Annotated in this window: 48 protein-coding genes, 10 tRNA genes, 1 rRNA gene, 1 pseudogene and 1 riboswitch (1 of these 61 running past the window's edge); of the genes and pseudogenes, 11 read left to right on the top strand and 49 right to left on the bottom strand. The window is 43.4% G+C overall.

The window, feature by feature from the left end; genetic code table 11:
• The 15 genes and pseudogenes from B5X77_RS01295 to B5X77_RS01225 all read right to left on the bottom strand — a co-directional run.
• Positions 1–309, bottom strand: partial view of a PH domain-containing protein gene (locus tag B5X77_RS01295; RefSeq protein WP_079504352.1) — the beginning only. Its footprint begins 1,140 nt before the window's first position; only the first 309 of its 1,449 coding nucleotides appear in the window; the start codon lies at positions 307–309; its stop codon lies off the left edge, out of view.
• The gene (locus B5X77_RS01290) at positions 302–784 is read right to left on the bottom strand and encodes a PH domain-containing protein (RefSeq protein WP_079504351.1); all 483 of its coding nucleotides are present in this window, start codon (positions 782–784) and stop codon (positions 302–304) included. The genes B5X77_RS01295 and B5X77_RS01290 overlap by 8 nt, the downstream gene beginning before the upstream one ends.
• A gap of 139 nt (positions 785–923) precedes the next feature.
• Positions 924–1,889, bottom strand: coding sequence for a UV DNA damage repair endonuclease UvsE (uvsE, locus tag B5X77_RS01285; protein WP_079504350.1), 966 nt, complete (start codon positions 1,887–1,889; stop codon positions 924–926).
• 447 nt (positions 1,890–2,336) lie between these two features.
• Positions 2,337–3,809: a DEAD/DEAH box helicase gene (locus tag B5X77_RS01280; RefSeq protein WP_079504349.1), complete on the bottom strand. Its 1,473-nt coding sequence runs from the start codon at positions 3,807–3,809 to the stop codon at positions 2,337–2,339.
• A 328-nt stretch (positions 3,810–4,137) separates the two neighbouring features.
• Positions 4,138–4,848, bottom strand: coding sequence for an alpha/beta hydrolase (locus B5X77_RS01275; RefSeq protein WP_079504348.1), 711 nt, complete (start codon positions 4,846–4,848; stop codon positions 4,138–4,140).
• Between the two features lie 147 nt (positions 4,849–4,995).
• Positions 4,996–6,375, bottom strand: coding sequence for a UDP-N-acetylmuramoyl-tripeptide--D-alanyl-D-alanine ligase (locus B5X77_RS01270; RefSeq protein WP_079504347.1), 1,380 nt, complete (start codon positions 6,373–6,375; stop codon positions 4,996–4,998).
• Positions 6,376–6,595: 220 nt separating this feature from the next.
• Positions 6,596–7,678, bottom strand: a complete 1,083-nt coding sequence (locus B5X77_RS01265; RefSeq protein ID WP_079504346.1) for a D-alanine--D-alanine ligase — start codon at positions 7,676–7,678, stop codon at positions 6,596–6,598.
• A gap of 523 nt (positions 7,679–8,201) precedes the next feature.
• Positions 8,202–8,366 (bottom strand): annotated as a pseudogene (locus tag B5X77_RS23945) (universal stress protein); the annotation flags it as partial.
• Between the two features lie 33 nt (positions 8,367–8,399).
• The gene (locus B5X77_RS01255) at positions 8,400–8,633 is read right to left on the bottom strand and encodes a hypothetical protein (RefSeq protein WP_139378276.1); all 234 of its coding nucleotides are present in this window, start codon (positions 8,631–8,633) and stop codon (positions 8,400–8,402) included.
• Between the two features lie 57 nt (positions 8,634–8,690).
• Positions 8,691–10,163, bottom strand: a complete 1,473-nt coding sequence (locus B5X77_RS01250; protein WP_079504343.1) for a SulP family inorganic anion transporter — start codon at positions 10,161–10,163, stop codon at positions 8,691–8,693.
• Between the two features lie 1,152 nt (positions 10,164–11,315).
• The gene (locus tag B5X77_RS01245) at positions 11,316–11,699 is read right to left on the bottom strand and encodes a VOC family protein (RefSeq protein WP_079504342.1); all 384 of its coding nucleotides are present in this window, start codon (positions 11,697–11,699) and stop codon (positions 11,316–11,318) included.
• Positions 11,700–11,747: 48 nt separating this feature from the next.
• Positions 11,748–13,193 carry an adenosylcobinamide amidohydrolase gene (locus B5X77_RS01240; RefSeq protein ID WP_079504341.1) on the bottom strand — a complete coding sequence of 482 codons (1,446 nt, stop codon included), beginning with the start codon at positions 13,191–13,193 and terminating at the stop codon, positions 11,748–11,750.
• Entirely contained in the window at positions 13,190–14,251 is a 1,062-nt protein-coding gene (locus B5X77_RS01235) for a FecCD family ABC transporter permease (protein ID WP_079504340.1), read from the bottom strand. Before B5X77_RS01235 ends, B5X77_RS01240 begins: the two co-directional genes overlap by 4 nt.
• Positions 14,217–15,173, bottom strand: a complete 957-nt coding sequence (locus B5X77_RS01230; RefSeq protein WP_079504339.1) for an ABC transporter substrate-binding protein — start codon at positions 15,171–15,173, stop codon at positions 14,217–14,219. The genes B5X77_RS01235 and B5X77_RS01230 overlap by 35 nt, the downstream gene beginning before the upstream one ends.
• Before the next feature lie 204 nt (positions 15,174–15,377).
• Positions 15,378–15,559: riboswitch (cobalamin riboswitch) on the bottom strand.
• A 67-nt stretch (positions 15,560–15,626) separates the two neighbouring features.
• Positions 15,627–16,400, bottom strand: a complete 774-nt coding sequence (locus tag B5X77_RS01225; protein ID WP_079504338.1) for a hypothetical protein — start codon at positions 16,398–16,400, stop codon at positions 15,627–15,629.
• 327 nt (positions 16,401–16,727) lie between these two features.
• Between B5X77_RS01225 and B5X77_RS01220 the strand changes: the two genes are divergently transcribed.
• Entirely contained in the window at positions 16,728–17,915 is a 1,188-nt protein-coding gene (locus tag B5X77_RS01220) for an FtsW/RodA/SpoVE family cell cycle protein (protein ID WP_079504337.1), read from the top strand.
• Positions 17,912–18,592 carry a GNAT family N-acetyltransferase gene (locus B5X77_RS01215; protein ID WP_139378275.1) on the top strand — a complete coding sequence of 227 codons (681 nt, stop codon included), beginning with the start codon at positions 17,912–17,914 and terminating at the stop codon, positions 18,590–18,592. Before B5X77_RS01220 ends, B5X77_RS01215 begins: the two co-directional genes overlap by 4 nt.
• A gap of 186 nt (positions 18,593–18,778) precedes the next feature.
• On the opposite strand, the gene B5X77_RS01210 is transcribed toward B5X77_RS01215, so the two are convergent.
• Entirely contained in the window at positions 18,779–19,642 is an 864-nt protein-coding gene (locus tag B5X77_RS01210) for a sulfite exporter TauE/SafE family protein (RefSeq protein ID WP_079504336.1), read from the bottom strand.
• Positions 19,643–20,220: 578 nt separating this feature from the next.
• Here B5X77_RS01210 and arr point away from each other — a divergent pair.
• Complete coding sequence (gene arr / locus B5X77_RS01205; protein WP_079504335.1) at positions 20,221–20,637, top strand: NAD(+)--rifampin ADP-ribosyltransferase; 417 nt, start codon at positions 20,221–20,223, stop codon at positions 20,635–20,637.
• Positions 20,638–20,832: 195 nt separating this feature from the next.
• Here arr and B5X77_RS01200 read toward each other — a convergent pair whose 3' ends face one another.
• From B5X77_RS01200 to B5X77_RS01190, 3 genes are all read right to left on the bottom strand, one after another.
• On the bottom strand, positions 20,833–21,585 hold the full coding sequence (locus B5X77_RS01200) for a class I SAM-dependent methyltransferase (RefSeq protein ID WP_257391690.1): 753 nt from the start codon (positions 21,583–21,585) through the stop codon (positions 20,833–20,835).
• 278 nt (positions 21,586–21,863) lie between these two features.
• Positions 21,864–22,718 carry an alpha/beta fold hydrolase gene (locus tag B5X77_RS01195; protein WP_079504334.1) on the bottom strand — a complete coding sequence of 285 codons (855 nt, stop codon included), beginning with the start codon at positions 22,716–22,718 and terminating at the stop codon, positions 21,864–21,866.
• Positions 22,719–23,002: 284 nt separating this feature from the next.
• A complete protein-coding gene (locus B5X77_RS01190; RefSeq protein ID WP_079504333.1) occupies positions 23,003–24,688 on the bottom strand; it encodes a methyl-accepting chemotaxis protein in 1,686 nt (561 codons plus the stop codon).
• Positions 24,689–24,911: 223 nt separating this feature from the next.
• On the opposite strand from B5X77_RS01190, the gene B5X77_RS01185 reads away from it, so the two are divergent.
• The gene (locus B5X77_RS01185) at positions 24,912–26,597 is read left to right on the top strand and encodes a mechanosensitive ion channel (protein WP_079504332.1); all 1,686 of its coding nucleotides are present in this window, start codon (positions 24,912–24,914) and stop codon (positions 26,595–26,597) included.
• A 339-nt stretch (positions 26,598–26,936) separates the two neighbouring features.
• Entirely contained in the window at positions 26,937–27,458 is a 522-nt protein-coding gene (locus B5X77_RS01180) for a CarD family transcriptional regulator (protein WP_079504331.1), read from the top strand.
• A gap of 194 nt (positions 27,459–27,652) precedes the next feature.
• Here B5X77_RS01180 and gyrB read toward each other — a convergent pair whose 3' ends face one another.
• The 6 genes from gyrB to B5X77_RS01150 all read right to left on the bottom strand — a co-directional run bounded on the left by gyrB (position 27,653) and on the right by B5X77_RS01150 (position 34,490).
• Positions 27,653–29,575, bottom strand: coding sequence for a DNA topoisomerase (ATP-hydrolyzing) subunit B (gene gyrB / locus B5X77_RS01175; protein ID WP_079504330.1), 1,923 nt, complete (start codon positions 29,573–29,575; stop codon positions 27,653–27,655).
• Between the two features lie 131 nt (positions 29,576–29,706).
• Positions 29,707–30,147: a MarR family winged helix-turn-helix transcriptional regulator gene (locus tag B5X77_RS01170; protein WP_079504329.1), complete on the bottom strand. Its 441-nt coding sequence runs from the start codon at positions 30,145–30,147 to the stop codon at positions 29,707–29,709.
• A 463-nt stretch (positions 30,148–30,610) separates the two neighbouring features.
• Positions 30,611–31,252: an L-fuculose-phosphate aldolase gene (locus tag B5X77_RS01165; protein WP_079504328.1), complete on the bottom strand. Its 642-nt coding sequence runs from the start codon at positions 31,250–31,252 to the stop codon at positions 30,611–30,613.
• A gap of 45 nt (positions 31,253–31,297) precedes the next feature.
• The gene (gene mtnK, locus B5X77_RS01160; protein WP_079504327.1) at positions 31,298–32,518 is read right to left on the bottom strand and encodes an S-methyl-5-thioribose kinase; all 1,221 of its coding nucleotides are present in this window, start codon (positions 32,516–32,518) and stop codon (positions 31,298–31,300) included.
• A gap of 146 nt (positions 32,519–32,664) precedes the next feature.
• Positions 32,665–33,900 (bottom strand): ATP-binding protein, encoded by a 1,236-nt coding sequence (locus B5X77_RS01155; RefSeq protein ID WP_079504326.1) that lies wholly within the window; start codon positions 33,898–33,900, stop codon positions 32,665–32,667.
• A gap of 389 nt (positions 33,901–34,289) precedes the next feature.
• Positions 34,290–34,490 (bottom strand): cold-shock protein, encoded by a 201-nt coding sequence (locus B5X77_RS01150; protein WP_023626356.1) that lies wholly within the window; start codon positions 34,488–34,490, stop codon positions 34,290–34,292.
• A gap of 258 nt (positions 34,491–34,748) precedes the next feature.
• Between B5X77_RS01150 and B5X77_RS01145 the strand changes: the two genes are divergently transcribed.
• The 3 genes from B5X77_RS01145 (at position 34,749) to B5X77_RS01135 (ending at position 37,156) form a co-directional block, all read left to right on the top strand.
• Entirely contained in the window at positions 34,749–34,922 is a 174-nt protein-coding gene (locus B5X77_RS01145) for a hypothetical protein (protein ID WP_257391689.1), read from the top strand.
• Between the two features lie 354 nt (positions 34,923–35,276).
• Positions 35,277–35,633, top strand: coding sequence for a DUF485 domain-containing protein (locus B5X77_RS01140; protein ID WP_079504324.1), 357 nt, complete (start codon positions 35,277–35,279; stop codon positions 35,631–35,633).
• Complete coding sequence (locus tag B5X77_RS01135) at positions 35,630–37,156, top strand: solute symporter family protein (protein WP_079504323.1); 1,527 nt, start codon at positions 35,630–35,632, stop codon at positions 37,154–37,156. The genes B5X77_RS01140 and B5X77_RS01135 overlap by 4 nt, the downstream gene beginning before the upstream one ends.
• A gap of 140 nt (positions 37,157–37,296) precedes the next feature.
• On the opposite strand, the gene B5X77_RS01130 is transcribed toward B5X77_RS01135, so the two are convergent.
• The 5 genes from B5X77_RS01130 to B5X77_RS01110 form a co-directional block, all read right to left on the bottom strand.
• Positions 37,297–38,004, bottom strand: a complete 708-nt coding sequence (locus B5X77_RS01130; RefSeq protein ID WP_079504322.1) for an ABC transporter ATP-binding protein — start codon at positions 38,002–38,004, stop codon at positions 37,297–37,299.
• Positions 38,004–38,783: an ABC transporter ATP-binding protein gene (locus B5X77_RS01125; protein WP_079504321.1), complete on the bottom strand. Its 780-nt coding sequence runs from the start codon at positions 38,781–38,783 to the stop codon at positions 38,004–38,006. Before B5X77_RS01125 ends, B5X77_RS01130 begins: the two co-directional genes overlap by 1 nt.
• Positions 38,758–39,732: a branched-chain amino acid ABC transporter permease gene (locus B5X77_RS01120; RefSeq protein ID WP_079504320.1), complete on the bottom strand. Its 975-nt coding sequence runs from the start codon at positions 39,730–39,732 to the stop codon at positions 38,758–38,760. Before B5X77_RS01120 ends, B5X77_RS01125 begins: the two co-directional genes overlap by 26 nt.
• 15 nt (positions 39,733–39,747) lie before the next feature.
• Positions 39,748–40,626 (bottom strand): branched-chain amino acid ABC transporter permease, encoded by an 879-nt coding sequence (locus tag B5X77_RS01115; RefSeq protein WP_079504379.1) that lies wholly within the window; start codon positions 40,624–40,626, stop codon positions 39,748–39,750.
• A 92-nt stretch (positions 40,627–40,718) separates the two neighbouring features.
• A complete protein-coding gene (locus B5X77_RS01110) occupies positions 40,719–41,882 on the bottom strand; it encodes an ABC transporter substrate-binding protein (protein WP_079504319.1) in 1,164 nt (387 codons plus the stop codon).
• A gap of 360 nt (positions 41,883–42,242) precedes the next feature.
• Between B5X77_RS01110 and B5X77_RS01105 the strand changes: the two genes are divergently transcribed.
• Both B5X77_RS01105 and B5X77_RS01100 read left to right on the top strand, forming a co-directional pair.
• The gene (locus B5X77_RS01105; protein ID WP_079504318.1) at positions 42,243–43,307 is read left to right on the top strand and encodes a M14 family zinc carboxypeptidase; all 1,065 of its coding nucleotides are present in this window, start codon (positions 42,243–42,245) and stop codon (positions 43,305–43,307) included.
• A gap of 135 nt (positions 43,308–43,442) precedes the next feature.
• Positions 43,443–45,230, top strand: a complete 1,788-nt coding sequence (locus B5X77_RS01100) for a CocE/NonD family hydrolase (RefSeq protein WP_079504317.1) — start codon at positions 43,443–43,445, stop codon at positions 45,228–45,230.
• 190 nt (positions 45,231–45,420) lie between these two features.
• On the opposite strand, the gene B5X77_RS01095 is transcribed toward B5X77_RS01100, so the two are convergent.
• The 7 genes from B5X77_RS01095 to sigW form a co-directional block, all read right to left on the bottom strand.
• Complete coding sequence (locus B5X77_RS01095; protein WP_079504316.1) at positions 45,421–46,677, bottom strand: GGDEF domain-containing protein; 1,257 nt, start codon at positions 46,675–46,677, stop codon at positions 45,421–45,423.
• Between the two features lie 255 nt (positions 46,678–46,932).
• Positions 46,933–48,735 (bottom strand): glutamine--fructose-6-phosphate transaminase (isomerizing), encoded by a 1,803-nt coding sequence (gene glmS, locus B5X77_RS01090; RefSeq protein WP_079504315.1) that lies wholly within the window; start codon positions 48,733–48,735, stop codon positions 46,933–46,935.
• A gap of 502 nt (positions 48,736–49,237) precedes the next feature.
• Positions 49,238–50,587 carry a phosphoglucosamine mutase gene (gene glmM, locus B5X77_RS01085; RefSeq protein ID WP_079504314.1) on the bottom strand — a complete coding sequence of 450 codons (1,350 nt, stop codon included), beginning with the start codon at positions 50,585–50,587 and terminating at the stop codon, positions 49,238–49,240.
• A gap of 37 nt (positions 50,588–50,624) precedes the next feature.
• On the bottom strand, positions 50,625–51,854 hold the full coding sequence (locus B5X77_RS01080; protein ID WP_079504313.1) for a CdaR family protein: 1,230 nt from the start codon (positions 51,852–51,854) through the stop codon (positions 50,625–50,627).
• On the bottom strand, positions 51,847–52,674 hold the full coding sequence (gene cdaA, locus B5X77_RS01075; protein ID WP_079504312.1) for a diadenylate cyclase CdaA: 828 nt from the start codon (positions 52,672–52,674) through the stop codon (positions 51,847–51,849). The genes B5X77_RS01080 and cdaA overlap by 8 nt, the downstream gene beginning before the upstream one ends.
• 221 nt (positions 52,675–52,895) lie before the next feature.
• On the bottom strand, positions 52,896–53,552 hold the full coding sequence (locus B5X77_RS01070) for an anti-sigma factor family protein (protein WP_079504311.1): 657 nt from the start codon (positions 53,550–53,552) through the stop codon (positions 52,896–52,898).
• 15 nt (positions 53,553–53,567) lie between these two features.
• The gene (sigW, locus tag B5X77_RS01065; protein ID WP_079504310.1) at positions 53,568–54,131 is read right to left on the bottom strand and encodes an RNA polymerase sigma factor SigW; all 564 of its coding nucleotides are present in this window, start codon (positions 54,129–54,131) and stop codon (positions 53,568–53,570) included.
• 243 nt (positions 54,132–54,374) lie between these two features.
• Here sigW and B5X77_RS01060 point away from each other — a divergent pair, with 243 nt between their 5' ends.
• Entirely contained in the window at positions 54,375–54,545 is a 171-nt protein-coding gene (locus tag B5X77_RS01060) for an aspartyl-phosphate phosphatase Spo0E family protein (protein WP_079504309.1), read from the top strand.
• Positions 54,546–54,629: 84 nt separating this feature from the next.
• On the opposite strand, the gene rocF is transcribed toward B5X77_RS01060, so the two are convergent.
• From rocF to rrf, 12 genes are all read right to left on the bottom strand, one after another.
• Positions 54,630–55,526 (bottom strand): arginase, encoded by an 897-nt coding sequence (rocF, locus tag B5X77_RS01055; RefSeq protein WP_079504308.1) that lies wholly within the window; start codon positions 55,524–55,526, stop codon positions 54,630–54,632.
• Between the two features lie 524 nt (positions 55,527–56,050).
• A tRNA-Ala gene (locus tag B5X77_RS01050) sits at positions 56,051–56,126 on the bottom strand.
• Between the two features lie 3 nt (positions 56,127–56,129).
• Positions 56,130–56,204 (bottom strand) — tRNA-Gly (locus tag B5X77_RS01045).
• Between the two features lie 70 nt (positions 56,205–56,274).
• Positions 56,275–56,347, bottom strand: a tRNA-Lys gene (locus B5X77_RS01040).
• 154 nt (positions 56,348–56,501) lie between these two features.
• Positions 56,502–56,576: transfer RNA gene (locus B5X77_RS01035), tRNA-Gln, on the bottom strand.
• Between the two features lie 54 nt (positions 56,577–56,630).
• Positions 56,631–56,715 (bottom strand) — tRNA-Tyr (locus tag B5X77_RS01030).
• 15 nt (positions 56,716–56,730) lie between these two features.
• Positions 56,731–56,806, bottom strand: a tRNA-Thr gene (locus B5X77_RS01025).
• Positions 56,807–56,843: 37 nt separating this feature from the next.
• A tRNA-Val gene (locus B5X77_RS01020) sits at positions 56,844–56,919 on the bottom strand.
• Positions 56,920–56,975: 56 nt separating this feature from the next.
• A tRNA-Glu gene (locus B5X77_RS01015) sits at positions 56,976–57,050 on the bottom strand.
• A gap of 18 nt (positions 57,051–57,068) precedes the next feature.
• A tRNA-Thr gene (locus B5X77_RS01010) sits at positions 57,069–57,141 on the bottom strand.
• Positions 57,142–57,182: 41 nt separating this feature from the next.
• Positions 57,183–57,257, bottom strand: a tRNA-Asn gene (locus B5X77_RS01005).
• An 81-nt stretch (positions 57,258–57,338) separates the two neighbouring features.
• A 5S ribosomal RNA gene (gene rrf, locus B5X77_RS01000) occupies positions 57,339–57,454 on the bottom strand.
• Positions 57,455–57,671: the final 217 nt, after the last annotated feature.

The raw sequence follows: 57,671 nt of genomic DNA, 5'->3' as shown, positions 1-57,671 counted from the left end.
AACTCCTTCAGACAGATCGAGGCTTTGAATCCGGTCAAACGGTATATACCGCTTTTTCCTGATGACCAGTCCATATTCAATCCTCAGTTCTCCTTGCTCAATCCGGTACGTAAATCTGTACCATGATAAAACTCCATAGATTAAAACCAATACGACGACGCCAATTGAACCAATTAAATAAAACAGATCCCAATTCGTTCCCCTGCTCCCAAAAACGACGAAAATCAGGAACGGAATGATCATTTCTTTCAACTGGCGAAGCGCGTTAACTACCGCAGCCACCGGATGAAGCCTTTTCGGTTCAGACATCTTCATCCGCCACCCTTGCCAGGCGCGAAATGGATGTTCTTAAGCTTTCCGCTTCCTCCATATCAAGCGCCGGTATTTCATGGACCGTCGCAGCAGTTGATACCGTCACTGTTGATAATTGGTATTTCCTCAACAGCGGTCCCTGCAGCGTATCGACATGCTGGACACGAATCATAGGGATAAGTGTCCGTTTTACGATAAAAACACCGTATTGAAGCTCGATCTCTTGTTCCCTTACTTCATAGCGCCAGCGTTTCCAGCGCAGTCTAGGCAAGAAAAAGATGAATAAATAGCTATATATGATTGCAACAGCAATTGCTGCTCCAATGATCCACTTTTGCAAGTCAAAAATTATCGTAATGGCGATCAAACCGCCCGCTAATACCCACACCACCAGGGAGTGAAGACAAGCGGTAATTTTCCAGACAGTCAAAGCCCGCTCGGAAATCCGCTTTTGCGGCTCAGAAATCGTCATAAATTATCCTCCCGTTTTACCAATTAATAGCACCTTCCTAAGTATACAACAACTATACACCAGTGGGGGCACTAAATTGGGAAGGAATATGTTGTAAGCCGGATTCGACAAGTGCCAGGAACTGCCGGAATCATGCCGGCTACCGAAGCAGAAAGCTGCTGGCGTCAATCATTTCGATTTCCGGCATCTGCTTTAAGTCTTCAGCCAGCCTGAATAGTGCAAGGTCTTTCTTTTTCGCTTCAATCATACAGTGGATTTCCGGGATGGAGCCTTTCATGCCATTCAGGAATTCCATGAACATATTTGCATCCACATATTCATTGTGGGCGCGAAAATCCTTTTCAGATCGGGGACTTGATATATGCATCTTCACCGGCAGACTTGAGTGCTCCCAAGTTCCGACAATCCGATCCCATTGTTCCTGCCAGTTAATATGTTCATGATGGGCTAAATGATGGTGGTAATCAAATACGAGCGGGATGCCCAGCTTTTCACACAGATAAAGTGTGTCATGCAGCGTGAAGGAAGTATCATCATTTTCTAACATGATCATGCTCTGTAGCCGCGTTGAAACCAGACCCCAGTTTTGGATGAATTGTTCCAGCGCTTTTTCCCTGTCATCATAAACACCGCCAACATGCAGGACACAGCGGTGTTCAGGATCAATCCCCATCCCTTTCAATAGCGCACGGTGCATCGCCAGCGTCTTCACCGAATTATTAAGTGTGTCCGTTTTCAAGGTATTCAGCAGGACAAAATGGTCTGGATGGAAATCCACCCTCATAGGATTCTTATGTAAAAAGTCAGCGATTTCCTTCAATGGTTCCTTTAACGCCCGCATATACTTCCAATCTGAAAGCTCTTCATGATTGGCAAGCGGAATCAGCCGGGAGCTAAGCCGAAAAAAATGAATTTCATTCGCCTTGCTGTGCCTTAACAGGCGAAGACAATTCTCAAGATTGGAAACCGCGATTCTTTCAAGCTTATTAATTGCCGCATCACGATCCTTAATCCCCTGGAATTGCTTGAATGTCATCGTCTGTGACGGTGAAGCATTTTTCAGTTCCTCACTCATCGCCACATAGCCAAGCCTCACAATCGTCATCAGTCCCACCCCTGTCCTTTTTATAGTAGTATGCCCCGTTGCAGGTAACTTCAATGGGAAAATGACTGAGGTAAAGAAGGTGTAATAAACACACAAGGTTATACATGAGGACATCGGAAAATAATAGCGGCTGAATTAAAGGTTGGTCGATATATTTGGAAATGTGGTCGATATAGCTCGAATAGTGGTCGATATAATTCAAAATGTGGTGGATAAATCTCAAAAAGTGATTGATATATTCTAAAATGTGGTCAATAAAGTAATCCTACATGAAAAACTAAGCTCAGTTTCGGTACGTATAACCCAATATGCAGGCGGCAAATTATTCCAAATTCACCAATTCTTCATAAAAAGGCGGTAGATATCCACCAAAATGAACACCTAACTAAAATCAGTAAAGAAAAAAATCCCCGGCTGTATTTAACATCCGGGGATTTTGCCTTTAATTTAGCGTGATGATCTTGATTTGTAGCCGCCGCCTTCTCTGCTGCCGCCGCCTGTGCGTTTTGTGCCAGAACGTGGCTTGTAAGGTTTCTTACGGCCGTCGCCTCGGTTATCGAATCTCTTGCGGTCTCCCTGAGGTTTCTTGTCTCTTCTGTTTGGAAGAGGCTTTTCCTCAGTAAGCTTAACAGGAGTTGTATCAGGCTCTTTAGTGAGCATTTTCAATACTGAAGCAACGACTGTTTGAGCATCATGGTCTTTTAATAGCTCATCTGCAGCCTGGCGGTAGTATTGAAGGTTGTTTGATTCGATTGTTTGTGTAATCTTTTCAACAACTGCTCTTTGCTGGCCTTCAAGCGCCTGGTCCAAGGTTGGAGCCACCATTTTTTCCATGCGGCGTTTAGTCGTTTTTTCCACTACATGGAGGTAAGAAGTCTCTCTATGTGTGACAAACGTAATCGCCATACCCTCTTTACCTGCACGGCCAGTACGTCCGATACGGTGTACATAGCTTTCAGGGTCCTGCGGGATATCGAAGTTGTAAACGTGCGTTACACCGGAAATATCAAGTCCTCGAGCTGCCACGTCTGTCGCAACAAGCACGTCGATTGAACCTTCCTTGAATTTTCTTAGAACAGACATACGCTTCGCCTGCGTAAGGTCGCCGTGGATTCCTTCAGCAGTGTAGCCGCGCAGGTTCAATGCTTCAGCAAGCTCATCTACCCGGCGCTTTGTGCGTCCGAAGATGATTGCCAATTCTGGAGATTGGATGTCAAGAAGACGTGTAAGAACGTCGAACTTGTTCTTTTCCTGAACTTCAACATAGAATTGCTCAATCAAAGGAACAGTCATTTCCTTCGCTTTGACTTTAACAACTTCAGGGTCCTTCATGAAGCGCTCAGCGATCTTGCGAATCGGTCCAGGCATTGTTGCCGAGAACAATAATGTCTGGCGTTCGTTCGGGATTTGCGCAAGGATGGCTTCGATATCTTCGATGAAGCCCATGTTCAGCATTTCATCTGCTTCGTCAAGGATGACTGTTTCAACATTATCCAGACGGATTGTCTTTCTGTTAATGTGGTCAAGCAGACGTCCTGGTGTTCCGACAATGATATGCGGACCTTTTTTCAGTGCGCGAATCTGTCGGTTGATGTCCTGGCCGCCGTAGATAGCAAGTACACCCACTCTTTTGCCAGCACCAATTTTATATAATTCCTCGGAAACCTGGATTGCCAATTCACGAGTTGGCGCGATGATGATTCCCTGAATATTATGGTTTTCTTTCTTGATTTTTTCCACTAGAGGAATACCGAAAGCAGCAGTCTTGCCAGTACCTGTCTGCGCCTGGCCGATCACGTCTTTATTCTGAAGGCTGATTGGAATCGTCTCTGCCTGAATTGGAGTTGCTTCCTCAAAACCCATATTCTTTACAGCTTTTAATGTTGCGGGGCTAATGCCCATGTCTTGGAACATTGTCAACTTTGCTCATTCTCCTTTATGTTCACATTTATCCCGCACCGGTTCTTCCGATGCTTCGTTTATTTAAGTGGCTGTTTAAGGATCCAAATCATTTCTGATTCTGGTTAGTTTATTGTACCTTTACGGCAAATAGGTGTTAGCACCTTGTGTTTTAAGCAGGGCTGAATCAGCAGTCGCTTGCGGATGCTGAAGCACAGAACCTGAAATATTAGCAAAAAAAGACATTCTCCAGCACGGGAGTATGTCCGCTTAAAGGATTTTCTCAGTTAGACACTCAATATTCATGATACCATCTTTAGGCAGGAAAAGCAATTTTCGAGGCAAATCCTCAGCTGCTAATTCCCTCTCTTGGTCTGGAAGTCAAAAAATCATATACCTCGTTAAATAAGTGTTCCTTTTCATCACAGTGGCAAATCAGATGTTTGGAGTTCTTATAAAAAACCAGCCGTTTTTCTTCCGCGCCAATATTTTCATATAAGTAATGGGCGCTTTTCGGGGGGACAATGCCGTCACTTTCGCCCTGGGCGATTAAGGTAGGCACCTTCACATCGTTGAGAATAGGCTTGATTTTGCTCACAAGCCTGCGAAACTGCAAGGTAGCGGTCATGGGTGTTTCTTTGATTTTTCTTGTATAACGCCTGAATAACTCATTTTCCTTCAATTTCCCTTTTACTGTATCCCTCATCATTTCCCTGATGTCGGAGGCAAGCTGCTTTGGATTAACGTAATAGGCAGCAGCACTAAGCAGGACTAGTTTTTCGACCGGATAGGTTGAGGCAAGATAACTGGCAATCAGACCGCCCATCGAAAACCCAACCACATATACGGTGTCACACTCAGTCAAAAGAGCCTTCAGTTCTTTTTCAGCATGGTTGATCCATTCGTTATGCTTGATTCCCTTCAAACTGAGCTCGTCGCCATGTCCAGGAAGGGTAGGAACAACTATTTTCCAGTCGGTTCTTGCTTTAAGTGACTGGGCTAAAGGCTCAACTTCATAAGGAGCACCGGTAAATCCATGGATTAACAGACAACCTATCATAACCATCACCCATTAGTTTTTCTCGTATTTAATCTTTCCCCATTTTAAATCATTTAACCCAGAATTTCCTCGATAAAGCCTTTTGTAAAATTAACGGCAAAAACACCAAAAAGATGTCCTGATGAATGGACATCTTTTCGACGATCATTACTTCTGCAAGGCCTGCACGACTTCTTCAAGTGCCATGCCCCGTGAAGCTTTTACAAGGACGATTGTTTCATCCGTTACGTGTTTTTTCAGTTCATCGCTCAATTGCTGTTTATCCTGGAAAGCAAATGCCCTGTTTTCGCCAAGGACTTCTTTTGCGCCTTTGGCTATTGACTCGCTCAGCTTGCCGTATGTGAACACGTAGTCAATTTTAGCTGCATCGAGTGAAGTGCCTACTTTGTAATGGTACTCTTCCTCCAGTGGCCCAAGCTCGAGCATGTCACCGAGGACGAGGATTTTTCTGCTATACCCTGACAGATTGGCAACAAGATCGATTGCCGCATTCATCGATGTCGGACTTGCGTTGTAGGCGTCGTTAATGATCTTTTCGCCATGGGCACCCTCTGATAGTTCCATCCTCATATTTGTCAGCTTCAAGGTTGCGAAACCGTCGTTCATTTTATTAAAAGGTACGCCCAAAAATTCAGCTGCCAGCATGGCTGCCAGCGCATTCAGGATATTATGGTTTCCAAGGACCGGCAAATAATAAGTTTCACTGCCGATATTCGTGGTGAATTTGTTGCCATTTTCCATCGGTTCGATTTTTACAGGATACAAATCATTATCCTGGCTCGCGCCGAAGGTTTTCAGGACACCATTTCCTTTGTAATCCTGCAGCCTCTCCTGCAATAGCGGCTCATCTCCGTGAAAAATGATCAGTCCGTTTTCCTGGAGTCCGCTGATGATTTCCAGCTTCGCATCTGCAATCGCTTCCCTTGAACCAAGGTCAAGCAAGTGAGATTCTCCGATATTTGTGATGATCACAGCATCCGGACGGCCCAGTTTTGTTAAAAACTCAATCTCACCTTTGCTGCTCATGCCCATTTCAAGCACGGCAACTTCTGTATCTTCTTGGAGACGCAGAAGTGTAAGCGGAAGTCCAAGATGGTTATTGAAGTTCCCCTCAGTTTTTTGAACCTTGTATTTTTGGGCAAGCAGATTTGCTGTCATGTCCTTTGTCGTTGTTTTTCCATTGCTGCCGGTGATGCCGACAACCTTGATATCCAACGAATTACGGTAGCTTCTTGCCAGCTCCTGGAGGGCAGTCGTTGTATCTTCGACGATGATAACCGGCAAATCCTCCGGCGGATTTGGTACATCCTGTTGCCAGAGGGCAGCAGAAGCTCCGCCATTCTGGATGGCCTCTGCTACGAATTTATGTCCATCTGTGCGCACACCTTTAAAGGGAACAAATAAATTGCCAGCTTCAATTTTACGAGTGTCAATGGAAACTCCTTTGACTTCGACATCGGCAAATTTGCTGATATCATTCAGGCCGCCCGCCATTTGAGCGATTTGTGATAGAGTTTTTTGGATCATAGTATTATATCCTCCTGTTAGAAAGCGCAAGCGCCTTGGTCAGCACCGACAAGCGCACGAACGCGGACCAGTGAAGTGGTCTTAACTTCATTGGGCGGACCGTGATGGACCAGGCGCTGGAGCTAGACAATTCTCCAAATAAAAATTTATACTTCCTTATCCTTAAATAAAGGAACACGGCCTTGCCTCTGGCTGCCGTGTCACCCTGGATGATTATAGGTTAAAAGGTATATTTGATCTTCTGCTTTTCAGCGTGTCGTTCGATTCCGAGGTTCACCAGTTTTTCGATTAACTGCGGATATTCGACGCCCGTATGCTTCCATAGCAGCGGGAACATGCTGAAAGGCGTAAAGCCAGGCATTGTGTTGACTTCATTAATAAGCAGCTGGCCATCTTTCGTCAAGAAAAAGTCGGCACGGACAAGGCCTGAGCAATCAAGTGCCTTGAATGCGGTTATGGCCATTTCCTTCAGGTCAGCATATTGCTGCTCCGTAATTTCAGCCGGGATGATCATCGCCGTATCGCCATCTTCGTACTTCGCTTTATAGTCATAGAAATCCTTCTTAGGCACGATTTCACCAACTACCGAGCATTCAGGTTCATCGTTACCAAGTACACCGATTTCGATTTCTCTAGCGACGACACCCTGTTCGACGATGATTTTACGATCAAATTGGAACGCCTCTTTAAATGCCTCTTCAAGTTCCTGCTTGTTGGATGCCTTGCTGATACCCACGCTGGAGCCCAGGTTTGCAGGTTTTACAAAGCACGGATAACCAAGTCTTTCTTCAACAAGACCATATATTTTTTCGGTGTCCTTTTCCCATTCACTGCGAAGGGCGGACACATAATCAACCTGAGGCAGACCAGCCTGTGCGAAAATATTCTTCATAACGATTTTATCCATTCCTGCCGATGAGGCAAGAACGCCATTTCCGACATACGGCAGGTTCAATAATTCAAGCAGCCCCTGAACAGTCCCGTCCTCACCGTTCGGCCCATGAAGCAATGGGAAGATGACATCAAGTGTTTTGCTGTCGTTCCCTCCGCCCGCCTGGAATAATGCAGGTGTAAACGAAGGCGTCGGAAGGTTCGAGTTATCCGCAAATTCCAGCTGCTTGACGTTCTCCGCAGGTGCGTTCAGCTGTGGACCCTTGACCCACTCCCCTTCCTCCGTTATGTATATAGGATAGATCTCATAGTTTTCAAAATCCAATGCCTTTGTCACAGCCAATGCAGTCTGCATCGACACTTTATGTTCAGCCGATTTGCCGCCATACAGCAGCCCTATTCTTGTCTTCATAAAAATAGACCTCCAATAAAATTCAATCCGCTTATTATTTTACCACTTTATATTTTAATTAAGGAATTGTTATCAATATTTAATATTTACTCTCCAGCTATACTATTTCCTGTTTTACATGCATGAAACCTGCGGGGATGATAAAAATTCCAACAGACATTCATTCCTGATGAAAGCGCCTATTATACCATATGAATAGGTTGATAATTCCGTGAATGATCAAACACCATACAGCACAAGTAAATGTATAAATAACCAACTTACTAAAAGGCTTTTTTCTTTGTAGATTGAAATTAACGGGCGAGGCCGGGATTTCCGACGCTTAAACTGGAAAAAATCATTGATAATTCCAATTCGCTATAAAAATGAAAAGTTCGCTATAAAAAGCTGATTCCCGCTGTAAAAATGAAATTCTCGCTATATTAAATGGATCACACTTAATAATCTTCTGTTATGTTAATGAAAGGTTTGGCAAAAGCACCAAAAAACATGAAAAAACGCTCAGGTTTTTCCTGAACGCTGGTTATTTCACGATCAAAACAGGTGCTTTTACACGTTTTGCGGCTTTGGCTGACGCTTTCGAGGAAAATTTCCTGCAGGCCACACTGCCAACAACAACGACATCGAATGCATTATTATTGGCATAGTCAACAATCGATAGTCCTGGCTCACCAAGTAACTTTACAGACTTGAAGCAAACCTTCCTCTTCTAGCATGCTTGTCACCGGCTGATGTCTTGCTTTTCTTTTTCCTCGACTACATCTCTATCTGGATTATGAAGAACATCTTGCCTGAATGTCTGCCCATCAATAACATAAAACACAGTTATTTCACAATCACTACTAAGCTTGGCCAATTCTGCTGCCTTTTCTTCCTGCCCGGACTGAATGCCCGGAACCATTGGAAGCGAGCATGTTTTTTTGAAAATGCCATTCCTCCTGAGTTTAACGTCCATTATTTAACATTTAAAGAAAGCACGCTGATTCATCAACGTGCTTTCTTTAAAATATTTTTAGTGTCCTGAAAGTTTTGCGCCTTCCTGTTTGTGAACCGCCAGTTTGTCGATCAAATGAGAACTTGGCTCATTCAAGCCTTGCAAACGGACGAACGTACCGTTCTCCCTCAACTTGATGACGATTCTATCAATTGCTGCAACGGCTGAGTCGTCCCAAACATGGGCATGTGTCAGATCAATCACGACTTCTTTTACAGTTTCTCTCAAATCGAATGCTTCAATCAAGTCAGTGACAGAGGCGAAGAATACTTGTCCTGTTATAAAATATGTGCGGCGTTCCATAGCCACATCTAAGGTGGAAGTGACCTTCACCTTTGAAATCTTCGCTACGAAGAAAATGGCACTTAGGAGAATACCGGCAAATACACCTTTTGACAGGTCATGGGTGAACACAGTCGTAACCGTTGTGACAACCATTACGATTGAATCTGTAACGGGAGTCTTTGCCATGCCTTTGATCGACGACCAGTCGAATGTTCCAATTGAAACCATGATCATGACACCGACCAGGGCTGCCATGGGAATTTGCACCACGATATTCCCTAAAACTATTATCAGAAACATCAGGAATGTACCAGCTACGAAAGCTGACAATCTGCCCCTGCCGCCAGATTTCACATTGATGACAGACTGGCCGATCATGGCGCAGCCTGCCATGCCGCCGAACAATCCAGCAACGATATTCGCAATTCCCTGGCCGCGGCTTTCTCTATTTTTATCACTTGAAGTATCCGTTATATCATCGACAATTGATGCAGTCAGCAAAGATTCAAGCAAGCCGACAATCGACAAAGCCAATGAATATGGGAAAATGATCTTTAACGTTTCGAGATTGAATGGCACATCAGGAATCAGGAAAGAAGGTAATGCAGCCGTAAGATTCCCCATGTCCCCAACAGTTCTGACATCACTTTTTGTCATTAGAGCAATTACGGTAATCACAATAATCGCCACAAGCGGTGACGGAACTGCTTTGGTGAGGCGCGGGAAAAGATAAATGATTCCAAGCGCCCCCGCTACCATTGCATACATGACCCATGTAGCATCAACAAACTGTTCAAGCTGCGCCATAAAAATTAAGATGGCCAGTGCATTCACGAATCCAATCATGACGGAACGCGGAATGAACTTCATGAAGCGCGCTAATTTTAACGCACCGAACAGAATCTGCAGGATTCCTGTCAAAATCGTAGCTGCCATTAAATATTGCAATCCATGGTCCGCAACAAGTGTCACCATCACCAGTGCCATTGCACCAGTCGCTGCTGAAATCATTCCAGGGCGTCCGCCCACGAACGCGATTGTCACAGCAATAGCGAATGAGGCGTAAAGCCCTACCATTGGATCAACACCAGCAATAATCGAAAAAGCGATCGCTTCCGGAATCAAAGCAAGCGCAACGACAATACCCGAAAGGATGTCCCCCTTCACGTTGGCAAACCATTGTTCTTTAATTGTATTAGTATTCAAGTAAACACCCCTTAAAATGATTGTGTGGCTTCCTACTCTCAAGCAAGCCGGGTCCGTTACAAACAGAATTTATCATAACATAATTTTAAGAACAGGCAAACAGGCTTGTAAGCGGTGCTACATCAAGTTTTCTTCGTTATTCGACCAATTCCTCTGTTTTTCTCATTACATTTTAATAACCTTAAAATGTAAAATAGCACTAGGAATACCCTGCATTATCTTACAAGAACCTTTTTATAGTACCTTTTCCTTGGCTCCAATCCAGACTGGCCGCAAAGCATCTATCTATGTGACCTTTTCACCGCTTCATCCTTCATTTGGGCTTTTAGAACTTTTCTATGTGACCTTTTTACGACTTCACTCTCCATTTGGGCTTTTAGAATCTTTCTATGTGACCTTTTTACAACTTCACTCTCCGATAGGGCTTATAGAATCTTTCTATGTGACCTTTTTACGACTTCACTCTCCAATCGGGCTTATAGAACTTTTCTATACGACCTTTTCACCGCTTCATCCTTCATTTGGGCTTTTAGAACTTTTCTATGTGACCTTTTTACGACTTCACTCTCCATTTGGGCTTATAGAATCTTTCTATGTGACCTTTTTACGACTTCACTCTCCTATCGGGCTTTTAGAACTTTTCTATGTGACCTTTTCACCGCTTCATCCTCCATTTGGGCTTTTAGACCTTTTCTATGTGACTTTTTTCTGCCTCCACCCTTAATTCAAGCTTATAGAACGCTTCTATACGACCTTTTCACTGCTTCATCCTCCATTTGGGCTTTTAGAACTTTTCTATGTGACCTTTTTACGACTTCACTCTCCATTTGGGCTTATAGAATCTTTCTATGTGACCTTTTTACGACTTCACTCTCCATTCGGGCTTATAGAATCTTTCTATGTGACCTTTTTACGACTTCACTCTCCATTCGGGCTTATAGAACTTTTCTATGTGACCTTTTCACCGCTTCATCCTCCATTTGGGCTTATTGAACTTTTCTATGTGACCTTTTCACAGCTTCTTTCTCCATTCGGACCTGTAGAGCCTTTCTTCGCAGTTGTGCTACAATTTCAGGTGTAAACAAGCCCGCCGTCACCCGTTATCAGGGCAAAAAAAATTCCTGCAGCCAAATCAGCTGCAGGAATGGTTTTTTACCCAATAGGTGTACATATTTCAATATAATGCCCATCAGGATCAGCCGCATAGGCAACAACCTGGCCCCATGGCTTTTCTGTCGGCTCGAGCAGGATTGGAACGTCTGCAGCCCTCAGCTTTTCTACTGCACCCGGAACATCTTCTGTTACAAATCCAAGCTCAAAGGTTTGTTCTTTCCTTACTCCTTCGGGGATTGGCAAGGTCGTAATTTCTCGTCCGCTCTCCCTGGTGTTCATCGACAGTACCGTGTTGCCTGTTTCATATTCAATGTAGGTCCCAAATTCGTTACGAAGTTTAAGGCCTAGCAGCTCGCCGTAGAAATGCTTGGTTTTTTCTAGGTCGGCGACATATAAAATGACATAACCCATTTTCAATTCCATCATGATCACCTCTAAGGGATACATTCGAGATGGGGGACCATGTTTCCTTCATGAATGTTTAAAAGCAGCTTTGTCAGCTCGGTAGTTTAAAATCGCTTCTTTTGTACAGGTGTAGATTCCCTCGCTAATGAGCTTGCCTAGCGGCGAGGCGGTGCCAGCATAGGATATCTCTTCGCCCTGCTGGGGTGCAGCGATACAGATACTGTCAGTCGAAATGCCAACTGCCGGATCCGCTGTATTTACCCGGCTGCCTTCCAACTCCTGCAGAGCACTCATTTTCGCTTCGGCAGCTGTCATCGCGCTCTGGATAAAAGCTTCTTCAGAAATCCTTCCATTGATAAACAGCCAGGTATTGATATTACGCGGGCTATCATAATGTGTATTGCCTGCGGAGACAATAATAAAAATGGATAGTTCACCGGCCTCAAAAAGTCTGATGGAGGTGGTTGCTGCCGGGACAGCAGTCATCATCGCAACGGTCTCGCTCGGCAGATAGCCATTTCCCTGTAAAAACGCAGCCATTTCTGCCTTATGGTCACTGCAATCATATTCCATCGGGACAACTCTATGCACAAAGGAATTGTGCCAGCCAATCCCTGCACCGGTGATTCCTGAAGACATCGTCCTCAACTTCACCGGTATCTGCATTACAATCCGGTCTTGACCAACATCGAGAAACCTGAAGTCTATTTTGAAGTCACCCTCTTGACCTCTGTCCGATTCAGGAACAAGCAATAGCTGCGGCCTGGCGATTTCGGGATGAGGATGGTTTTTAATCTGCGTCTTATAGACGCTCTTAATGCGCTCTTCTTTTAAAACCTCAGCAGGAGTATCAACAATCAATACCTCGCCATTTTCCATCAAAAGCAGTCTGTCACAATATAGTGAGGCCAGGTTCAAATCGTGGAAAATCGAGACGACCGTCAACCCCTCTTCGATTGCCCATTTTTTCAGAAGATCCAGGAGTTCTTTTTGAAAGCTTAGATCCAGATGGTTTGTCGGTTCATCAAGCAGCAGGATCCTTGGCTGCTGCGCCAGTGCCTGCGCAAGATAGACCCGCTGTTTTTCGCCGCCGGATAGCTCAACGATCGATTTTTCCTGTAAAAAGGTGATTCCTGTCTGGTCCATCACCTTCAGTACAATCTGCTCATCTTCCTCACTCCAGCTGTGGAACCATCCTTTCTGATGTGCATAACGGCCAAGCGATACGGTCTCTTTTACACTATATGGGAAGGCCTGGTCAGAATGCTGAGGCAGGACTGCCATCATTCTGGCAAGCTGTTTAGGGGTATACTGAGTCAAAGGACGTCCGTCGAGCTCAATGATTCCCGCTGAAAAACCCAGTGCCCCGCTAATCATTTTTAACAGCGTGGTCTTTCCGCTGCCATTTGGGCCGAGGATGCCGAACAATTCCCCTTTGCCCACCTCAAAACTGATTTCCTTCAGGACTTCGCCGCCTGCATATCCGCCTGTTAAACTCCTCACTGTGATCATCGGCCAGCACTTCTTTCCCTGCGATTTTTCATTAAAATAAATGCAAAAACCGGAGCACCGGTTAATGCTGTAATCACGCCTATCGGCAATTCCGAAGGCGCGATAATCGTCCGTGATATAAGGTCTGCGATAATCAGGAAGCCGCTGCCAATCAGGATGGATAGCGGCAGCAAGTGGCGATGGTCTGGGCCCCAGACAGTCCTTGTCAGATGCGGAATGACAAGTCCGACAAAGCCGATCGTTCCTGATACTGCGACGGCCGATCCGGTTAAAAGCGAACCAGACAGCAAAATCAAAAGCTTCCGGCGTTCTACATTGACACCAAGATGCTGTGCTCTTTCCTCTCCAAAGGACATCGCATTCAACTCTCTTGTGTTGGCAAGCAGAATCACCAACCCAATTATAAAGAACGGAAAAATAATTTTAACGTATTCCCAGCCGCGCATTGACACACTGCCAAGCAGCCAGCCGATGATTTGCCGCAGTTCTTCGCCAGAGAGGGCGATCATCAAAGAAATGAACGAGCCCAGAAATGAGCTTAAGATAATTCCGGTCAGAATGATTGTTTCCACCCTGAGCAGTCTGTCGACTTTCCGGGCAAAAAACAGCACAAACAAAATCGTGCCGAATGCGAATAAAATGCTAAGCACCGGCAGTGTGTAAGCACCGATCAGCGGCAAGGAAATGCCAAAGAAAAGCGTTATGACAGCCCCTATAGATGCTCCTGATGAAATCCCGAGTGTATAAGGATCTGCAAGCGGATTTCGCAGCAGACCCTGGAACGCGGCACCGGCAATCGCCAATGAGGCGCCGACGAGTCCCGCCAGCAGCACGCGCGGCAGCCTGATTTCCATGACAATACTTGCATGCATCGGATCGATTCCATGTCCCTGAAAGCGGAAAATTTCAGCAGCAATGATTTTAACAATGGCAGGTACAGGGATGGAAACGGTTCCGATTGATATGCCCAGCAGCATGGATATAATTAAGAATGCCGCTGCAACGATATATGCTAAACTTTTATTATTTAAAAACGTCCGGGTAAATGGCTTTTGCAAGCTCCTCTGCTCCTTCAGCAAGCCTTGGGCCTGAACGGGTTACGAGGTCGGAATGGACATCATATACCTGCTGGTCCTTGACCGCTTTTACATTGTTCCAGCCTTGCCGGGTAAGCACTTGCTCAACTGGCTTCTCTGTGTAATATCCATAGGTTGTCACAACGACATCCGGATTACGCTCAATGATGGCTTCAGGGTCCACCTTCGGCCAGCCTTCCATATCGCCGGCAGCATTCTTCGCGCCAATCAACTCAAGCATTTCATTAATAAAGGTATTTTTGCCGGCTGTATAGATTTCCGGCGCAGGAGAGACTTCTACAAATACTGTCTTTTGCTCTTCTGGTTTGATTGCCTCAGCTTTCTTCTTCAGTTCTGCAAAGCTGTTTTTCATTGAGTCCACTAGCTCAGCTGCTTTTTGAGGTTCACCAATCGCTTTTCCAACCATCTCAATCGATTGATAAACTTCTTCAAATGACTGCGCATCGTTTACAACGACAACATCAATACCTGCGTCCTTTAATTGCTGAAGACCTTCTTTCGCAGTGTCCGCGGTAGACCCGGGGGCAAGGACAAGATCTGGTTTCAGCGAAATCATTTTTTCAATATTGAATTCAATACCGCCGACTTTTTCCTTAGACATAGCTTCCTCTGGGTAATTGTCGAAATCGGTGACACCAACAATTGCCTCCCCGCTGTCAAGCGCATAAACGATTTCTGTGTTGCTCGGAATCAGGGAAATAATCTTCTCAGGCTTTTCTTCAATGACAACTTTTTCATCCAGTGCGTCTTTTACGGTTACTGGGAATCCTGTCTTCTGTTCCTGTGCAGTTTTTTCGCCTTCCTTTTTTTCAGGCTGTGCTTCTGTACCGCAGCCAGCGAGAATCATGGCAGCTGCCATCAATAACATCCATAACTTCTTCATTTCTTCTCCTCCATTTTTCAATCAGCTTTGTTAGATGGGTGGTGATTGTTCGAGGCTCTTTGCTTTCAAACATCATCCCAGGCCACTATCAAAAGATTTTAATAAAAAAACATCTCCACCAGAAGGGGAGATGTCCGAGTAAGCAAATGTTTTTATCATTATAAAGACATAAAGCCTGTCGGCACCTCCCTATCCTCGTAGGTTGTGTGGTGCAATGGACAGGCAGGTCTCCTGGCTCATGGTCATAGCTCGCTGCGCCTTCCCGTACATTTGTACAGTGGCCAATTGCAGCTTGCTACCATTTACAGTGGCGGGACCGCATTGGATTTTCACCAACTTCCCTATTAAGTCTTGTTTTAAAAGACACCTGATCATTTCAATTATGTAATTTTCCGCTACAACCCATTATACACGATTTGCCAAAACTAACTGCAAAAACTTTCTTTTTTCGACTTATTGTGCTAGCAAGCTCCATTCCTTAAGCTTCTTATCGAATATAAGTCTGCCGTCCGGAAGGTTCCGGCTTGCTTCTTTATATTCATCATGCATGTCATCCATGTTGGCGAAATCCCCGATAATCCAAATCGGCACTTCAATTCTGTTGCGATTTTGCTGAATGTTTTTCAGCGAAAATACTGCACCTTCCTTTAGTGCCGGTATCAGCGATTTCAAAATTTCCTTGCTTACGGATGGATAAGCCTTTTTCCTCCTGATCCCAAGCAGACTTTTTTCAGGTTTCATTTCACCGAGCTTTCCAGACAGGACAATGCCGAGCATCCGGAAAAAGTCATTGAAATTTCGGTAATACGTTTTATTAAACCAGCCATCCTCATTGGATAGATAAACAAAACGATTGTTAAGCTGGTTGTAAAAGGGCAGCTTTAAATGATGCTTGATATGCCCGAGATAAAGAAGTTCAGCAATTTCCTGAGGCGACAACACATTCAGTGCTTCCACTTCCTCAAAATCAATCCAGCAAAAATCCCCAGTATGTACATTTGCGCCAACCAGCTTTTCAACACTGTCTTCAGGTACATACTCAAATAAAGTATGTCTGTTGAATTCACCATCCTCATATCGATGCTTCAATAATAGAAGGTGATTAAGCGAATCAGCCAATGACCTGGCAAATTCATGGAATTCAATTCCATGCGAGAGCACATACTGGTCCCGTTCGTTTAAATGGACATATAGTAGATCCCTGCTATAAGGATGGTTCTTTTTCAATGGCAAAACCTCCCGGAAAATTTCTCAGCTGAAAATTGCCAGCGGCTCCGTACAAATAACACTCCTTCCATTCTAACAAAAACGGCTGAAAATATCTTATTCCGACTCTTCAAAAACATAATTATTATCAACATATTCCATGAAAAGAATCCAGCTGTAAAAAGAAACTATTCTTTCCTTTCAATCGTCTATTATTTTGAGGAATATATTACCTTAACAGGAATCGCAAGGATAATCCTTCTCCTGCTGCATAAAATGGTAGGACCAGCAGGCAAAGATACTCATTCCTGCTGATAAATAACAATGTAAAATGGACAGGGAGTAAAAATGGATAATTCGATTAAAAAATCCGACAGATTTGATTGGACGCTGACACTCCTCTTATTGCTGTTTTTTCTCACCAGCTGCATCGCTATATACAGCGCCCAGCAGACGGGGCAGTATGCCGGTCAAAATTTCTTATACAAGCAGATATTCTGGTATGTCGTCGGGACTGGTATTATCGCTATGGTAATGATGTTCGACAGCGAACAATACCGCAAGTTAGCATGGTATCTGTACGGCTTCGGAGTCTTCCTGCTCGTCTTCCTGTTCTTCGCTCCTGAAAGCATTGCCGAAGAACGAAACGGGGCTAAAAGCTGGTTTTTCATCGAGCCATTCGGTTCAATTCAGCCATCTGAATTCATGAAAGTATTTCTGATTCTTGCCTTGAGCAGCACGATTTATGCCCATCATAGAAACCATCCGAAAAAGACACATCAAACAGATTTCCTTTTATTCATCAAGCTTGGTTCCATAACCGCCCTTCCGCTTGGGATGATCATGATGCAGCCTGACCTGGGTACCTCACTTGTCATACTTGCGATTTTCACTGGAATCATTCTTGTTTCAGGCATCACCTGGAAAATCATCCTGCCACTCTATGGCGGAGGAGCTGCACTGGGAGCCGGCATACTGTACTTGGTCATCTGGAAGCCAGAAATCCTGAAAAAGTACTTAGGGGTAAAAACGTATCAGTTCGGGCGAATCTACGCCTGGCTGGATCCTGAAAGCTATCCTGAATATGGGTACCATCTATTAAAGTCCCTTAGTGCAATTGGTTCCGGCATGCTGACCGGAAAAGGAATCAACGGCAGTGAAGTCTATATTCCGGAAAGCCATACTGACTTCATTTTCAGCGTTATCGGGGAGGAGTTCGGCTTTATAGGGGGCAGTGTGGTCATCAGCCTGTACTTCCTGCTAATCTATCATCTAACAAAAACAGCACTGGATACGAACGACCCTTTCAATACCTATATCAGTTCCGGCGTCATCAGTATGATCACATTTCATGTCTTCCAGAATATCGGGATGACGATCCAGCTGCTGCCGATTACGGGGATCCCTCTGCCATTCATCAGTTATGGCGGCAGCTCACTGATGGGCAATATGCTGGCAATGGGGCTGATTTATGGCATCCGATTCCATCATAAAACCTATATGTTTGCTTCGAGAGACAGGAGTTTTGATATATGAAGCTAGTAAGTCATTATCGCGAGAATGAAGTTTTGAGGAAAAGCTTCATCCAGCTTGCCGCTGACATTTTCGGCATTGATTTTAGCAGCTGGCATGAAAAAGGTTTTTGGGATGATCGATATATTCCTTTTTCATACGTACTCAGCGGCCAGGTAGTTGCCAATGTCTCGGTCAATGAACTTAACATGATCATTGCTGGAAAAAGCCATAAAGCCCTGCAGATTGGTACCGTGATGACTCATCCGGATTTCCGTAACAGAGGCCTCGCTGCCAGCCTGATGAACCATGTTTTGAAGGCATACGAGGGAAAGTATGATTACATATACTTGTTCGCCAATGACAGCGTGCTCGATTTTTACCCAAAGTTTGGGTTTAAACAAGTTGAGGAACATCAGTATTCAACAATTGTTTCATCTGGTAAAGACCGCCGAGAATTAAGGAAATTGGAGATTCATAAGGACCTTAGGCAAATTGAGAAAATCGTTCATGGCAGAGCACCAGTTTCGCAGGCATTTGCAACAGCCAACTCCAGCGGGATTACCATGTTCCATATCCTGAGTGTTTTTCCTGACCATCTATACTACCATCCTGAGGCTGACGCCATTGTGATATTCACAAGGGAAAACGATGTGATCCATCTGTATGATGTCATTAGCAGCCATGCCTGTGAAAATTGAAAGCATCCTTCCTCCAGGAAAAGTTGTATTCCATTACACACCGGACTATAAAGATTTGAAATATACTTCCGTCCCTTTTAAACGTGAAGGAGCGTTATTTGTAAAAAGCAGAGCAGGGCTGGAGTTTCTGCCCTACATTAAGCATCCTCTTACATCAGAGGCGTAATTAGAAAAAGGCTGAGCAGGTCAGCCTTCTTTCATTGCCATTTTTGTTTTAATTTTACCTATAGACCTTGCAAAGAAATAGACAATGAACACGCCCATGATAAGCAGGCCTGCCTTGTTCAGGCCAACGAGCTTCAGAACTGCTCCTGCCAGTGTGACTAGATAAAGGATTCCGAGCATCGCGTTCATTTCCCTGTTTTCAAAATGAGCAGTCATCCTTGCACCGAACTGTGACCCTGCAAGCGCGCCCGCAACCAGCATAAGGCCAATGAAGTAATCGATCTCCGTGTTCACCGCATAAGAAGTGAATCCAACCGTGACAATTAGCAGTACAGCAAACAGACTGGTACCAACTGCCTTTTTCGGATTGAACCCAAGCGAGGTAATGATGAGCGGAACGATGATGAATCCGCCTCCCACTCCAAGCGAAGCCGAGACAAAACCTCCTACAAAGCCTACCTCCAAAAGCTTAGGCAGCGAAAAACTGGCTGGAGCAGGACTCTCTTCGTCTTTCTTGTACCCCTGTCGAATCATTTTTACCGCAAAATAAGCAAGCAAGATAATATAGAGGAACGGAATGACAACTTCATCCCATCCCCGCTCTTCCAATGTATAGACAAGCGGCCTGGCCACCTGCGTAGCCACAATACCGCTTAGTCCCATGATTAATCCCTCTTTCCAGAGGATGTTTTTCATGCGAATATGCGCGGTAATCCCCGAAATCGATGTACCCACAGTGAAAAACAAGCTGGTCGTGATCGCTTCTAGCGGTGAAAAGCCAATCAACAGTAAAATCGGTGTCAGGATAAAACCTCCGCCCACGCCGAAAAAACCTGAAAGCACGCTGATGAATCCGCCCAGAAGAAGATAAAGTATGTATTCCATCGACAACACCCTTTAATAGACTCATTCTATCTTAGGATACCATTCATGATTAGCTCTGACAGAAATAGAAATGATATCCTGCTATTTAGACTCATTTCGCCATCACTATAATAACTCCACGGAGATACTGTTAAATGTATGAATGGATACACACGTTTGAAGAAGGCCACCTTGAATTTGGATGATAAGATTGTTATGTTCGAACGCTATTTCGAAAAAATTAGCTGGTTAACTCTCCTCTTATGTTCGTTTCACAGTTTGGGTATATATACGTATGGAATAACAAAAAAGTTTATTCGCATTACTGCTCCGTTTGATCAATAATGATTTAAACAAAAAAGGCGGTCAATCCTTCTGGATCAACGCACCCCATGCTTACAAGCAGAAAACCATATGCCATTCCAAAAATCAGCAACAACCCAAAATGGTGAGTCTATATTAATACATAATTGTCGCTCGATATCATTCCCTCTACTTACATTGTACATCTATTTACAAATAATTTATAGACTACTCTTTTTGTAATTCCAATAATATACTGTTATACACAAATCTAAAAATATACGAGGTGTATCAGTATGGATGACAAAAAAGATGTCTTGGATAATGGTCCTTTTCTTCATGGTACTAAAGCGGCATTAAAAATCGGTGATTTATTAGAACCACAACACTTATCAAATTACCAAGATAAGAAATCCAACTTTATATACTTTACTGCAACATTGGATGCAGCTAAATGGGGTGCTGAATTAGCCACATCAAAATCAAAAGAAAGAATTTTTATAGTAGAACCATTAGGTGATTTTGAAAATGATCCGAACTTAACAGACAAAAAATTCCCTGGCAACCCAACACGTTCTTATAGATCTAAATCTCCTTTGAAAATAGTAGCGGAATTAAGTTCATGGGAAAGACATTCCGATGAAGAGATAAATCATATGCTTGCATCGTTAAAAAAGTTACGTGAACAGGGAAAAGCTGTAATATACGATTAATCCTTAAAATCCAGGCAGTCACACTTTAAGCTCTTCAAATCGGGTTTCACTTTCGGCTTTTGCACATAAAGATGTGTAAAAGCCAGTTCTTTATGTTGAAAACATGTTTCTTTACCTAATCTTCATCGTTGCTCAATGACGACATCCATTAAATATTGCGGAAACCTTCCTGGATCATCGCTCCTCATTTATCATTTACTTAGTTCCCTTAACCGCAACGGTATGATACCCTCTTGAATCCGGACCTCTGACTATAGAAACGTTCCTAAATCCCGCTTCCTTCATATATGGAATTACTTGATTTCTAGTAATACCTTTTATGCCTTCCCAAGTTTCATCCTCTTTCCCGTCAGAAAAAGTAAGGATTACAACTCCTTCCGGCTTCAGGACCCTAAAGATTTCTGAAATTGTCGAGGCTGCATCAGTCCAAAAATAAATAGTTTGGATACTAAATACCGTGTTGAAATTCTCATCTCGAAAGGGCAATTTATTAAGATTTGCCTTCACTAGTTTTACTTTCTCTTTGATAATTGCCTTTTTGTTTCTGATTCTTGCAGATCTAATAATTGTTGGGGAAATGTCCAAACCGACTATTTCTTCAGCTAAATTCTTTTCTGAAATTAATTTTATGGCATAACCTGCCCCGCAGCCTAACTCTAAAATCCTGTCTCCCTGGTGAATGTTCATCAGCTCTAATGACCAATTTGTTTCAGTCTTGTGCTGCTCTACCATTTTTTCACCAATAAATGCACCTATGATTCCTTGTGGCGTTTTATACTGCCGATCTATATATTTTATAATTGTTTTAAAAATGGAAATTCCCCCCTTAGAATGGCTGATATTCCTATGAAAAAGTCTGTTATTTTTTATAGTGCTTCTTATATATAAAAGATATATAAACCTAGCAAATTGAAGCCTCACCCTTTCCCACTTCTCCATTCTGGCCATTAATATTGTTGATCCCTCTCTCGCAGTTATCCTTTTTCTCCCACTTCACAATATAATCATTATTTTTGTGAATTACAGAAATAATCTCTGCCTTTCCATTTTCATTGGTGTGATGTTTGATTACAATCAATCTCGCTTGTTCTTCTGTTATTTAGGCTGACATCCAGTAGTAACAAGCAAAGCGATTAATATAAGAATAGAATTAATTTTTTTCATCTGTTCCCTTTCCAGCTGAGTGTCTTTCACGTTTTAGTAACGTTTTGTAACAGCCTTGTCAGTTAATAAGAAAGGGCATCTTCCAAGTAAGCTAAGACAGTTTGTCTAAAAACCAACCTCTCTTCCAGGAAAGGATAATGGTTGCTTTCATTAAAAATAATAAGTTGTGATTTTGGTATTAACTCATTCATTTCTATGGAGAAAGGAAGGGGACATTGTACATCGTGACAGCCACATATAATTAGAGTATTAGTTGTGATTTTTCCTAATTCACGGGTTACATCGAAAATCATTTGTTCCCTGATAAAAAAGTTCATTCTTGCGGAAGAGATTTTTTTGTGAATGCCTAATGAAAAGTACTCTTCATACTTATGTGGATGAAAAAGAGATAGCTTAGTTCTTTCCCTGGAAAACTGCTCTCTTTCCCCGGGTGATAAATCAGAGCGTTTTAATATCTCAATAAGTTGCTGCATTCGGTCGAAACGCGGGTGGTCTGGATGATAGATGCACTTTGAGGATGAATTAGCATATTGCCTGGCGGCAGATCCGACAATTATGAGTGAAGCAAGAGAATTTGAGAAATGAATTCCGTAAATGACGCCTATCATACCTCCAGTAGAATGCCCGGCAAAGCTCCACTTGGAATAACCCAGCTCCACTCGGATTGCTTCGAGGTCGTAAACAGCATCAAACATACTTAACTCATGAGCCGCGTTTGCCTTGCTTGAGTTTCCTGCTTCTTTTAAATTCACAAGGTAGACTTTATGGTTATCTGTAAAGGAATCGGCGAAGTAATCACCTGTGGCGTTGAACTCTGAATAATGATGAGTTACGCAAATCGGATGCCCTTCTCCTTTAACAAAAACCTCAAAGTTGCCTCGGGCAGTTTCAATTATTTTCGTTTCCCAGCAGGACATTATAAAATCTCCTAACCATTCTAATTATTTCTCCATTTATATTTTGGAGTGATTTTATTGCATTAGGTCTTAATTTCTATAAGCCAGGCACTAATTCCTCCTGGACCAAGAGTAGGGTATTGGAGCTCCTAATCGGATTGGTGGAATATCCTGATACTGAAGGCAAGAACTTAAACCCTACTAGTTTCGCCCTTAGGATCCCTTTTTGCCAGAAAAAATACTGCCACTGAGTCTTTATCTTGGTTATATTAAAAAAACCGCTGCTTTGGCAGCGGTTTTACACACTAAATCTTAAATCGATGCACCATCGTCTGAAGATCCTCGGCCAGCTTTGAGAGAGAGTTGGCACTGTTGAGGATTTCTTCCATGGAGGCGAGCTGTTCTTCTGTTGAAGCAGCGGCAGCGATGGTGTTATCGGATGTATTTTTCATGATTCCGGAGATTTCTTCGATTGATCCTGCTACCTGCTCGAAACCAGTGGAGAGGTTCCTGGTCGTGCCGGCGATTTCCTGAATTTGCGAAGAGACCTGCAGAATGAGTGAGCGTATTTCCTTGAATTGAGTCGCTGTTTCATCGCTCAGTACAATTCCGTGTGAAACAGTTTCTTTTACTGTCTGGATGGATTGGACGGTGTCACTTGACTCACCCTGGATGCTTGTGATCAAATCCTGTATCTGGTTGGCTGATTTGCTGGATTGTTCGGCGAGTTTCCTTACTTCTTCCGCAACGACCGCAAATCCTTTACCATGCTCACCAGCACGCGCGGCTTCAATGGCTGCATTCAAGGCGAGCAGATTGGTTTGTCCGGCTATTTCGTTGATGAGGCCCGTGATATTGCCAATTTTACTAGCTGTTGACGCCAGTGAATTGATGCCTTTATCGGCGGCTTCAACAGAGTGATGGATTGACTCCATCTGGACAACGATTTCAGAGACGGATTGTGCTCCTTTTTCAGCCTGTTCTTTTACGGTAACTGTCTTGTCAGCCAGTTCCTGTGTACTTGCCGAAATGGTCACGAGTCCTTCAAGCGATTCACGGACTGCAACAGTGCTTTGTTCTGTCATGTCACTCTGGTGGTTCGTACTCGCCGAAATTTCCTGCATTGCAGCTGATACTTGCTCAGAAGTGACTTTTGACTGTTCGGCGCTTGCCGAGAACTCTTCAGATGAAGCAGCAACCTGTTCTGAGGATTCGCTAATCTGTTTGATTACGCCTCGTATTGAGGTGATGAATGCATTGAAAGACTGTGCGAGATCCCCAAATTCATCCTTGCGGCGGACGCTGATTTGCTTAGTTAAATCACCATCTCCGCGTGCCACCTCTTCCATCTGGCGATTGATTTCATTAAGAGGCTTAAAAATCGATCTGAGCAGCACGTATCCTAAAACCAGGCCAATGACTGTAGCAATCACATTAATGGAAATGATGACAATCTGGCTAATTCTCGCCATGCTGCCAAGTTCATCTTTCAATTCGGCAACCTGCTTATCCAGCTCCTCGACCAATTTATTGATGGATGGCTCGACGACTTCCTTCCGTAAAGAGGTTTCCTCGGTAAAATGAATCCTCTGTGCCCTCTCATTGTCATCCAGCACGTTTTTGATGATGGATTGGTTCAACGCCCAGTATTTCTCAAGATTGTAACTCATTTCATCGATCATTTCTTTTTCGGCCGAAGTGCTGGCCAACTTTTTCATTTTCTGTACAGTTGCCTGAAGGTCATCCGTCTCCTTCTTCATTTCCTTGGCATATTCCATATCGCTTGTCATCAGCAGCCCACGTTCATCGTTGGACAGTCCCGCAAGCAAAAATTGAATATGCTTTCCCAATACCTGCATTTCCGTTTTCTTTTTTAGCTCATCGTTCCTCTCGACTGTGTTGTTGAGTGCAATGCTGGATTGTACACCAACTGTTGTAATGGAGAAAATCAGTACAGCCATGACAAGAATGAACCTTGTTTTAATCTTCATGATAAGCCCTCTCCAATCTCTCTATATCTACATTTTATAAAAACCAATTATGTATGGGCCAATGTGCTCCGCTTTGTTTATATCGGCATCATTTGGGTAGATTAAAGTAAGCTTGCTAGCTTACTAAGGACTTTTTTCACAGATGACGGCTGTACTGATTCCGAACTTATTCTTACATTTACAGCCCACCCTGGAGGTCCCAACTAAATAAGGAGTGAGAAATTTGAACAATAATTTTTATAATGGATGGGATAGCATCCTTGGCAAACTGCCAAACGTGCTGATTGCTCTCGCTGTCCTCCTGGTCGGATGGCTTGTTGCAAAATTAATCGAGAAGGCAGTTTACAAGGGGCTGCAGAAAACCAGCCTTGATAATAAGCTTTTTTCAAGCGCGGGCAATAAAAAATACTCAGCTGAGAAAATCATCAGCAAAATCGTCTATATTTTAATTCTAGTATTTGTCTTTATCATGTTCCTGAACATTTTAGATTTATATGTTTTAACTGAGCCGCTTGTAGGAATGTTCTCAACGATTGCTGCAGCGATTCCTAATATCTTAAAAGCAGGCTTGATTTTATTATTTGCATGGCTGATTGCCTCAGGTTTGAAATTCCTGATACAAAAAGGCGGCAAGAAGCTTGGTGTCCATGAAAGATTAAGCAAGTACAAGCTGACGGAGGACAACCAGCAGACAACAAATGCAGTCGATACCGTCGCAAACATCGTTTTCTATCTTGTATTGCTGATGGCACTGCCGGCAGTATTGTCAGCACTGAACCTTCGCGGCGTGTCTGAGCCATTTGAAAACATGATCGAGGGAATCCTTTCCTTCATCCCTAAATTATTCGCCGCTGCCCTGATCCTTTTAGTCGGTTACTTTGTTGCTAAAATTGTCCGCGATATCCTGACGAACTTTTTGCAAAGCATTGGCACTGAAAGATTAGTCCAGCGTTTTGGGCTTTCCCGTTTATTTGAAGGCACAAGCCTTTCACGTGTGATCGGAACCGTCGCTTTCGTACTCATTTTGATCCCGACCGTCATCGCCGCTCTTGAGCGTCTTGATGTCGAAGGAATTTCCGCACCGGCAATCGCCATGCTGAATGATATCCTTACGATGATTCCGAATATCGTTGTTGCAATCATCCTGGTCATGATCGGTTTGTGGCTGGGTAAATGGCTGAAAAAATTCACGGCCGATTTGTTAAGAAGAATTGGTTTCGACTCTTATTTTAAAGGCATGGGTTTAGGCAGCGCAGCAAATCGTCCTAACTCATTAGGCTTATCTGAAATCGTCGGCTATATCGTCCAGGTCATTGTCGTCCTTCTGTTTGTAGCGGAAGCACTGAATGTCGTTAAGCTTGATTTCTTCGTCGACCTTGCTCGCGGTGTGATTGGATATCTTCCGCATGTCATTGCAGCAATTGTCATCCTTGGTGTCGGCCTATGGCTCGGCGGCCTTGCCAAGAAAGTTCTCAGCAGCATTCTGCAGGGTGATTCTTCAAACGTCCTTGCAACTGTAGCAAAATATGCGATCATCACCATTGCTGTTTTCATGGCACTTGACCAGCTGGGCGTCGCACCTGCCATCGTAAATGCAGCCTTCATCCTGACACTTGGCGGATTGGCACTCGCATTCGGCCTCGCATTTGGACTTGGCGGAAAAAATTTCGCTTCCAAATACCTGACCAAGTTTGATGAGAAAATTGAGAAAACCAGCATTGATCAGGCAGCGGTCCAGCAGCAGAAAATGAAAAAGAATAATTCGGTTAATCCGAACACTGCGACACCGCCAAACTTGAATAACTTGAACACGAATCCTGGAACACCGCCAAACTTGAACAATCCTAACGAAAATAGAAGCAACAACCCAATTAATCCTCGTAACGGCGATAACCCGTTGAATCCATAAAAATAGAAAAACGCTCAGAATTTCTGAGCGTTTTTTCGTGCCATGAATACCCCTGCATCCCGGGTGTCTGAATGATTGCGAAAAATCGCAAACCATCTTTGCTGGAATCAATAGATAGTATTTTCCATTCTCAGCTTTCTTCCAATAATCCGTGGTACACCCACGCTTCCTGAAAATTCGTTAACTTTGGCAAATCACGTCCCTTTATATCGACCTGGTGATTTCTTAATATCAGCCGATAGTTGACAGAGCCACTCACCTTAAAGTCAACCAAGTTGACAAAGTTGCTCTTTAGTGTTATCATAAACTTGGTTGACAATTTTACCGAGGGGTGAATATATGTTTAATATAGGAGATTTGGTTATTTATTCAGCACATGGCATCTGTAAAATTGATGATATTTGCGAAAAGACCGTGTTAGGTGTAACAAGACCGTATTACGTATTGCACCCTACTGATAACAATCATCAGTTGACCTTGAGTGTTCCAGTTCATAGTGATAAGGTAAGCCTTCATGAAATGGTCCATAAAGAGGATGCCCAGGAAATCCTTGATTCTTTTAAATATCCAGGAATCGACTGGGTTGATAAACCGAACGTTCGGCAAAATTTATATTCCGGTATTGTAAACCGTGGTGACAGAATGGAAATTGCCCGGACCATCAATACACTCATGCGAAAAAAGATTGAAGCAGATCAGAATGAAAAAAAACTTTATGAACAGGACCGAAAGCTGCTTAATACCATTCAAAGCATCCTCTTTAAAGAATTAGCGATTGCTTTTAATACCTCCGTTGACAGAATAGAAGAAAGAATTACAAAGTACTTATTAGATAGCAATAAGGAGAAAGTGGTTAATTAGGAAAGTTTTTGTGCAGACTTTCACAAAAGTTAAAACAGCTGCTGCTTTTTTTACGAAATTATCTCTCCTATCCAGTTCATAAGTCTTCCGGACACGTTGATACAAAGTCAAAATAACTATTAGATAAAAATAAAAATGGCCTTATTGAATCAGGATTCAATGGGCCATTCTATTTTACATATTCTTTAGGAAGGTCAGACATCCAGGTTCCTGACATACACAGCATTATCCTCAATAAATTGGCGGCGGGGTTCAACCCTGTCTCCCATCAATAAGTCACAAACCTCATCCGCTTCTCTGGCATCATCCAATGCTACCTGAAGCAATGTCCTTGTTTCCGGATTCATGGTCGTTTCCCATAATTGTTCCGGGTTCATTTCACCAAGACCCTTATACCGCTGTAAATTCGGTTTCGTGCTTACTGGCAGTGACGCCAAAGTATTTTCCAGTTCCAGGTCATTGTAAGCATACTGTATGTTTTTACCTTGCTGGATTTTATACAACGGAGGCTGTGCGATATAGATATAGCCGTGTTCTAGTAACGGTCTCATGAATCGATAGAAAAATGTCAGCATAAGTATACGGATATGGGCACCGTCCACATCTGCGTCGGTCATGATAACAATTTTGTGATAGCGTGCTTTTGCTGCATCAAAATTCTCTCCGACTCCCCCGCCAATGGCCTTGATCATCGTTCCTATCTCGGCATTCTGAAAAATACGATCCATTCCCGCTTTCTCGACGTTTAGGATTTTACCTCTAAGCGGCAAGACCGCCTGGAAATGGCGGTCACGTCCCCCCTTTGCCGAGCCGCCGGCAGAATTCCCTTCTACAATATACAGTTCACTAATGGATGGATCTTTTGATGTACAATCAGCAAGTTTGCCCGGAAGAGTTGATATTTCCAAAACACTTTTCCTTCTCGTCAGTTCACGTGCCCGCCTGGCAGCAATCCGGGCTTTGGAGGCCACAGAACATTTATCCATGATTTTTTTGGCTACCGCAGGATTTTCGAGTAAAAATAACTCGAGTCTTTCAGAAAGAATCGCATCTGTTGCAGGTTTTACTTCCGAGTTGCCTAGCTTCGTTTTGGTTTGCCCCTCGAATTGAGGATCTGGATGCTTAACCGAAATAACGGCTGTAAGGCCTTCTCTGACATCTTCTCCCGAACAGTTGGCTTCATTTTCTTTAATCTGTCCAGTTTTCCTTGCATACTCATTAATCGTTCTGGTTAATGCTGTCTTAAATCCTGCCTCGTGAGTCCCGCCTTCATGTGTATGAATATTGTTAGCAAAAGAGTAGAGCGTCTCAGCATATCCTTCATTATATTGGAGAGCGATTTCCAGTGTTATTCCTTTATGCTCCCCTTCTATGAATATCGGTTCTTCATGAAGTACGGTTTGATGATCGTTTAAGTGCTCGACATAGGACATTATTCCGCCCTCATAGTAATATTCATTCTTCCTCTCTTCACTGCGCTTGTCAGTAATGGTGATCGTAATCCCTTTGTTCAGGAATGCCAGTTCACGAAGCCTTGATGAGAGAATTTCATAATTATACTCAAGCGTTTCTGTAAAAATTTCGCCATCAGGCACGAAGTGAATAGTCGTACCAGTATGGTCTGTTTCCCCAACGATGTTCAACTCCCCTTGAGGGACACCGCGGACAAAACTCTGGTAATGGATTTTTCCTTCCCGCTGTACATATACCTCCAATAAGGAAGATAAGGCATTCACGACTGAAGCACCCACGCCATGCAGCCCGCCAGACACTTTATAACCTCCGCCGCCAAACTTCCCTCCGGCATGGAGCACTGTCAAAATGACCTCAACCGCGGGTCTTCCTTCTTTTTCATGTATCCCGACCGGAATTCCCCGGCCATTATCCATAACAGTTATGCTATTGTCTTGTTCTATCACGACGTTTATTTCATTGCAATATCCTGCAAGTGCTTCATCAACACTATTGTCGACAATTTCCCAAACAAGGTGATGGAGGCCCTTTTCTGAAGTAGAACCAATGTACATCCCCGGACGCTTCCGGACCGCTTCGAGTCCCTCCAAAACCTGAATTTGATTTGCATCATATGCTTGCCCTTGAACTCCTGCCTGTGTCATTTCAGTATAATCCCCTTCGCGCTCCCATCTTTACGGTGCATAACAGCTAGAATTGTCAATATAGTTGACAATATTAGTTTATATAAAAACCCTCTTATTGTCAACCTAATTGACATTAAGAGGGTTATGACTTAATCATTCAGATTCCAATCAAGCTTTAAAATTTCCTTAAGTAATTTTACCTGCTCATCACCGATTTTCTCTGCAATCCTGATTTCCAGATTAGCCTTGAGCTTTGCGTTTTTTTCATAGCACTCTTCCCCAAGAGGTGTTAACTGTATCCACTTTTCCTTTTTATTATTTTCCAGGTTATTGATTTCGACTAAGCCTTTTTCAGCCAGGTTTTTAATGAATTTATGTATAGCCTGCCGGGAAATTTCCACATTTTTATTAATATATGAAATGGTTGGCTTTTTTTTATAAATCCTCGCCATGATATACCATTCTGAATTTGAAATATAAATATCACTCTGATTATTCCAGGCTTTCTCTGAAATTTTACGCAGCAGAGTGTGACGCTCACTTAATAGATCAACCAGGTCTAAATCTTGTAATTCAGAGTTTAAACTCAATGGACTCACCTCAATCCCTTTTCTACTCCATACTATACAACAAATGGAGCCCAAGACAAACACTAAAGTAAGCGATCTTAACCATTACCATACTCAATTAAAAAACAGCCCAAATTTGGACTGTTAGTTGGCATGCTGTCTCCTTTGGGATTTGAAAATGCTACTTGGAAATGCGTTTTAGGTATTAACTGAAATTATCGATGAAAAAAATAACGAGAAACACAATGAAAGCATAAAAACTTAGATGCAGCAGCACAGTAGTGAAAAAGTCTCTCAGTTTATCAAATGAAAAAGGTTCACTCTTCCTTGTCCTTGCTCTCATAGCCTGCCTGTCCCCCCTAGTAAAACTATCCAATCAGCCCAGTTTTTTCTTTTCAATAATCATAGCATAATCAGATGATTTTGTGCCCCTTATTTTGATAGAGGGCATTTTAAGCATTAAAAAAACCCTCTAAAAAGAGGGTCATCTTTGGCCGTATGTTTCGAATTTTTTTGCCAGGAGTGCCATTTCTTCATCTGAAAGGGTCGTTGGCTCCCCAATGGCTTTCGCCTGGTAATAGATTTGGGCACTGAACTCGATTTCCTCTGCTACTGTGAAGGCTGTCTCAATATTATGGGCTCCGGCTATCATGCCATGATTAGCCAGCAGTACAGCTCTTCTGTCCGCCATACCTTCGAATGCCTTTTCAGCAAGCTCTTTTGTCCCAAATGTCGCGTAAGGTGCACACCTGACATTCGGACCAGCAAATGCCACCAGATAACTGATCGGCGGAATATCCCAGCCTAGCGTCGAAATCGTTTTGGCAAATGGAGAGTGTGTATGGACAAGCGCGTTCAGGTCGTCGCGGCGCTGATAAAAGATCAAATGCATATCGAGCTCGCTGGACGGCTTTTTGCTGCCATCTACAACCTTGCCATCCAGGTTTATGATGACGACATCTTCAGGCCTTGTCTCAAAATAATCGACTCCGCTCGGACTGATGGCGACGAGTTTCTTTTCACGATTAAAAATGCTGATATTGCCGCCTGTCCCCTTCGTCAGACCGCTTGTGATGATTTTCTTGCCGTATTCTACGACTTTCATCCGTTCTTCCAGAAGCAACATTTTCTGCGCCTCTCTTTCTCAAAAAATCAAAGTTGGAACGTCTTATTATCGCATATTATGGCTTGAAGCTGAATCCTTTAATACATTTAGAAACTGCTGTCCCGTTTTAAAGGCAGAGGAATCCAAAATGAATTGCTTTGCCGCTGTCAGACAGATGCGCTCAGCTGTTACGCGCTGATCTTGATCAGCAATGGTCGTCAAATCCTTGACCTTCGCCAGGCCGGCAATTCGACGGGTCAACTCCATACCCGTCACCGCGGCTGTATCCTGAAGGACTGTATCAAGATACCAGCGGTCGAAGCCCTGTTCTTTTGCCATGATCTCCGTAACATTTTCCTTCCAGCTTGCCAGGAATTTTTTAGAGAAAAGATCTACCGAATCCCTGATTGTGTTTTCCAGCCAGGCAATGTACTTTTCTTCCCCGCCCGTCACATATGCCCTGGACCATGCGAACATCAAGTTTGCAATCACGTTCCCAACATCATAGCCCATCGGTCCGTAGAATGCGAACTCCGGATCGATCACTTTCGTAGAATCTTCTTTTACAAAAACAGAACCAGAATGCAAATCGCCATGCACCAGCGCCTGGGCATTTGTCATGAAGGCAAATTTCAGCTTGGCTGCTTCAAAGCGCAATTTATCATCACCATAAATATTTTCCTCGATCCACTCCCTGTTGGCCGGGAATAAGTCATTTCGCTTGTTATGGTCTGTAAAAGGTTCTGAGTAGACGAGGTCCTCAGAAATTTCGCACAATTCCGGATTGATATAATCCTGAACCAGTGCTTTCTTCGCTTTATGCTCTATGACAACATCAGAAGTCAGCAATAATGTATTCACCATGAAAGTCGTCAAGTCATCCGCAAGTTTAGGAAAAATCTTGCCTTCATTTAGCGCGGTACGCAGGATTGTATGATCAGACAGATCCTCCATCACACAGCAATTCATCACATCATCATATAGATATACTTCAGGAACCAATCCCGGTGCCAGTTCGCCCTCAAGTTTCAGCACATTCGATTCAATCCTGATTCGGTTCGTAGAAAGCTTGAACTCATCAGAAATTCTGGCCGTATCTCCAGCCTGTTTCACAATCAGCGATTTCCCTGTCTGTTCATCGCGCACAAGGAACACGTAATTCAGGTTCCCGTCCCCAATTTCAGCACAGCTTAATTCGGTATCATTATCAAAAAAATCGGTCTTCGCTTTTACATACGGAATGACCTCATCTGCATTCATGAGAAAATAAGTATTAAAATCTGTCATGCTGTTTTTTACCCCTTCCTGTAAAACAATTATAGAAATCTTTTAAAAATTATTATAGCTCAATATTGTATTTCGGGGCACAAAATTTTACCTGAATATATAGGAAAAAGAAGACAGTTTCCCGCCTTCTCTGCCAGAGGTCGATATTATTCACAAGGCAGCAGGATTGTGAAGGTTGTGCCTTTTCCTTCTTCACTCTCGACATTGATCCTTCCACCCATCCTTTGAACGATATCATAGGAAATCATCATCCCCAAGCCCGTGCCTTTCTCCTTTGTTGAGTAGTAAGGATGTCCAAGCCGGGCGAGCTGCTCTTTTGTCATGCCGATACCCTCATCCCGGAACTGGATCCTGACATAGTCTCCCTCAACCTTGGCGATGATAAAGATGCTACCACCTGAGGGCATGGCTTCTATCCCATTTTTAAGGATATTGATGAACACCTGCCTTATTTCATGGGCATCGCCCTTAATGGAAAGATTCTTATCAATCGCCTCAACCAATTCTGTATTTGCAAGATGCGAATAAGATCTCATGAAGGCAATGGTTTCTTTTAAAATAGCACTTAAGTCGATTTTATCCTTCGTGCCTGTATTCGGTTTGGCCAGTGCCAGGAAATTATTGATAATTGTCTGGGTTCGGTCCAGCTCCTGAAGCGAGATTGTTATAAAGAGATTCTGATTATCACTCAGGTTCTTTTCACCCTGCAGAACTTGCATGAAGCCTCTGATTGTGGTCATAGGATTGCGGATTTCATGAGCAACCGAGGCAGCCAGCTGGCTGATAGCCGAGAATTTCTCTGCCTTGTGGAGCTCATGCATCAGCTTGATCTGCAAATTGGTCATTTCAATGATATAAATGATCACAGACAAGGCAATGAAAGACATGAGCGAAAATACGAGCAAATACTTGTAATCCCCCGCATTGCCAGAGTTGATCAGCGCAGCAAGTCTTGTAGAAGTAATCAACGCATTGACGAAGAGACCCAGCGCAATTTTCCTGTTGACTGTCGTGATCTTGTATGGATTTTCAATCGCTAAAAAGAGAAGCAAGATAACCCCGTAATTGATTGCAGTAACGGGAAGTTTGTCTATGCCCACTAGGCCTTGTAAAAGTATAAGGACCGCTACAATTAAAAAGCCATCCGTCCGGCTTAAATAAAAGAAGGCAATGAAGACGGGAATAAGCTTCAAATCGAATTCCATGCCTCCATGGAACCTTACAGGAAGCGCCATTGTCACTAACAGCGCTGCCAGTATGGCCAGTTTAAAGATTTGTTTCTTATATACAGAACGCTTCTGCATCCATAAAAAGTTATACATAAAACCTAGTGAGAGTATTATGGAAAAATGCAGAATCAAATCCTTAATGAAATCTATCATTGTATCCCCCGGGACCCTTGAGATTAAGAATAATTACCTACATATCCATTATCCACTTCACAGGGTAATTCTTCAACGGAAAATTCTGATATTTTGATTATTCACCTATTAATTTAAAATAAAGTTTTTTAACAGACTCACAAAAACTTATGGTATAATAAAAACAACCATTGCTTTACCACAGTAAAAACCCCGCTCATTTTTGAGTGGGGTTTTTTTGTGCCTTCATGATTAGTCGGGCCTATATTAATCCAAAGTCTGTATTCAGCAATGATTTGTTTTCGCATTCACGGTCTGTTTTTGGCAGACCACAGAATTAGAAATGGCAGTTAAGACAAAAAAACAAGCCCTGATTAGATCAGGACTTGTTTGTATGGGCTAATCCGTTATTATAGTTTTGTAACGTTAGCTGCTTGTGGTCCACGAGCACCTTGTTCTACGTCGAAAGAAACTTCTTGGCCTTCTTCAAGAGTCTTGAAGCCTTCGCCTTGGATAGCTGAGAAGTGTACGAATACGTCTTCTCCACCTTCACGCTCGATGAATCCGAAACCTTTTTCTGCGTTGAACCATTTTACTTTACCGTTTTCCATTTTTGTTGCCTCCTAGTGTGATATCCACACAATTTGTTACTATTCTTGTCTCAGTGATATCCAGGCGAATCAAGCAGTGCATGTTCTTTCCTTGCATACCGAACAAAAATAATTCTTCCTAAGAATAACAGAATTGAAAGCATAGTGCAAGCTTTAAGGAATTTTCCAAAAACAGGTCTTTGTAAATACTGGGTTTGAATATCAAAAGAATGAACGAAACTATGGTATAATAAAGAGAACATGAAAGGGCGTGGCCAATTGAAAAGCGCAACCAACCTTTATAAAACAGGGCAATCTGTCAATATCAAAGAAACAGGCGAAACAGTGACAATCCTGAAAACCCAATATGTAAAAAATATGAAAAGATACTCGTACACTGTTAAAGAGCATCCCAGCACCTTCTATTTTGAGGAAGAATTGGCGAAAATCTAGGTTCCTGCATATTATTGTACGAAAAAAGCGTGCCCAGGCGAGCACGCTTTTTTATATACTCCTCATTTGACATACAACACGCTCTGCTTCCTCCAGCTGTTTTTACTAAAAAAACTGAATATTTATTAATCCCCTACTATTAAAACTTCCATCATCAAACTTCTACTCTTTAGAAAGTTGCCATTTTTATATGTACCATGGTCATTTACACAGAAAATAGTCTATAACCAGAGATATTTTGAATTTACAAATTTTTCAGATAAAACTATAATGATATGCATAGTATTTTAGACAAGAGGAGGCATGGGAAGAGCAATTTTTCATTATTCAATTAATTTAAGGAGGGAATATTTAATGGCTACGAACCCATCAACCATTAAAAAGCAAAAGAAGCAGATTGAAAACTCCATTGATTATTCAGCAATTGTCCAGTCCGCAAAGTTCCAGCAGCTGCTTAAAGAAAAAAGAAGCTTTTTACTGCCATTTTCTTTATTTTTTTTAGCATTTTACTTTACGCTGCCTATTCTGACCGCTTACTCTACTGTTTTAAATACTCCTGCTTTCGGCTCGATCAGCTGGGCCTGGGTATTTGCATTTGCGCAATTTATCATGACATGGTCCTTGTGCATCATTTATACAAAACGAGCCGCTAAATTTGATGAAATTGTGGAAGAAATAAAAAGCAAGCACGCCAGGAGGAATGTTTCTTGAATACTTTAGCTTTTACCCTGTTCCTTGTAATTGTTGGACTGACGCTTGTCATTACTTATTTCGCATCAAAACGGACAAAGACCACAAGTGATTTTTATACAGCCGACAGCAGTTTGACTGGTTTTCAAAATGGTCTCGCCATCGCAGGGGATTACATGTCTGCAGCTTCTTTCCTTGGCATCGCCGGAATGATTGCGCTTTCAGGCTTTGATGGCTTCTTTTACAGCATCGGCTTTCTTGTTGCTTACCTTGTGGTTCTTTATCTGATCGCTGAGCCGCTCAGAAACTTGGGAAAATATACAATGGCCGATATGATTGCAGCCCGTTTTGATGATAAAAAAGTACGTGGTGTTGCAGCTTTGAATACCATTACTATCTCTATTTTTTATATGATTGCACAGCTAGTTGGGGCAGGCGCACTTATCAAATTATTATTAGGGATCGATTATCTGTATTCAGTGTTGATTGTAGGCGCGCTAATGACTGTCTATGTTGTGTTTGGCGGAATGACCGCCACCAGCTGGGTACAGATCGTAAAGGCCGTCTTGCTGATGTTCGGTACATTAATTATCTCGATTATCGTCTTTGCGAAATTCGACTTCAGTGTGCTTAAAATGTTCAATGAAATGAAAACGGCTACACCGCTTGGAGAAGGATTCCTTAACCCAGGGAACAAGTTTAAAAATCCTTTGGATACTATTTCTCTTAATCTGGCACTCATTCTGGGTACAGCAGGTCTGCCGCATATCCTGATTCGTTTCTTTACCGTAAAAGACGCCGTTACCGCACGAAAATCGGTTGTGTATGCGACCTGGATCATCGGTGTATTTTATGTTATGACCATTTTCCTGGGCTTTGGTGCAGCAGCTTTCGTTGGATACGATAATATTGTGGCCGCTAATGCAGCAGGTAATATGGCTGCTCCCCTGCTTGCACAAGCGCTCGGAGGCGATTTCCTTTTTGCCTTTGTTTCCGCTGTCGCATTTGCAACGATTCTGGCAGTAGTTGCCGGCCTTGTTCTTTCAGCTGCCTCCGCTTTTGCACATGACTTCTATGGACATATCATGCGCCGAGGGCAAGCTACTGAAAGAGAGCAGATGGTTGCTGCAAAACTTGCATCCGTGGGTGTTGCGGTCCTATCTATCATCCTTGCATTATTCGCCCAAAAGCTCAATGTTGCTTTTCTTGTAGCATTGGCTTTCGCAGTAGCAGCTAGCGCGAATCTTCCTGTGTTGATCTTTACGATTTTTTGGAAACGCTTTAATACCGCTGGTGCAGTCACAGGAATGCTCGTTGGACTGATCAGCTCACTCTTCCTCGTGGCAATCAGCCCGAATGTCTGGTCTCCAGAAGCAGGCGCAGCCATCCTTGTAGGTGAGCCGCTGATCAGCCTGACAAACCCTGGAATCATTTCTATTCCTTTAGGTTTCATCGGTGCTTATCTCGGAACTCTCTTATCAACTAAAAAATCAGATGCCAAGAAATATGATGAAATCCTGGTAAAAGCAAATACAGGATTGTAAAATGATCAGCACAAACCGGCCCTTTTTTAAGCGGCCGGTTTATTTTTTGTTTTTACCACCCTCACATACCTGCTTGGCTTAAAAGCTCATGATCCTGTGACGAAAAAAAAACCGCTCCAGTACAGGAACGGTTTACTTGATTAATGGCCTCCCAGATAGGCCATTTTAACTTGTTCGCTTGAGTTTAATTCTTCTGCCGTGCCAGACAGAACAACACGGCCGGTTTCTATGACATAGGCTCTGCTTGCGATAGACAGGGCCATATGAGCGTTTTGCTCCACGAGCAGGATTGTTGTTCCGCTTGCATTGATTTCTTCGATGATCCTGAAAATCGTTTTAACAAGCAAGGGTGCAAGGCCCATTGAAGGCTCATCCAGTATAAGAAGCCTCGGGCGCGCCATCAGCGCTCGCCCCATTGCCAGCATTTGCTGCTCCCCGCCTGACAGGGTGCCAGCTAACTGTTTGCGGCGTTCCAGGAGCCGTGGGAAAAGATCAAACACTTTCCCTAAATCCTCTTTGATGCCAGCCTTATCTTTTCTCAGGTATGCCCCTAAATCGAGATTTTCTTCTACGGTCATATTAGCAAAGACACGACGGCCTTCCGGTACATGAGATATTCCCATTTTCACGATAGATTGTGCTGCCTTGCCGGCAATCGATTGGCCCTCATAAATGATTTGCCCTTGCTTGGGCTTTAAAAGCCCTGAAATTGTTTTTAGCAGCGTGCTTTTACCTGCTCCATTTGCGCCAATCAAAGTGACGATTTCCCCCTGGTTAATTTCCAGGGAGACACCTTTCAACGCTTGTATATTTCCATAATAAACATTGATTCCCTCTACCTTCAGCATTATGAAACCTCCTCACCCAGGTACGCTTCGATGACTTTCGGATTATTCCTTATTTCCTCAGGTGTCCCCTGGGCGATCAATTGGCCATGATCCAATACATAAATACGTTCGCAAACTCCCATAACAAGTCCCATATCGTGTTCAATCAGGAGAACTGTCAAATCAAACTTTTCACGGATTAGCGCAATAAGCTTCATTAGCTCTTTTGTTTCCTGAGGATTCATCCCTGCAGCCGGCTCATCCAGCAGCAGCAATTTGGGATTTGCAGCGAGAGCGCGGGCTATCTCCAGACGGCGCTGCTGCCCATATGGCAGGTTTTTCGCTTTTTCATCCTTATAACGGTCAAGCCCGAAAATTTTAAGGAAATCCACCGCTTTTTCATCCATCTCTCTTTCACCTAAAAAATGCGGCGGCAAGCGTAAGATCGAACTGAGGATAGAATGTTTGGCAAGTGAATGGTAAGCTACTTTTACATTATCTATCACAGATAGTTCCCCAAATAGGCGGATATTCTGAAACGTACGGCTGATGCCTTTTCTTGTTATTCTATACGGCGCAAGCTTATTAAGCTTTTCTCCGTTCAGCAGGATGCTCCCTTCTGTTGGTACATAAACTCCTGTGAGAAGGTTGAAGAATGTAGTTTTACCAGCACCATTCGGGCCAATAAGGCCTACAAGTTCTCCTGGATACAGTTCAACATTGACATCTGCGACCGCTCTCAGGCCTCCGAACCTGATCCCGGCATTATCTACTTTAAGCAACGGTGTGCTTTGAGCCATCGTGTGTTCCTCCTTCTGCTGCCTTTCGCTTCTTAAACAGTGAAGTAATTTCACGTGTTCCCATTAAACCCTGCGGCCTGTACAGCATAGTAACAATAAGAACAAGGCTGTAGATAATCATCCTTGTCTCAGGATATTCCTGAAGGAACGTTGAAACAATCGTAAGCAGGATAGCAGCGATGACAGAACCCGAAAGGCTTCCAAGTCCTCCAAGAACAACGAATATCAGGATATCAAATGATTTCAGGAAGCCAAAATTCGATGGCTGGATAATGTAAAAGTTGTGGGCGTAAAGTGCCCCAGCTACACCTGCAAAGAAAGCGCCGATCGCAAATGCGACTACCTTGTAGAGAGTTGTATTGATTCCCATTGCATCCGCAGCCGTTTCATCTTCTCTTATGGAAATACAGGCCCTTCCATGGGTTGAATTAGTAAAGTTGACAATGACGATAATTGTAATCAGCATACATGCAAACGCCCAGCCCCATGTTGTTAAATGCGATACCTGCATGCCGCTAGCCCCGCCAACATAATCAACATTAAGAAGGACAATACGGACGATTTCTCCGAATCCCAGTGTAGCGATTGCAAGGTAATCACCCTTCAGGCGCAAGCTTGGAATGCCAATGAGAAGTCCTGTAAATGCAGCAGATAGCCCTGCTATAATGATGGCTGCAGAAAATGGAAGCTGCAGCTTCATCGTGATGATAGCAGATGCGTAAGCTCCGACGGCTAAAAAACCTGCATGACCTATTGAGAATTGCCCTGTAATGCCTATGATGAGGTGCAAGCTGACAGCAAGGATAATATTAATCGCAATAAATGTTATTGTGTTTACATAGAAACCGTTCAAAATACCTGTCAAAATCAATGCTTGTACGATTCCGAATGCGGCCAGAGACAGCAGGATAGAGAGCCAGAAGCTTTTGGATTGATTGAATAATTTCATAGCCAGTCCTCCCCTTTACACTTTCTCTTTAATGTTTTTCCCAAACAAGCCAGACGGAAGGAAAATCAGTATAAGGATAAGGACTATAAAGGCGACTCCATCACGCCATAAGGAATAACCAAATGCAGAAACAAGTGCCTCGATGACCCCAAGCAGCAGGCCGCCGACCATCGCTCCAGGGATGATTCCGATTCCGCCAAGAACTGCGGCGACAAAAGCCTTCAGTCCAGGAATGATTCCCATCAGCGGTTCGATTTTAATATAGTAAGTGCCAAAAATGACACCAGCAGCACCTGCAAGTGCAGAACCAATTGCAAATGTTGCAGAGATTGTATTATCAACATTGATCCCCATTAGCTTGGCTGCCTCTGCATCGTGGGATACTGCGCGCATCGCCTTTCCGATTTTAGTCTTATGGACGATAAATTGGAGAATGACCATAAGCGCTACAGATACCCCAAGAATGAACAGAGATTGACTGGATATAGACAACCCGAAAATGTCAATCGTTTCTTTTGGCAGCACGTCTCTAGGATAGGCTTCAGGCTGAGCACCGCGGCCATAGATGACGCCATACTCAATCAGCAGCGATACACCAATTGCTGTTATCAGCGCCGCTATGCGTGTTGCATTCCGCAGCGGCTTATACGCAATACGCTCGATGAGCATTCCGAACAAAGCACAAACTGCCATGGATATAAGCAGTGCCGGGAAAAAGGATAGTTCCAATATTTTGATAGAATAGAAGCCTACAAAGGCACCTACCATAAAAACGTCTCCATGTGCAAAATTGATTAATTTTACGATGCCATAAACCATAGTATAGCCAAGGGCAATCAAGGCATATATGCTGCCCAACGAAATTCCATTCACTAATTGCTGTACAAGTTCCATAAATGAACTCCCCTTGAATGCATTTTCAATACAGTATTTACAGTTCATATAAGAAAAGGAGGACATTGACAGCCCCCCTCTCATTCTCCTGCTTATTCAGGAGCTACGTTTGTTTTGAAATTTTGCTGTCCATCTTCATAAACAAGAATGGCAGCAGATTTAACAGGGTCATGGTTTTTATCTAATGTAAGTTTACCGGAAACTAGTTGAAGATCCTTAGTCTTCTCTAATGCTGCTTGGATCTTTGCAGGGTCAGCGCTTCCTGCGCGCTTAATGGCATCAGCAAGATAATAAGCCGTATCATATCCTAGGGCTGCGAAGGCATCCGGAGTCTTGCCTTTGTACTTTCCTTTGAATGCTTCTACGAACTTCTGGATATTCTCTGATTTATCCCCAGCAGAATAGTGATTTGTGATATATGTGTTATTAAGGGCATCTCCTCCAGCGATTTCTACAAGCTTAGGAGAATCCCAGCCATCTCCGCCCATGAAAGGAACATCGATTCCAAGTTCACGAGCCTGCTTAATGATTAAACCAACTTCTTCATAATAACCAGGAAGGAAGATGAAATCCGGATTTGCTGATTTGATTCGAGTCAATGTAGCGCTGAAATCTGTATCTTTAGCTACATAAGCTTCCTCAGCAACTATTTCTCCTTTGTATGCTTCCTTGAATGAAGCAGCAAGCCCCTTTGAGTAGTCACTTGCACTGTCAATGAATACAGCCGCTTTTTTAGATCCCAAGTCTTTTTCTGCAAAATTCGCAGCTACTGTCCCCTGGAATGGGTCAATGAAACAAGTCCTGAAAACATAGTCATTCAGCTTGCCGTCTTTATTAGTGATATCTGGATTTGTTCCAGTTGGAGTAATGAGCGGAACCTTGTTATCCTGGGCCACCTGCACCTGGGCAAGCGTATTTGTAGAAGTTGCCGCGCCTATGATGGCCACAACCTTATCCTGGTTAACAAGCTTGATGGCGCCGTTTGTTGCTTCTGCCGCATCTGACTTGTTATCCACTTTTACCAGCTCAATCTTCTTGCCGTCAATTCCCTTTTTGTTAATTTCCTCCAGAGCGAGTTCCAACCCTTCCGAGATAGATTGTCCATAAGAAGCCACTCCGCCAGAGAGTTCAATGTTTGCGCCGACTTTAATCGTGTCGCCAGAACCCCCGCTGCTCTTTGTTCCGCCGCATCCGGCCATTGCCCCGGCTATTAACGAAAACGATAGAAAAATTCCTGCTAATCTTCTTTTTCTCATTTTGCTTTCCCCCCAATTTAAATTTCGGAAAACTAAATATCAAACTTTTCCCAATAAAACTAATATTCAGAAAAATTGTACATTATACTAGGCTTCTTCGTCTAGTACTAAAATATTTTTTTGCCATAGAAATTAAAATATAATATAGAATTTTATTAAAAACGGCAGTTAACAGACAAAACCAATTACTTATGTCCTAATTGATTGGGTCCTAACCAAAATGATCATGTTGTAAACTCCTTCTTTTTTACTTATTTCGAACCACGAAATTTGTCTTAAAAATAGGCAGCTTACTCTATTAATTATTTTTATAATTTTCAGTAAAATCTATTTGTGTCTACTATTTTAGGAGGAATGAATATGACTTTAAAAAAGAAAGTATTATCAGTATCCTTATCAAGCTTGATGGCTCTAGGTGCGATGACAGCTGTTTCACTTCCAGCAGGTGCCGTTGGAAATGGTCCTTCTGCCGGGAACGGTTCGGTTCAAACTTCCATCCTGCATACATATGATAGCTTTGTAGATTATCTGAAAACCCAGGATGCCAAACAAGAAGCATTGAACCTTGAAGTGATCGGACAGACCGTCAAGGGCCGTGACATCTACATGGCAAAGTACGTCTCCAATCCAGAGAATCCAACGGTACTGTTCCTCACTCAGCAACACGGAAATGAACAGCTTACCACTGAGGGTGCCCTGGAATTCATCAAACATTTAGGTACTGGCAAAACAAGCGGTGTACTTGAAAATGTGAACATCCTTGTAATTCCAATGCTCAATGCAGATGGGGCAATGGGAGATGTAGACTTCTCTCTTGAAGACTACCATGCGGATGGCGACCGCCACCTCACCCGCTATAATGCAAATAAGGTAGACCTTAACCGCGAACATGATAAAGCGACCAGCGACATGGAGCCCGAAGTACGCGCGCTTCATGAAAACGTTTTTGCCAAATATGACATTGACTATATGATTGACCTTCATCACCAGGGCACCCTTAGTGAGACCGAAGGCGAGCTAGTATCAGGATCGATTCTTTACCCAACAAATGCAAACGTGAAGCCTGAGGTGCTTGAGCGCTCCAAGAAACTCGGTGCAGTAGTGTACAACACTCTCGAGGAAACAGGCTGGGGCCACATCGGCAAATACAATGGGGGTTCAGGAGCGAATATCGGACGTAACGGTGCGGCTGTACGATATGACATCTCTACACTTTTATTCGAAATGCGCGGCATGTCCGACCATTACATTGAATCATACGCTCTTGGCCAGAAGAGCAATGGCTATCTGATCAAGCAGACGATCCTTACACTGGATGAGACGGTTAAAGCAATTGCGGATGGTTCAATAGAAACAGCTGATACAAGCTTCTGGGATACGCTCCCTCAGCAGACAAGCAGACAGAATGAAGAGGCGGACGAATAAGAAAATGCGGCAGTGTGATTCACATGAGTCACACTGCATTTTTTTGTCTAAAAATAGAACACGACATTTATAGGGATATAAGTGTGGTCAGGTTTTTCGTAAGATGAATATATAACCGTTACAGGAGGCTTGCTGATGAAACTAATGCCTTTATCGATTATTTTTATGGTCATGTTCAGCCTATTTACTGGTCCTGCCTCATCCCAGGCCGCTTCAGGACAGGAGTGGGAAAGCACCCTTTATGACCGCCCGGAACAGTATTCAAGTGTTATAACAAAGAAAGATATTTTCATCACTATGAGGGATGGGGTTATTTTAGCTGCCGATGTCCACCTTCCAGATGGACCAGGACCATTCCCGGTCATTCTCACGCAAACCCCTTATAACAAAAATGTAAGCAGCTCTGAAAATCTTAACGAATATTTTATTAAACGCGGCTATGCACATGTGATCGTTGATGTCCGGGGAACCGGCGCATCACAGGGTGCATGGGATTCCTTTGGAGAAGCCGAACAGCGTGATGGCAAGGAACTCGTTGAATGGGCAGCGAGCCAGTCATGGAGCAGCGGAAAGGTCGGATTATACGGCTCCTCTTACCGGGCCATCAACCAGCTTTTAACTGCTGCCCAGCAGCCTGAGGGCCTGAAAGCTATTTTTCCAATCGTGCCGATGGGTGATATGTATCGCGATATCCTTATGTCCGGCGGGTTGATCAACACTGGATTCATCCCGCTCTGGCTTGGACTTGTTACAGGCAGTGGCCTGCTGCCGCCTTCCTATACTCTGTCAGATCCAATCATGGGAACGACAGTATTGTTAAACCATACAGGACAGACACTTGGCTTTCCTGTGAGCACTCTGAGCTCCGCCATTACTGGCGGTGAATTTGCTTACAATGGCCCTGCAGCACAGCTGAGGTCTCCCTTGTCAGTGGCAGACCAAATTAAAGTCCCTGCATTTTTCACAGGCGGACTCCATGACCTCTTCCAGCGCGGCACCCCGCTTCTATATGAAAAATTAAAAGCAAACGGTATCCAAACAAAGCTTCTCATGGGCAACTGGACGCATGGTACTTATGGCAGCGGTCTTCCTGCCGACAATGTGCCAGCCCTTGACCAGCTCGCCTTAAGGTGGTTCGACCAGTATTTGATGGGAATGAACACGAACATCAACAAAATACCTGATGTCACTCAATATGTCCTTGGTGAGGATCGGTTCGAGGTCCAGCCTGGATGGCCTCATAAGAATGTGAATGCTGAGAAGTTTTATCTGCGCCGCGGTAATCTTTTGACGAAAGATTCTCCTTCATCTGCGGAACCCTCACGGACGATGCTTCAGCAGCCGCTGAATGGTATCTGCTCAGGAAGCACGAATCAGTGGATGGCGGGAATACCAGATGCCCTGCCATGTACGAAGGACAATCGCCTGACCGAAACCATGGAACTCACCTATACGACAGCACCGGTCAATGCTGACCTTCGCATCTCCGGTCCGATTGCCGCGAACATTTTTGCAAAAACAACAGCCAGGGAACTGGTTTTGTCTGTTCGTGTGACCGATGTTGCGCCAGATGGGACTTCACGTGAAATCACTGCAGGCTGGCTTGCAGCCTCACATAGGTCAGTCGATGAAAGCAAGAGCCGCTTCCTTGATGGAGAGAATATCCAGCCATGGCACCCATTTACAAAGTCAGCGTCGAAGGAAGTCAAACCATATGAAGTTATGGAAATGGACATTGAAATTTTCCCTAGCAACTTCGTCATCAAAGAAGGGCACAGACTTCGGGTTGCCATCGGGCCAAGCGACTTCCCTCATTCCATGTCGCCTGTACCACAGCTGCTCGACCAGCTCGGCGGATTTGCAACCATTTTAAATAACTCCAAATACCCATCATCGATTGTGCTGCCGGTGGTGGAGGAATGATAGAATAGGCCTGTCCGTCAAATCGGCAGGCTTTATTCTAATGTTTGCTGGATGTCTTTATATTAGAACACACTTGTTATTGTAAAAAACTGCTTCTTCAATGAAAACAAGATACATGCAAATAAGCAGCGGCCCGTTCATGGGGCAACCACGCTAAAACTAAAAAAAGCAACAACCTAATTTTAATAGGTTAATTGCCTTTACCATTAGAATTTTCATCTATACCATTTTCTCCGGTAATACGGTTTCTTCCCAGATGCTTTGATTTCAACAAAAGATTATCCGCGTATATATATCCTTTTTCGATAGAAGAAATTTCATGAAAATTATTAAAGTAGAGACCAAAAGATGAGGTAAAAGCAATTATATGATTTCCCTCATTAAATTCGATGTCCAGCTTTGTGTTTTCGAGTTCCTGTCTGATTTCCTCCAGGAGGTCCAATGTTTCTTGATAGGTACGGTTCCGCAGAAATAAAGTAAACTCCTCCCCTCCGCTCCTGAAAAGATAGTCATCCTCTTTCAAGAAGCCAGTTAAGAACTTAACATAATATTTTAGAACTTTATCACCTATAGCATGGTTATATGTATCATTTATTAATTTAAAACGGTCAATATCTGCAACCACAATGCCCATCGGTTGCTCCAAATTCGACAGTTCCTTGATCTTCTTGTCCATAAAAGCTCTATTGTTGGCCCCAGTTAAAGCATCTTTATAGGCCATTGTTTCAAATTTATCTCTCTCCAACTTGTCTTGGATATTAATCGTTTTCATTATAATAGAGCGATTAACAAAGTAGTTTAGAACCAGCAGTCCAATAAGGTACTCCCACTCTTGTTGTTGAAGAAAAACAAATAATAATCCGTTTGTCAAAACGGTCTTCCCAATATCAAGTAAGTTCCAGTAATTATAAAATTGATAAGCATCTTTCCATGATTTTATTTCTTTTATTAACCAGAAATAAACCAGAATGATCGTGTCAGAAATAAATGCTGCTCCCACTGAAATCAGAATGAAGGTAACCCAGATCCCAAAGGGAATATGGGCAGCAACGGGCCATAGCTTTTCGTACAGATAGTAGGCTATTATGTTTGCAGCTGAAAACGTTACAATATTATAAAAGGTATATAAATATGGTTTGTCATTCGTCTTTTTCTTCCATATATTGATCAGAAGTGAGGAAACATGATTTAAGATTTCATAAAGGAAAACCCCAACAGGCCCAGCATAAATAGCGATCGCTATACCATAATTTATAGAGTATTCCGTAGCTACACCTTTTATTTCCGACTGAATGTTCAAATGATAATTAAAGACCGTTAAAAGTGTAAAAAGAAATAGGGCTATGAATAAATCGTTCGTGCTGATTTCAACTTGATTCCCCCAAAAAACAGCACTTGTGACAAATAAAAAGAGAATTAAATAATAAATGTTCTCTTTTCTCAGCACAAAATCGCCCCGCTTCCCTTTTAATGACTAAATATTATATCGGAAAAATGCCCTGTTTATTTATGTTTTATTATCGAGATTATTTAATTCCTCGTTGTATCTGTTTTACCAATAAAGAATAATAATTTCTTCTGAGTAAAGCATGGATTGAAGTTTTCAGGAAATAAAAAGACTGGATCCCAAAAGAGATCCAGCCGGATAACCTATTAGAAGGCCTCTCCCTGATTAGAGGAGGAAAAGGCCCGCAGGATAATATTACTCAACCGTTACCGACTTAGCCAGGTTACGCGGCTTATCGACGTCACAGTCGCGGTGCAATGCTGCATAATATGAGATCAACTGCAGCGGGATTACTGAGATAAGAGGTGTTAATAGGCTGTGCACTTCTGGAATGACGAAGCGGTCTTCGTCTGTTTCCAGTCCGCTCATAGAAATGATGCACGGGTTTGCTCCGCGCGCTGCCACTTCTTTAACGTTTCCGCGGATGCTCAGGTTGACGAATTCTTGTGTTGCAAGAGCAATGACTGGTGTGCCTTCTTCAATCAAGGCGATTGTTCCGTGCTTCAGCTCTCCGCCTGCGAAGCCTTCTGCCTGGATGTACGAAATTTCCTTAAGCTTCAATGCGCCTTCTAGACCAACGTAAAAGTCGATTCCGCGTCCGATGAAGAATGCGTTTCTTGTCACAGTAAGGTATTCGCGCGCGATGCTTTCGAATTCTTCTTTGTCATCGCAAAGGGCTTCCATTGCATTAGCAACGATTCCTAATTCCTGAACAAGATCGAAGTTTACTTCATGGCCAAGTCGGCGAGCTGTAACTTCCGCTAAAATCGCCAGTACAGCAAGCTGTGCTGTATAAGCCTTTGTTGAAGCAACAGCGATTTCAGGGCCTGCATGAAGAAGAAGCGTGTAGTCCGCCTCACGAGAAAGCGTTGAACCAGGTACATTCGTAATTGTAAGTGCCTTGTAACCCATTTCCTTCACCTGAACAAGAACCTGGCGGCTGTCCGCAGTTTCTCCGCTCTGTGAAATGAAAATGAACAATGGCTTTTCTGATAGAAGCGGCATGTTGTAGCCAAACTCACTTGAGATGTGAACTTCTACAGGAATCTTTGCCAACTTTTCGATGAACTGCTTGCCAACAAGACCTGCGTGATAGGAAGTACCAGCAGCAATGATATAGATACGGTCAGCTTCTTTCATCGCAGCAACGATGTCAGAGTCAATTTCAAGAGCACCTTCGCCATCCTGGTAGTTCTGGATGATTTTGCGCATAACAAGCGGCTGCTCATCGATTTCTTTGAGCATGTAGTGAGGGTATGTTCCCTTTTCGATGTCACTTGCATCAAGTTCTGCTGTATAAGGTGTGCGTGAAACAACTTCTCCTTCAAGGTTCTTGATTGTCACTTCATCTTTAGTGACAATGACCATTTCCTTGTCCATCAGTTCAACATATTGGCTTGTTACCTGAATCATTGCCATTGCGTCACTAGCCACAACATTAAAGCCGTCGCCAAGACCGACAAGAAGCGGGCTCTTGTTTTTCGCCACAAAAATAGTATCTTCGTTTTGTTCATCTATCAGGGCAAGTGCATATGAACCATGTAAAAGTGTCAGCGTTTTACGGAACGCTTCTTCTAAGCTTAGACCTTCGTTTACGAACAGATCGATCAACTGCACGATCACTTCAGTGTCCGTTTCACTTTTCAATTCGACATTCTGCAAATACTCGCGCTTCAATAGATCATAGTTTTCGATGACGCCATTGTGGACAAGAGTCAGTCTGCCTGTCGAGCTCTGATGAGGGTGAGCGTTCACCTTGCTTGGAGGACCATGAGTAGCCCAGCGAGTGTGGCCGATTCCAGCGTTAGCCATAACATCGTTGTCCACTGCGTTGCGAAGGTCCGCAATGCGTCCTTTTTCCTTAAAAACGTGAACTCCCTTTTCGTTCATGACTGCGATTCCCGCAGAGTCATACCCTCTATATTCTAGCTTTTCAAGGCCTTTTAATAAAATCTCTTTCGAGTCGTTATTTCCAATATATCCAACGATTCCACACATAACTTCTTTTCCTCCTGTACGACAGGGGGCAAGAAGCCTCTTATTAGGGGCGGCTTGCCCCCTTATCTCATATAATTGGTTTGAGGTCAGACTTCAAAAATCCAATCCTCTTTAGTTTTAGCATCTCCATCCTTTTGTGCATTAAGTTGCCTTAATGTTTTGAAGAGGGAATTCGCGGCTGTGCTTTCAGCCGGGAGGCATCCGCCGAAACTTCGATAAACCTCCACCTCGTCAACTAATCCATCATTACGGTCAAGGATTAGTCCTGGCGCTTTAAGCTTTCCTTTTTAATACCTCTGCCCACCCTTCCACAGATTTGTTTCTTTTTACAAAAACAGGATTATCATACATGATACTGACCCATCCGTCAATAGAAAACAAAGGAAAACCGCCCTCCCGTACAAATACCCTCTACAGGCCGGCTAAAAACTTTCCTTCCTAAATAAATATGCATAAGGGCTCTTCCATGTGCAGAAACCCTTATGCATATCCTCTTCTTTTCTTATTCTTTTAAACCCATTTCTTCTTCCACAACTGCAGCGATACGATTTACGTATTCCTGGCAAAGCTCTGCTGTTGCAGCTTCCGCCATGACGCGCACCAACGGCTCTGTTCCGGAAGGACGGACCAGTATACGGCCGTTGCCGTTCATTTCAGCTTCAACCTGTTCAATTACTTCTTTTACCTTCTCGTTATCCGTAACATGATGCTTATCCGTCACACGGATGTTAACAAGAACCTGAGGGTACTTTTTCATTTCCCCAGCCAGCTCGGAAAGCGGTTTGTTCGTGGCTTTCATGATGTTGGCAAGCTGCAGCCCTGTAAGCAGGCCGTCACCCGTCGTATTGTAATCAAGGAAGATAATATGGCCCGATTGCTCGCCGCCGAGATTATAGCCACTCTTCTTCATTTCCTCTACTACATAACGGTCGCCAACAGCTGTTTGGACGCTTTGTACTCCATTTTCCTCAAGGCCCTTGTAAAAGCCAAGGTTGCTCATGACAGTAGAAACCACAGTACCCTGTTTCAGCTGGCCGCGTTCTTTCATGAATTTTCCGCAAATGTACATGATTTGGTCGCCATCAACGATGTTACCTTTTTCATCAACCGCAATCAGGCGGTCGCCATCTCCGTCAAATGCAAGTCCAAGGTCGGCTCCCTTTTCTTTCACGAATTCAGCAAGTGCTTCTGGGTGAGTAGAACCTACACCATCATTGATATTCAGCCCATTAGGAGATGCTCCCATCGTGGAAGTATCCGCGTCCAGGTCAGCAAACAAGTGAGTAGCCAATGAAGAGGTTGCTCCGTGTGCACAATCCAGAGCGATGTGAAGACCTGTGAATTCTTCATCAACAGATTGCTTTAAGTATTGAAGGTACTTCTGTCCACCTTCGAAGTAATCATTCACCTGACCAAGATCAGCACCAACTGGACGAGGCAGCTCATCTGTCTCCAGATCCATTAACTGCTCAATCTCATTTTCCTGATCATCTGAAAGCTTATATCCATCTGGCCCAAAAAATTTAATCCCATTATCAGCAACCGGATTATGCGACGCAGAAATCATGACTCCTGCCTGAGCACCAAGCGCCTTCGTTAAATAAGATACCCCTGGTGTTGAGATGACGCCTAGCCTCATGACTTCCGCTCCGATAGATAGCAGGCCGGCAACCAGTGCCCCCTCAAGCATATGTCCGGAAATACGAGTATCACGGCCAATCAGCACCTTAGGGCGATCATGCTCCTTTGTGAGGACATAGCCTCCGAATCGTCCAAGCTTGAACGCCAACTCTGGTGTTAATTCGCTGTTCGCAACACCACGTACTCCGTCTGTACCGAAATATTTACCCATTCTTAGAATCTCTCCTTGTATGAAAAATTGCAGTCAATTAAGCTTCTTTTTTAGCAACCGATATACTGGCTTTTTCCTTTGCCAGTTTCCACGTAATGTTTTGCGGTGCTGTAACCTTCATGTCGACTTCGTGGTCTCCCTCATCTAACGTCGAAACATCAATTAAAACTTTAAAATCCTCGGCAGACAATCCAGAGACGATATCACTCGGCCCCGAGACTGTCAACTTTGTCCGGCCGTCTGTGGGATCCAGGAAATCTACTTCATAGCCAGCTCCCCCATTGATTTCAATGGGCACATTGGAAATGGTCTTCTCAGAAGCCTTCGTGACTTTTATGTTCACCTTGACCATTTCCGGTGAAACCGCGACAATTCCTTCACCAATAATGACCGGCAGGGTAATTTCCGTGTTTTCTTCAATCTTACTGACATCCACTTCTACCCTGACTCCATTGGCTTTATCAAGAACGCTTGGAGCCGCGATGATTTCCGCTTCCTTCGTTTCAAGAGTGATCGAATCGATGGTCACTCCACTTGGAGGAGTACCTTTTCGAACAATATCAATCGGTACCTTTTTGCTCGAGCTTTTTACCGGAATGGTTACTTCAACTACCCCTGGCTCTACAATGACATCCAGTTTATTCATATCTTTATCCAGGACCAGCACACTCGCTTCCCGGGTGATTGTATCAGTTATCTTCCCGGAAGAATTCACGGTAGCTTTTACATAGGTGATCTTATCAACAATATCCTTAGCTCCCGTTATTTGAACTTTATCCGGTTTGACCGTCGGCTTTTCTGCTATATAGCCATCCGCCACGATATTTCCGCTAAATTCAGCATCGACGCTGAACTCCTTTGTCACTTTCTCCTGGATGGAAACATTCGCATAGCCCGGCTCGATGGAAACAGCCAGCCTTTCGGATACATCTTTTATCGTAATGGGGACACGTTGATTTCCCATTTCAGCATCGGTCAAATCAACGAACACTTCAAAGTTTCTTAGCATTTTTGCCTGCTGAACAAGGTTTTTCGGCCCTTGGAGCTTGACCGTAACCGTCTCTGGAACCCCGGAAACGACCAGTGTATCAGTATCGTAAATCCTTTTAACCGGTACGTCCTCAACTGTCTCTACCATTTCATCTGATGGGACATTTACATCGCCTGGCTTATCCGGATCATTTTTAGGAACGGACCCAAAGAGAAGCACAGCAAGGACTAGGGCAACCACTTTTATGAACCAAGGATTATCCATCCATCTATCCATTTTTCTTCCCCCTCCAACTCCAGCGGGTAGAAGCTGCCTGCTTGATTCTTGATGGTGAAATCAGTTCGGCAGTGAGCAGTTCCCTTAATGTTTCCCCGCTCAAGTCTCTGTATAGTTCGCCATTCCGGGTAACTGACACATTGCCTGTTTCCTCAGAAACCACTATTGTGATACTGTCCGTCACTTCACTGATTCCCAGTGCAGCCCTGTGTCTTGTGCCCAGCTCCTTCGAAATGAACGGACTTTCTGACAACGGTAAATAACAAGCCGCTGCTGCAACAATGTTCTTCTGTATGACAACAGCTCCATCATGAAGCGGTGTATTCGGTATAAAAAGGTTAATCAACAGTTCAGAGGATATTCTCGAATTCAGCTGAATGCCCGTTTCTATGTAATCGCTCATTCCTGTTTCTCTTTCAATAGAAATCAATGCACCGATTCGGCGTTTAGCCATATAGTCGGTTGCCTTGATAATGGCCTCCACCATTTTTTCTTCATCTTCCTCTTCCTGCAGTCCCGACCTGGCGAAAAGCCGCCCTCTGCCAAGCTGCTCGAGTGCCCTTCGTAATTCGGGCTGGAAAATGATAATAATAGCAAGGAATCCCCAGGTCAGTACTTGTTCCATCATCCAGCTGAGCGTATTCAGTCCGAAGAAATCACTGACAAACTTTACAATCAGGATGACAAATATCCCTTTCAAAAGCTGGACAGCCTTCGTCCCACGAATAATAGCAATCAACTTATAAATGACGAACCAAACCAGGAGAATGTCAACAATATTAGCTAGATATTCTAATAAATTGAAATCCGCAAACGACATTGCACTTCCTCCAGTAGTTAGTAAGGCTTTTTTTCGAAGTTTTCCTCTAGCCTCCAAATGAACCATGTGTAAATAAAAAAAGCGGAAGATAACCAATGCACTTCAGCCTGTATTCTAAGATAACTTTCTCATTATAACATAAGCTCTGCTTAAACTAATAATGATGTCATCCATAGAATGGTTCCCCGCTATAGGGATCATCGAAATATTAATGATATCTCTTAAAAAACAGCCATTCCTGATTGGAATGACTGTTCCTTCTCGTCATTTTCAAAAAGATCCGCGGTGCTTTTCGCGGTCTTTTTAATTTGGTACCAAATCCATTCGAATACTTCATTGACTTCGGTTATTTCCCCTGTAACATTACCCGCTGAAGCCATGTACCTTTCCCCGTTGATGACGGTCAAGTTTCCTTGTACTTCGCCTTCGACTTTCACTTTGCCATTCCTGACCACCACATCACCCTTGACGACTTCCCCTTCAGGAACGATGACAGTGTCGTTTTCGACGAGCAAATTAGGCTGTTTCGAAACAGAAAACTGGTGATCCTCATTCCACGTTGAAAGAATGCTTGCAGTCATTAATGCAAGGAAAAGCGAAGCAGCTGTCAAAAGCGGATGACTTCTGAACCAGCGTTGAATTTCTGTCTTTTTCTTCTCCTTTGGCAATCCGGCCATGACCCTTGATGTAAAATCATCCGGCGCCTGAATATGGGAGGTACTCTGTACAAGGGCAATAGCCTTGTTCAATTCCCTGAAATATTCCTGGCAATCTGAGCAGCTCTGAAGATGCTCTCTTAAAATCTTTTCATGTTCTTCAGGAATTTCATCATCTAAATATTCATGCATATAGTCTATAACCTGTTCGGGACATTTCAAATTCTTCACCTCACCTTATACGTGTCGCAACTGCTGCCTAAGAGCCTCTCTGCCTCGATGGATCCTTGTCTTAACCGTCCCCAGCGGCAGATCCAGAATTTCACTGATTTCGTTCAGGCTAAGCTCCTCAATATACTTTAATACGATGACCGATCTGTATTTATCGGGTAATTTTGAAATTTCTTTTTGAATCGCATCCTGCAATTCGAGACTTTCTACCTCATCCTCTGGCAAAGGGGTTTCAGAAGGGATTTGGGAGTACATCGTCAAACCCTCTGTTCCCGGCACTTCTGCATCAAGAAAATAATCTGGTTTCTTTTTACGAATCCGGTCAATGCAAAGATTGGTAGCAATTCTGTACAGCCATGTTGAAAATTTCAGGTTTTGATTGAAGCTGTTAATATTGATATATGCACGGATAAATGCCTCCTGTGCAATATCCTCTGCCTCATGCCGATTCCCGAGCATACGGTAGCAAAGCTGGAATACCTTGTCCTTGTATATCTCAACAATCTCTCCATAGGCATTCTGGTCTCCCTTGATTACCTGTTTTATTCTGTGCTTTACGATTGTTTCCATTATTTTACCTCCGCGCTTCATGCGGCTAATCGATATACGAATCGACTCCGTAAAAGGTTTCGTTTTTTTTTATAAAAACTTTTTTTATGTATGTAATGGTGTCTATCCCATTAAAATGACTTTATTCGGCAAAAAAAGCTAAAGGCTCGATAAGTTAATATTAACAAATTTTTACCAATTTGGTTTAAAAAGTTTTTGGCTGGGTATAAAAGGACTATATTCATGAAAGCGAGGAATATATCAATGTGTGCAGAAACGTTGCTGAAGGATATTGAAAATTGCCGTAAAGAAATGGTTGAACTAGCCGAAAAAACCTCGCTGTCAAATCAACGGGTGGTAGACATCAGTACGAGACTCGACCATTTACTAAATAAATATTATCACTTATCCTCAAAAAAGCCAGTTCTATATTAATGATAAAGAGCAGCAGCCTTCACAGGGCCGCTGCTCCTATTTTTTTGCCTGACAATATCATTCTATTCCCATTCCAGGCGGTTATTATAAAAGTTTTTCTCCAAATAATGACCCCATCAGCGCTACAGCCGCGACAGCTGTCTTGTTCTTTTCATCAAGTATTGGATTCACTTCTACGAACTCAGCAGAAGTAATAATCTTGGCTTCAGCCAGCATCTCCATTGCCAGGTGGCTCTCACGGTAGCTGATGCCTCCTGTCACCGGCGTTCCAACACCCGGCGCATCGGTTGGATCCAGACCATCTAAATCAAGTGAAAGATGGACACCATCCACTTTTTCTTTCAGATAATCGATCGTTTCCTCAATGACTGCAGCCATTCCAAGACGATCGATTTCGTGCATCGTGAATACTTTAATGCCCAATTCCTTAATCAAGTCCTTTTCGCCATCATCCAAAGCTCGTGCTCCGATAAGGACAATATTCTCCGGCTTTACCTTGGGTGCAAACCCGCCTAATTGCGTCAGCATATAGTGACCCAGGCCGAGGCTCACAGCAAGCGGCATACCATGAATATTTCCAGACGGTGAGGTTTCAGCTGTATTCAAGTCTCCATGCGCATCGTACCAAATGACACCCAGATTCTTATAATGCTTGGACACACCAGCCAACGTACCAATCGCAATGCTATGATCCCCACCTAATACTAACGGAAAAGAACCTGATTCAATAATCTTGTCTACTTCATCAGCAAGCAAACTATTTTTCTCTGCCACCAGCTCAAGATTACGCAGATTGCTGTTAGGATCAATCTTCACTTCAGGCCTGCCAACCGGTATATCTCCAAGGTCCTCTATCTCATCAAAAAGAACTTTTAATCTCTCATTAATGCCAGCATAACGGATCGCACTTGGGCCCATATCAACTCCCCTTCGCGTCTGACCCAAATCCATCGGCATCCCGATAATCGAAAGTTTCTTCATTCTTGTCTCCCCCTTGCTTTCTCTCATCTCCTCCTTATTTTAAACGCTTTCATTCAGATGACTCAACTGCACAATTTTATGAATATATATACGGTTTGGAATTAAATGAATTTAACGCCTAAATATCGTTAAACCATTTCTTTTATGAGTACATGGGCTGTAATGCAGAGGCATTTTAAGAGCCTTGTTGGGAGGTTGCGAAGGTAGATCTGAAAAATCAGAAGAATTTATGGCAGCATTGATCTCTTCACCGAGGTTTTAAAGCTCATTTCAATCTTGACAGTTTTTGTTTTTGAACTTTGAAAGCTGTCTTAATTATAGTGGAATCTTGACAGCTTTATCATCTACACCTTGAAAACTGTCTTAATAATAGAGGTTTCTTGACAGCCTGGCCTTTATTCCTCTATACCTGTCTGTATTCTTGGGAAATGCGGAAAGTTATATAAACTTTAAAGTAGGAAAAATAAAAAAAGCCATAAACCCAATTTGGATTTTATGGCTGTAATGGTATTTATGTAGTGTGATGGTGGAGCCTAGCGGGATCGAACCGCTGACCTCCTGCGTGCAAGGCAGGCGCTCTCCCAGCTGAGCTAAGGCCCCATATGGAGCGGAAGACGGGATTCGAACCCGCGACCCCAACCTTGGCAAGGTTGTATTCTACCACTGAACTACTTCCGCATAATTTTATTATATAAGTAAGACCCCAAAAAATAAAGGACAAGTTCATTTTTAGGGGTCTTAACATGAGTGAGCCATGAAGGACTCGAACCTTCGACCCTCTGATTAAAAGTCAGATGCTCTACCGACTGAGCTAATGGCTCAAGTTTGAAGTGGGACAAAGACTGCCTCCACCCATTTATAATCCCTATCGCATCTGATGCTCAAAAGACCTTCGGCCTTTCTCGCAGATTGCCAGGGAAGAATACTCAATGCAGCGAGCAATCTGCTCTACCGACTGAGCTAATGGCTCATAAATGGCTGGGCTAGCTGGATTCGAACCAACGCATGACGGAGTCAAAGTCCGTTGCCTTACCGCTTGGCTATAGCCCAATGGAAAAATAAAAAGGACAGCATTTACTTGTCCAATTTTAATATGTATTAAAATGGTGGAGGGGGACGGATTCGAACCGCCGAACCCTGAGGGAGCGGATTTACAGTCCGCCGCGTTTAGCCACTTCGCTACCCCTCCACAAATTCTGGAAAATGGTGCCGGCGAGAGGACTTGAACCCCCAACCTACTGATTACAAGTCAGTTGCTCTACCAATTGAGCTACACCGGCATGAATAGAAGATTATCTTCAAAGTTTGAAAGAATAATGGTGGAGGATGACGGGATCGAACCGCCGACCCTCTGCTTGTAAGGCAGATGCTCTCCCAGCTGAGCTAATCCTCCATAATTTTTCCGCTAAGCGAAAAATAAAGTTCCTTTCTCTGTTGAGAAAAAACTTTTGGTGACCCCTACGGGATTCGAACCCGTGTTACCGCCGTGAAAGGGCGGTGTCTTAACCGCTTGACCAAGGGGCCATATAATAGTATTTTCAGAGCTTCCAAGCGGGCTCGAACCGCTGACCTCTTCCTTACCATGGAAGTGCTCTACCTGCTGAGCTATGGAAGCATATGCTGCCAGCTCAAATGACTGTCGTCATTTAGAGATAATGGCTCCGCAGGTAGGATTCGAACCTACGACCGCTCGGTTAACAGCCGAGTGCTCTACCACTGAGCTACTGCGGAATAGTGGTAATTAAACATAACTCTTGCAGATGATTCGGATGCCTCATCTTAGAAGTTCATCCAAGATGGAAATGCATCATTGCCCGGCGGCGTCCTACTCTCACAGGGGGAAACCCCCAACTACCATCGGCGCTGAGAAGCTTAACTTCCGTGTTCGGTATGGGAACGGGTGTGACCTTCTCGCCATCGCCACCAGACATTTTTAAGAACAATATTTATTATACTGTCTTTTATGCATTTTTCAAGAGGATTATCAAAGTTATTTTGCTATCGCAAAAAGTTTTGCACCCTCAAAACTAGATAATGTGTAAGAAGAATTCAAGAAGAACGAATGATCATTGTCCAGCTCCGGCTCCTAGCCTTTGCTTTTCGTTTTTGGTTAAGTCCTCGAACGATTAGTATCAGTCAGCTCCA

Origin of the sequence: Mesobacillus jeotgali (assembly GCF_900166585.1) — a bacterium.
Classification (GTDB): Bacteria; Bacillota; Bacilli; order Bacillales; family Cytobacillaceae; genus Mesobacillus; species Mesobacillus jeotgali_A.
The sequence above is the reverse complement of the archived record's forward strand: the minus strand, read 5'-3'. Positions and strand labels throughout refer to the sequence as shown.

Coding starts and splice junctions, on each gene's coding strand:
- B5X77_RS01290 (WP_079504351.1), bottom strand. CDS start 784: ATGACGATTTCTGAGCCGCAAAAGCGGATTTCCGAGCGGGCTTTGACT.
- uvsE (WP_079504350.1), bottom strand. CDS start 1,889: ATGACGATTGTGAGGCTTGGCTATGTGGCGATGAGTGAGGAACTGAAA.
- B5X77_RS01275 (WP_079504348.1), bottom strand. CDS start 4,848: ATGATAGGTTGTCTGTTAATCCATGGATTTACCGGTGCTCCTTATGAA.
- B5X77_RS01270 (WP_079504347.1), bottom strand. CDS start 6,375: ATGATCCAAAAAACTCTATCACAAATCGCTCAAATGGCGGGCGGCCTG.
- B5X77_RS01265 (WP_079504346.1), bottom strand. CDS start 7,678: ATGAAGACAAGAATAGGGCTGCTGTATGGCGGCAAATCGGCTGAACAT.
- B5X77_RS01255 (WP_139378276.1), bottom strand. CDS start 8,633: ATGGACGTTAAACTCAGGAGGAATGGCATTTTCAAAAAAACATGCTCG.
- B5X77_RS01245 (WP_079504342.1), bottom strand. CDS start 11,699: ATGGAATTGAAAATGGGTTATGTCATTTTATATGTCGCCGACCTAGAA.
- B5X77_RS01240 (WP_079504341.1), bottom strand. CDS start 13,193: ATGATCACAGTGAGGAGTTTAACAGGCGGATATGCAGGCGGCGAAGTC.
- B5X77_RS01230 (WP_079504339.1), bottom strand. CDS start 15,173: ATGAAGAAGTTATGGATGTTATTGATGGCAGCTGCCATGATTCTCGCT.
- B5X77_RS01220 (WP_079504337.1), top strand. CDS start 16,728: ATGGATAATTCGATTAAAAAATCCGACAGATTTGATTGGACGCTGACA.
- B5X77_RS01215 (WP_139378275.1), top strand. CDS start 17,912: ATGAAGCTAGTAAGTCATTATCGCGAGAATGAAGTTTTGAGGAAAAGC.
- B5X77_RS01210 (WP_079504336.1), bottom strand. CDS start 19,642: ATGGAATACATACTTTATCTTCTTCTGGGCGGATTCATCAGCGTGCTT.
- arr (WP_079504335.1), top strand. CDS start 20,221: ATGGATGACAAAAAAGATGTCTTGGATAATGGTCCTTTTCTTCATGGT.
- B5X77_RS01200 (WP_257391690.1), bottom strand. CDS start 21,585: ATGGCCAGAATGGAGAAGTGGGAAAGGGTGAGGCTTCAATTTGCTAGG.
- B5X77_RS01195 (WP_079504334.1), bottom strand. CDS start 22,718: ATGTCCTGCTGGGAAACGAAAATAATTGAAACTGCCCGAGGCAACTTT.
- B5X77_RS01190 (WP_079504333.1), bottom strand. CDS start 24,688: ATGAAGATTAAAACAAGGTTCATTCTTGTCATGGCTGTACTGATTTTC.
- B5X77_RS01180 (WP_079504331.1), top strand. CDS start 26,937: ATGTTTAATATAGGAGATTTGGTTATTTATTCAGCACATGGCATCTGT.
- gyrB (WP_079504330.1), bottom strand. CDS start 29,575: ATGACACAGGCAGGAGTTCAAGGGCAAGCATATGATGCAAATCAAATT.
- B5X77_RS01165 (WP_079504328.1), bottom strand. CDS start 31,252: ATGTTGCTTCTGGAAGAACGGATGAAAGTCGTAGAATACGGCAAGAAA.
- mtnK (WP_079504327.1), bottom strand. CDS start 32,518: ATGACAGATTTTAATACTTATTTTCTCATGAATGCAGATGAGGTCATT.
- B5X77_RS01155 (WP_079504326.1), bottom strand. CDS start 33,900: ATGATAGATTTCATTAAGGATTTGATTCTGCATTTTTCCATAATACTC.
- B5X77_RS01150 (WP_023626356.1), bottom strand. CDS start 34,490: ATGGAAAACGGTAAAGTAAAATGGTTCAACGCAGAAAAAGGTTTCGGA.
- B5X77_RS01140 (WP_079504324.1), top strand. CDS start 35,277: ATGGCTACGAACCCATCAACCATTAAAAAGCAAAAGAAGCAGATTGAA.
- B5X77_RS01130 (WP_079504322.1), bottom strand. CDS start 38,004: ATGCTGAAGGTAGAGGGAATCAATGTTTATTATGGAAATATACAAGCG.
- B5X77_RS01125 (WP_079504321.1), bottom strand. CDS start 38,783: ATGGCTCAAAGCACACCGTTGCTTAAAGTAGATAATGCCGGGATCAGG.
- B5X77_RS01120 (WP_079504320.1), bottom strand. CDS start 39,732: ATGAAATTATTCAATCAATCCAAAAGCTTCTGGCTCTCTATCCTGCTG.
- B5X77_RS01115 (WP_079504379.1), bottom strand. CDS start 40,626: ATGGAACTTGTACAGCAATTAGTGAATGGAATTTCGTTGGGCAGCATA.
- B5X77_RS01110 (WP_079504319.1), bottom strand. CDS start 41,882: ATGAGAAAAAGAAGATTAGCAGGAATTTTTCTATCGTTTTCGTTAATA.
- B5X77_RS01105 (WP_079504318.1), top strand. CDS start 42,243: ATGACTTTAAAAAAGAAAGTATTATCAGTATCCTTATCAAGCTTGATG.
- B5X77_RS01100 (WP_079504317.1), top strand. CDS start 43,443: ATGAAACTAATGCCTTTATCGATTATTTTTATGGTCATGTTCAGCCTA.
- glmS (WP_079504315.1), bottom strand. CDS start 48,735: ATGTGTGGAATCGTTGGATATATTGGAAATAACGACTCGAAAGAGATT.
- glmM (WP_079504314.1), bottom strand. CDS start 50,587: ATGGGTAAATATTTCGGTACAGACGGAGTACGTGGTGTTGCGAACAGC.
- B5X77_RS01080 (WP_079504313.1), bottom strand. CDS start 51,854: ATGGATAGATGGATGGATAATCCTTGGTTCATAAAAGTGGTTGCCCTA.
- cdaA (WP_079504312.1), bottom strand. CDS start 52,674: ATGTCGTTTGCGGATTTCAATTTATTAGAATATCTAGCTAATATTGTT.
- sigW (WP_079504310.1), bottom strand. CDS start 54,131: ATGGAAACAATCGTAAAGCACAGAATAAAACAGGTAATCAAGGGAGAC.
- B5X77_RS01060 (WP_079504309.1), top strand. CDS start 54,375: ATGTGTGCAGAAACGTTGCTGAAGGATATTGAAAATTGCCGTAAAGAA.
- rocF (WP_079504308.1), bottom strand. CDS start 55,526: ATGAAGAAACTTTCGATTATCGGGATGCCGATGGATTTGGGTCAGACG.